Consider the following 57,671-nt stretch of genomic DNA (forward strand, 5'->3'; position numbering starts at 1 on the left):
TGGCATAGTAACAGCAGAAAGAAATATAGGACAAATGCTGCCAGCACGCAAAGTGCTCCGATCTTTGTGACGACCGTGTAGGGCATTCAAGAGAAGCATAGAGTCTGTGCCGTTATCGCTTCTCTGCTACTCTATTTTAGTTGCTTCTAATACCAAGACCGGGAGTGCGACTACATTAGTCAATAAAGCACGGAGAAGGAGAAATTTAGGGGTTGGCAACCTTATAATTGTTTAAGTAAAGCCTCGCATAGAGGTCTATAATTAAGACAATTTCGTAGAAATCGCGTTTTGAGCAATGCATCATGCTTCTGATGTTTTAGCGCAGAATAATTAATTTTAGCGGGAAGTCAGTTCTTGTACTTATGGTTTTTGCTTCTGTTGCACATTTGCAAATCAATCTCAGTGTCAGTTATGTTGGACTCGAGTCTTTCGGATAAAATTGATCAAAAGCTTCTTTCCGTGTTCAACGCTGCAGGTGTCGGCACCTGGGAGTACGATCCTGCCAGCAATCAGGCACATTGGTCGCCGTTAAGCCGGGAAATGTTTGGATTATTTTCCGACCGGCCAATTAGCTACGCAGATTGGGCCGCCGCGGTGCATCCCGATGATTTCGAAAGGGCAGAAAAGCAAGTTCATGTTGCACTTCGGGAGTCCGGCGTCTACGATGAGGAATACCGCACTATTGGTATCGAGGATGGAAAACTTCGATGGGTGCGTTCAATCGCCAAAGTTGAATTCGACGCAAATAAGAAGCCGGTGCACATGGCCGGAATACTTATTGAAACCACCGGGTCACGGATTCGCGAAGCAGTAGTGGACCGAAGCGACGCCCGGATAAAGCTGATCGCCGATACCATGCCGCAACTGGTATGGACAACGCTAGCAGACGGCTTCCATGATTTTTACAATCGTCGCTGGTACGAATATACCGGCCTTACCTACGAAAAAACGAAAGGGGAGGGCTGGAACGCCGTGCTTCATCCGGACGACCGGCAGCGTGCCTGGGAAGTATGGAGCCGTTCGCTGCAGACAGGTGCCGATTACGAGATCGAATACCGGTTTCGCCGCTTCGACGGAATTTACCGCTGGTTTCTGGGGCGCGCCCTGCCGCTGCGCGACGAAAAAGGAAACATTGTGAAGTGGTTCGGCACCTGCACCGACATACATGAACAGAAAATAGTGCAACAACGGCTGGAGGAGAGCCGGGAGGAGATGCATGCCCTGGCCAATGCGATGCCTCAACTGGTGTGGATGGCCCAGCCTGACGGGACCGTCAGCTATTTCAATGACCGGATCTCACTCTATGCCGGCGCCAAATGGAAGGCTGATGGTACCTGGACCTGGGAAGGCATTATCCATCCGGATGATCTGGAGCGAACGGTCGCTGCCTGGGGCAAAGCGGTGCAGAGCGGGAAACCGTACGAAATCGAATACCGGCTCAGGATGGCCGGAGGCGCCTACCGCTGGCATATCGGGCGCGCAGTTCCACAGTTTGATTCGGCCGGCAAACCGGTGAAGTGGTATGGTACCTGCACCGACATCGAAGCCAACCGGGTGGCGACCGAGAACATGAAGTTGAGCCATGAACGTTTTGAGCTGATAGCAAAGGCAACGCAGGATGCGATCTGGGACTGGGACCTGCTGAGCGACAATATCTGGTGGAACGAGGGCTTCCGCGCACTTTTCGGATATAGTGAAGAAGAGATCGAGCCGACAATCGTATCCTGGTACAGCCGGGTACATCCCGATGACAAGGAGCGGGTAGTGGGCGGGATACATGAAGTGATCGACAATGGCGGCAGCCATTGGTCAGCAGAGTATCGGTTTTGTAAAAAAGACGGAAGCTATGCCGTCGTATTCGACCGGGGTTACGCCTTACATGATTCCAACGGAAAACCATACCGCATGTTGGGATCGATGCAGGACATTACCAATCGGAAAAAAGTCGAAGCGGGCCTTGCTGAAAGTGAAAAGCGCTTCCGATCGCTCGCAGAGAATGCCCCCGATCTGATCACACGCCACGGCAAAGACTTTCGATATTTGTATGTTAACTCGAAAATAGAAGCCCTGACGGGGATTCCGCCCCAGGACTTTATCGGACAATCCTATTACGACTTGCCGATTCCTCAGGAACTATGTCCGGTATTTGATGAGCACCTTGCCCGCGTGTTCCGGAGCGGCGAGCCCCATGAGATGGAGTATATGGCGATGACGGGCCAGGACATTTACCTGTACTCGCGCCTGGTGCCTGAGTTCAACGGGGCTGGTGACGTTGAATCCGTTCTGGTTATCACCACCGACGTTACGGAACGAAAGAAAGTGGAGCGGGCTATCCGGGAGAGCGAGCAGCGCTTTCAAAACCTCATTAGGGAAGCCACAGTGGGCATTATTGTGTTGGAGGGACCCGAGATGCGGGTAGGGGTTGTGAATGATGCATATGGTAGGCTCATCGGCCGGAAAGCCACCGAGTTGGAAGGAAAACCGCTATTCTCGGTTATTCCGGAAGCAGAAAAGGCGTTCGCCCCCTTGATCAATGGCGTTCGGGAAAGCGGCAACCCACTTTATCTATATGGTCAACCTTATAGTGTTTATGACGCCGATAATGTAACAATTAGCGGTTACCTCAACCTCGTGTATCAGCCTTACCGAAACGAAAGCGGCGAGACAGTGGGCGTGATGGTGCTTTGCAACGACGTTACCGAGCAAAAACAATCGGAGCGGGCTTTGAAGGAAAGCGAGGAACAGTTCCGCACGCTCGCGAATTCTATCCCACAACTGGCCTGGATGGCAGATGCAGATGGGTCGGTATACTGGTACAACGAGCGTTGGTACGAGTACACCGGTACTGCCTTCGACGAAATGCAGGGCTGGGGCTGGGAAAAAGTGCACCATCCCGATCACCGGGAACGCGTCTCAGATTTTGCCCGAAAGACCTGGGCTGGCTCCGAACCAGCCGAGATTACCTTTCCCCTACGTCGGCACGACGGCGTGTACCGCTGGTTCCTGACGCGTATTTTCCCGCTCAAGGATGCGGATGGCAGGGTGCGGCAGTGGTTCGGCACAAATACCGATATCACTGATCAGAAGCAGACGGCCGACCTTTTGGAAGAGAAAGTGCGGGAACGTACTGCTCAATTGGAAGCTCGCAACCGGGAGCTGGAGCAGTTTACATACGTATCGCACCACGACCTCCAGGAGCCGCTGCGTAAAATCGTCCTGTTTTCCGATATGGTGCGCAACGAGGAAAAGGAAAAGCTTTCAGAAGCATCGCGAAATCGACTCGATCGCGTAGTAAGTGCGGCAAAGCGGATGAGTGCGGCCCTGCGGGACGTACTGGATTATGCCAGCCTTAGCAAGCCCGAAGTATTTGTGCCGGTAAACCTGAATGAAGTACTCGCAGGCGTCCAGACCGACCTCGAATTGGTTATATCGGAAAAGGGCGCTGCAATTGAATCGGTTGAGCTTCCGGTTATTGAGGCCCTGCCGCACCAGATGCAGCAACTATTTCATAACCTGTTGACCAATGCGCTGAAGTTTGCAAAGCCGGGCGTAGCGCCACGAATTGCCATTTCCAGCCGTTTGCTTTCATCGGAAGAACGGTCCTTGCATCCCGAACTGCCCGCAACCGGATTGTTCTACGAAATATCGGTATCCGATAATGGAATTGGTTTCAGTCCTGAGGCAAGCGAGAAGATTTTCCTGCTTTTTCAACGCCTTCATAGCAAGGGTACTTATCCCGGGACCGGTATCGGGCTCGCGCTGTGCAAAAAAGTAGTGGAAAACCACTGCGGTAAAATCTGGGCAACGGGACGAGTTGGAAGCGGAGCGGTGTTTTATGTGCTCTTGCCGGCAACTCAGAAAACCTGTTGATATTCTCCCGCTTGTAGCCGAGACCTCGCTTTACGGCTTGGGAAAGTTGGAAAATGTTCAAGGGTGAATGCGTTGGCTATTTTAATAGAGAGAAGAGTTAGAACCCGCAATGAGCAGCAGCGGGTTGTTGAAAGAAACACCTTTAAGGATGCAACTAATAACACTATTTGTGTGTTAGCAGGAAGGGTCTATTGCTTTTGATTAACTTCGGTATACCAAAACTTCTACTATACATGGCCGATCAGAAGACAATCCTTCTTTTCGACGATGATCCCGATGATCTGGAAATGTTGGAAGAGGCTATCCTGAGCCTTTATCCGCAGACCAGTATCCATGCGGTAACCTCGTTGAGCGATTTCTGGTCCTGCCTGGAGCGGCTTTCGCGGCAGGGCCTGCCTCACCTGATTGTATTGGATTTCAACATGCCCGGTGTTACCGGCGCTGATGTCCTCCTGTTACTTCGCCGCTCCCGGAGGTACCGGAACCTGCCGACGCTGGTATGGAGCACGTCCAGTTCAGAAGCGCACCGGAGCGCCAGCCTGCAAAGCGGCGCGTCGCATTATTTTGTGAAGCCGGCATCTTTTCCGGATATGGTGCAGCAGGCAAAAACCATGTTGACATTCTGTGAATCAGACGGTTAGCCGCGGTTTGGTGCTTGAATGCTTGCTTTTTTGAAGAACAAGTGAATCGCGGCTCCGCCTCCCGGTGCGTCCCCCACCTCGATTGTTCCACCATGCAGGTCCATCACCCGCCGGACGATCGAAAGCCCGATGCCGCTTCCGGAGAAACCCTCCGCTGAAACGCCGCGCTGGAACGGGTTAAAAATACGTTCCCGGTCCTCCGGGGCAATACCTACTCCATTGTCGGAAATGGTAATGCGCACTTTGTCGCCCATAGTCTCGCCGGAGACCCGGACCTCCGGTCGTCCTTTCACGAACTTGAGCGCGTTGCCGATCAGGTTATGAAAAACGTGTACTAAAGACGCCCGGTCGGCCATGATCGCCGGCAGGGACTCGAAGGTGACGTCCGCTTTCTGCTCCGTAATTTTCAGGTCGAGCAAATCAAGTGCTTCCCCTAAAGGCGCAGCCGGATCAACCGGACTCAGCGGGGGCGACTCTTGCAGCGAGTAGAGAAGAAGAAGGTCCTTTATTAAGGATTGCATCCGTACCGCCGAGGCCTGGGACCGTTCCAGGTCCAACCGTGATTCCGGTTGCAGGCTGTCACGCTCGGTAAGCAGCGCCCGCTCAGTGAACATCCGCACTTTGCGCAGGGGTTCTTGCAGGTCGTGCGAGGCGGCCCAGACAAAGGCCTGGAGATTCTGGTTGGCCGCCTCCAGCCGGCGTTCAGCTTCCTGCCGGCGGGCGATTTCCCGCTCCAGTTCGATATTGGTTCGTTGTGTGAATAATTCGGGAAGGATCCGCATGAGGTGATAAACCGTTGCCATACTGACAATCGCGGTAGCCATTCTTATAACAGCATTAAGCCGGTACATCGGGATCCAGAACATCAGGGCGTCGAGGAAATGCGTGGCGCCACATAAGAGGATAAAAGCCGCAAAGTAGAGGTAGGCCCGGTTGTACTTTAGCGTCGCCTTCTTATTGGTTAAATAGTTAAGAATGATCAGTGGGATCAGGAAATACGCGGTCCAGATCAGCAACTCGCTGATGATATAGATCCAGCCATGAAGCTCGCTCCAATACCCGCAATTCCAGCGTGGCGGCCACTCGGAGGTGCTGAACAATCCCCTGATGAATTCCTCAAATTGGTTCATGATTGTTACGCCAATGGCGTCGGTTGTGGTGGTGAGAACTTTATGGTTCGAGCATAAGAACGGTGTTGCCTGTCTGAATTGTCTTCCCCGATCGCGTTACACACGGTTGGGCAAAAACAGCATGTTGGGACTGCTCGGAGCGAAATAGAACGTAGTATAAAAAGTACCCGTCAACTTCCCTTCGACCAAAACCCTTGGATACGTTCGCGTAGCGCTGGCTCGCAAAAACGCAGCATTTGTCGTAATACGATGTCTCGTTGCGTTAAATTCAATGGCTTCGTGATAAACCCGGCGTTTAGCCGCTCCGCCGCGATCACTTCATGCGGCATCGTGGATGTTGTATAAAGAACAGCAGGTAAACCAGCCCAACGGGTATCCCGGCGCAGGGACTCTAATATTTGCAGACCCGTGCGACCCGGCATGTTTTGATCCAGCACGATCAGGCTCGGCTCTTCTGCATCCTGATAATACAGTTCGGATAAGTGTTCCAATAACGCGTCACCGCTGTTGAAAAGCCGAAGCTCGATCAGGTGCCGGCAGGGTTGCAACCATTCTGCCATTAACTCGCGATCGTCGGCATCGTCATCTGCATATAAAACCACGTTTTTTGTGCGGGCGCGCGTCATGTGCTCAATTTTTGAAGACTGTAAATCTAAATCAGAAAAACAATAAATGTTCAGTCTTCGTTGGAGGTGCCGCGTTTTGTGTCGTCGTCCAGGCCACGGACCCGAATTTGGGAAAGATAAGGGTCGATTATGGAACTATCGATCGATGTCCGGATTGCGTTTACTTCCACCCGGTAAAACTCATACCGGATCTCTGCATAAAATCCGAAAAGCTGTAAAAGAACATAGTAGTATCCCTCGTGCTTTCGCTTGCCGATATAGGTTGCCGAGCTGTGAAGGAGCGCGATTTGCTCTTCCAGGCTAAGGCGGTCGAAATCATCGATTTGTATTGACTTTTTCGTCATCCGGGCAAATGTCGGGGATTTGCTTTTAAGCGGCAAAGAGGAGCTTCGTCCTATGGGTCAATGAAGCAGATTGGCGTCCGGGTGCCGGGCGATCTTCCAGTATCGTAAAATCATATCGACCATTTCGCAGAAATTGGCAAATGTAAGCGGTTTGGTAAAGTAGCCTTGGGCGAGATTTTCATATGCCTGAAGTACCTCGTCGGAATGGGTGCTCGTTGTCAGGAACACAAAGGGGATGCTCTTGCGGAGCAAGCGCTTATCATTGTTGATTACAGCTTTGAGTTGCGCTCCGGTCATTCCGGGCAGGTTCATGTCGGAAAATATCAAGAAAGGTTTTTCCCGTGTCGTCGACAAATAGTCCAATGCGCTTGGTGCGTCATTAAAACAGTGCAGTTGATTCGGCACCCTTAGCGTTTTTAATACTTCAATCAATAAATCCCTGTCATCTGAATCATCTTCAATAATCAGGATCGGTCCTGTTCGTGCCATGCGTTTATCAATAAAGAAAATAAAACTGTGCCATTTTCAAATACAGTTCAAATAACCCAGCGCAGTTTCACTTGCTTATTCAGTCGTCTGCGGAAACTGCCGAACACCTTTTCTATCTGTCATTTTCCAGGTAGTTAGTTAGTTTTTCTTCTAAAATCCAATCAAGCATCGAATCGATTTCCGGAATAGAATTCGGCTTTGTAATCATGTCAACACCATAGTCTGCGCAAAATTTTTCGTCCGAAGCTTGCGCCGAACTGGTAAATACGACAATCGGCAAGTTTGCAAACCGGTCTTTATTGCGAACGGCACGAATAAATTCATATCCGTTCATGCCTGGCATATTCAGGTCGAGCAGGATCAGGTGTGGGAAAGCCTCCACAGGTAGTGCCTCGAGGACTGTCCAGGCGGTGGTGCCCCCGGCGAATGGTTCTATTTTAATCCGGGGCGCCTTTGTTCGCAGGCAGGCGGCAACCAGTTCGCGGTAGTCGTTATCGTCTTCTATATGGTAGATTAGCTTGGTCATTCTGTTAGTTATGGTTTTGGGTGCTTATTGGCTGCAATATCGATTATTGCCAGTTATGAAATGTAGTGCACGCCCTACGCATTTACTGGCAGCCGCCCGCTCGCGGTTATTGAACGCCCGCGCTAAGGTTGTAAAAATGTATCAACACTCTACTCCCATTTCCTTCAAAACTCTGTACCCGGATGCCACCCTTCATCTGGCGCACGAAATCCTTGATCAGTATGACGCCGAGTCCTTTTCCCAGGTTGTCTGTTTCTTTATAACGCGCCGTCTGCTTTTCTTCAGAGACCAACTGCTGACGCACCGAATCCGGCATGCCAATGCCATTGTCGGAAACGGATAAAGAAAAAATGCCACCACTGTACTGGCAGGCAATATCAATATTCGAAGCCTGGGCATGCTGTATGGCGTTGAGTACAAGGTTGTAAAGGATTACCTGGAGGGCATCTTTATATTGAAAAACGCGCTCCGTGCAAATCATTTCGGCCGTAACCAGCTGGCCGCGGCTTTCGGCGATCGGCTTTAACAGCGACTTTACATGGTTTATGACATCCCGCACCTCAAAAAATTCGGGCACCGTGCGCACTTGCTGGTGCTGCGATTTGATCCAGTTGAGCAGGTTGACGGAAAGCAATTCCAATTCGAGCGAGGTGTCATTGATAGAATCGACAGCCTTTTCGCGGAGCGTGGGGTCAAGCGAACGGGCATTTTCTCGCATCATGGTCGTAGCCTGGTGGATGTAGCGTAATGGTGTGATGATGTTATGCCCAATCACGGAGATCAACCGGTCTTTGAGCGCGTTTGTCTCCGAAACGATCTTTAGCTGCTCTTCCAGTTGGTCGTTTTTCTCCTGAATCTGGACTGTTCGTTCCGAAACCAGGGCTTCGAGGTTTCGTGTGCGTTTACGAATACGCGCCGTCCTCCAGAACACCATCAATACCACAAGCCCTATAACCGAAACACCCCAAAGCATCAGTGCCCAAGGACGAAGGTACCAATGCTGCGCAATCCGGAATGGGATTGCCAACAGCTTCACTTCATTAGGGCCGACGCCATTGAATGTGCGCAATTCAAGCCGATAGGCACCCGGGCGTAGGGATGCAAAGCGAAAAGAGGCAGACCCCGGGTCGATGGGAATCCACATCGTATCTTTCTTCTCCTCAGGTCCACGCAGCCGGTACCAGGCATATTGATTTTCCGGTGTGCCCCAAAAGGGAAAAACGAGGTCCATCTGAACGGTCCGAACATTGGTAGGGATTTCCGGGTTCGCAGTTACGGCAGCTTGCCCGTCCGCTGCGATGCTCATTATAAGTATCTGCCCGGCCGGTGACGGGGCATAAAGGCTGTCTGGATGAAAGCGCACCGGGCCGTCAATGGCAGGAAGGCTGATCGAACCGTCGGGAAGAATCAAAAACGCTGGTAGGCAGCCACCGTTGAACTCCGTTCCGGTCAGGCCATCGGGTTTTCCCAGGAAATGATAATAGATCGGGATATTTTTTCCAACTCCGGCCTGCAGACTTGCACGCGATACCCGGAAAAGGCCATTGTTCGAGCTGATGTAGCAAAAGCCGCGGTTGTCGGTAGCAATATTATGGGCATATTGGAGATGTCCCATCTTATCGGTAGGCAAACGACCCACCTTTCCATCTCGCAATCCAAAGATCCCTTCTCCATAAGTGCAGATGAACAGCGTCCCTTTGTCGAAGAAAAGGTAGCGAACCTGGGCGTCTTTAGTTATCGGAACCAGCCACGTTTTCCCGGCCCGAAGGTCGACAAACCGGACACCATTTCCCTCACATATGGCGATGCGGCCGGGCGCCACTTCCGCCGTCCCAAGTTGAATCGGGGCTGTCAGATCGGTCGAAAAGCGCTGCACAGGGATCAGTCGCTCACCATCGAGTCGGTACGCCGTTCGCCGGCCAAGTATGAACAAGGTGTCGCCGGACTGATGAAACGTCACCCAGACGGGATTGTCCAGGGAATCCAATTCTTTGGTAGTCTGACGAACGGGGTCGTATCGGAGCAGTTTGCCATTCCGGGGTGTGGAGGCGTACAGGTAAGCGCCGGAACGAAAAAGGTTGACGGTTCCTGGAAAGGGCCGGGCGCTTCGCACAGCCGGTCCCGACCGGGTGAAAAGTACCCCGTTGCTGTTCAGGATACGGCCATCCGGCAGCAAGGCCTGCCCATAGGTAACCAAAAGATCTTTGCCAATAACGCTCATCCCATCGCCGCTCTGAAAAAGGCTTTGCGGCGTCAACAGATAGAGGCCATTATACCGGTCACCAATGGCGATCGGGCCATTCTCTCCCAGGTGGCGCAAAACGAAAGGTGCTGCCTGATCGGGAAGCAGGTAAGGAGACCGGGTGGCCACTAAACGGTCGCCGCCGAGCTGCAGGAAGTAGAGCCGCCCTTTGGATGCGGCCATCGGCATGGGCCGGTCGGTATCTGCAACAAACGAGAACGGAGTGCCGCCCGGTAGTCCCGAAACTTCGATCCGGTTCAATTGCAAGGTTTCCGGCCTTACTTCCCAAACCCGGTCTTCGCCAAGCACGAGACAGCGACCCGCCGCTTTAATGAATTGCACGGTACCCACTTTGGGTCCGAAGGCGCGGAATGAGCTCCGGGTACTCACATAAATCCGTCCAAGGTAATTGACAAGAATGGAATCACGGCGCGCATCCAGGGGAAGCATCCAGGAGGGGAGTAGCGGCTCCAGGCGCAGATTATTCATAATCCGGATCGCCTTGGAGCTGTCGGAAAAGGCAAAGGGGGGCGGGGCGCTGCTCAGGCTCACGGGACGGCCGGAGGGACGCATGCGCCCATTGCTGATCAGGAACGATTTATAGCCGTCCGCAAGCACGTAGATCTCGTGGCTCCGGCCGTGGGGCAGGATTCCGATCTGGTGCACACGCCCTTCATTAAAACCGGAATGCACAAAATGGTGTCCATCCCAGCGGCTCACGCCTCCTTCTGTGGCAACCCACAGGAGTTGCGTCGCCGACTCCCAGGCCAGGCCTTTCAAGGTGTTGGCAGGTAGCCCGTCTTCGTTGGTATAATGCCGTACGAAATAATCCTGCGCGCAAACGTTGCCCGGGAAAAACGCGGCCAGGATGACCATTTTGATCCAGGAAAGTGCCCGCATTTCAAAATGTAATTTGGTGCACAGCCGCTTTTTCCAAGAGATCTTTGTAAGAAAGAACATCGACTTTTTCGAAGATACGTGCCTTCAGCGTGCTTACCGTATTCTTATGAAGGTTGAGCGAGGTGGCTATTTGCCCGATGGTTTCGCCTTTGAGCAGGTAATGAAGCACTTCCAGCTCGCGCTGCGACAACTGTGAAAACGGGTTTGCCTGCGACACAGAGACGGGGTGTGCAACTCTTTGCGGCGCTGGCTCGAAAAGAAATCGTGCGAGTGTAGCTTCGATCTGCTCTTGTGAAGAGCCCTTGTGCAGATAATACTGAACGCCCAGTTTGTGCAGTACCGGTTCATACACATCTGCCGGAAGCATGCTGTATCCCATGATATTCAGTTGCGGGAAAAGTTGCACCACGGCCGGCAGAATTTCCAGCGAGTTCCCGTCCTTGAAGATCATGTCGATGATCAAATGGGTTGGCCGGTGTTGCCGGATCGCATTGATTAATTCCCCACAGGAAGAAGCTTCAACAAACTCAGACACCCCCATTTTTAACTGCAGAAGCATTTGTAGCCCCGTACGGACGATCGTATGATCGTCGGCCGATAGAACTCTTATTGATGCAACGTCTGTAATTGTCATCCTCACAAAATTGATGCATTTTCTTAACACATTGTGTAGTGCGAACACTACAGTGTTTTCAACTAGGAACTGCTAAGTTTGCAGCCTTATTCGAAGTACGATGTGTCTTGGGATCTCAGTGTTATTGCTTATTCACGAACAAAACTAAACACTTAACGATAGAAATTCCGATTTCATCGAGCAAAGGGTGCTTTTCGCCGAATTCAAGAAAAGGTTACCACTACATAATGGTCGCTTTTCCTGCTTCCGAAAACCCACCCAGGCCGATAAATAACAAACTGATCACACTATAGCTTATGAACAATTATTCCATCCGACCTCAACGCTACATTACGGTACTGGTGTTCCTGGCAGCACTTACCGTCCTGCTAACCAGCAGGGTGGCTGCACAAACCTATTTTCCGGGTAAAATCGTTCGCCCCGCCACCCTCGCCGGATCCCGGACCGTACTGGACCCGAACGGCGATGGTTTTGTTTCTGCCACTACAAGTGGCTATTTTGGCCAGGACGATGTGAGCGCTTCCAATAACGAGCTGCAGTATAAGCCGATCTATCCCTTTTTCATGGAGCCGAATTCCGACCTGCGCCGCGGGCCGGACAAGCGTTTTACGGATTATGTGCCGAGCACGATCGACAAGGCTTCTTATTATATGTACTATACCGGCTCCAATGTGCTCTTCCGGGTGCGGATGGGTTCGATCATCCCCGGAGCAAAGGGCTACAGCTACCTGATCGACATCGACGGTAAGTTTGGCGCGACGGGGCCGCTTGCGGATCCGAATTACCTGCCCCAATCTACTGGTGTCGGCGGCAACCCGGGGTTTGAGATCGAAGTTGATCTGTTCTCCCAGGCATCGCAGACCGGCATTGCCGTATACAATATCGACGGGAAGGACAAGCGCAACGATTTTCTGCCGGCCGTTTGGAGCGTGCAGAACTGGCTGGAATACTCCCAAGTTTCCATGGCCGCAACGTCGGATAACGGAGATCCGGACTACTACGTGGATTTCTATGTTCCGTTCAGTGTGCTGAGTGGCATTACGTTTGCCCCTCCGACGCTGCCGGCAAACATCACTACTTCGACTAACCTGCGCATCATCCCCACCACGGTGATGGCGCCCTTGCCCGCGGTGGGCGGTCCGAAGTCGGACATTTACGGCCTCCCGGATAATCTGTACCCCAACGCCAACGACGAGTATGTGGCGATGCTTGGCTCGATGCCGCCAATTTCCGTCAGCAACTTCGGATCTGGTGGATCCGGTCAAAGCACAACAGCTTGCACGGCCCCCCCGACGATCAATAAAGTCAGCAGCGCCAGCGCTACCACCACTGTCAGCGGCACCTGGACACCCAACAATACTTCGGGCGCCATCCGGACCAATGTTGTGATCACTGTGTATCGCAGCACCAACGGAGGGTCCTCCTACACTTCGGTTGGCACCACCACGGTAACGGCCGCCACGCAAACGAGCACCGTCAGCTGGTCGCTTTCCGGCGTTCCTGTTGCAAGCGGGAACCTGTATTATGCTACGGCGCAGGCGCCCGGCGAAAGTGCCTGTTTTCAGAGCGCGACGGCCACCGCCTCCAATTGCGCTACACCAATCCCGGCGCCGACTTTCGATGCTACCTGTAACACGGACATTACCGCCAACGATTTTTCCAAGGGCTTTACGTTTACGAATAAGCCCAGCACCTATGCATCCAGTTTCGCAAATATCGCCAACATCACCCGCGGTACTTCCGCTGCTCAGACGGCCGGTTCGGGTGTAACAGGTACCGGAAATATCGGCAACCAGAATAACCAGACCATTTCCAACCCGTTTGCGGAAACAGGCGGTACTGCTCCGAACGTAACCTGGACCTTTTCGGCCGGTTGCTCCGGCGGCGCTCCTCTTAGCTCGGGCTCTTACCGGATTTGGTACACCGACCCCAACGGCTGTGCCTCCAATGTGACCACGGCTTGCGTGGTGGGCAACGGTGGCAACCAGATGGCCGGAACCGGCACGAGCCTGGCCGTACCCACGGTGACTTCGCCTGCCAATGGGGTGCTTACGAGTACAACAACCTCCATTACAGTAAGCGCCACTAGAGGCTCCACGGTTACGTTTTTTCTAAACGGTGTGTCTCAAGGCACAGCGGTAGCCTCTGTTGGCGGCGTTTCAACGCTGGCTATCGGTACAATAGGCTCCGTAACTTTCACGGTACCTGCAGGCACCCTGAGCCTCAGCGACCGTGTCCGCTTCATTTCGGAAGTCAATACAGGCACGCTCAGCACCTCGTATTGTGGCCGTAACTCCGACCCGATCATCGTCAGCTGCTCGGCTGAAGCTCCGACCTTTACCACGAACAGCACCACAAACCTGCTCCAGCCCAGCAGCCCAGGCGGGTTTATCCAAGGTACATCTTCTTCGTTCGGGGGTACCGTAAGCATTTACAACAGCACGGCCCAGTCGACGGTACTGGGGACGGCCACCGTCGGCAGCACCGGCTCCTGGACCAGTACGGTTACGCCGGTAAGCGGTCAGAGCTATGTAGCTACGGTTACGGCCACCAACGGTTGTGCCTCCGGCTATTCGCCTGCGCTCCTTTACAACAACAGCACAACACCTTCTTCGCGTTGCACCGGCGCCGCCATCAGCAGCTACACCACCAGCTACCTGAACGGTACTTCCTATACCGGAGCCGGAACCTCGGTTTCGAATGGCCCTCCGACGTCATCCTCTTTTGCCATGAACGCTTTTGCGACGTCTGTGTCGGTATCCTGGACGGGTGCACTTCCGGGCGCTGGCCTGATTAGCTTGTATGAAGACGGCAACTTCGTGGCCTCTACGCGCGTGGCCGCCGGCGCAACAACGGCCGTTTTCAGCAATGGAACGGCTACCGGTGACAACCTTGGCTTTTATACGGGCACTACGGGGTCCACCTCGCCCGGCAATGTATACTTTACTATTTCCGATACGAGCACGACCTTGCAGACCTACCTGCCAGAGACTACTTGCCCGAATGTGGGTGTTGTAACCTGCCCGGTTACGACGACCACCCCGACGCTGACCGTCGCCAACTGCCCGACCTGTACGGCTACCGGCTCGTCGAGCGCGACCGTACCGTCGGGTGGTACCGTGACGTTTAAGCTCACGAATGTAACGCCCAACACGATCTACGCCCTGCGCAGCAGCACCGGAACATCATACTCAAACACGTATACCGTACCTGCCAACTTCACGGGTACCGAGATTTATCTGACCTCGTTCCCGATCACCGGAACCAGCGGTTCCACAGTGACGATCGAAGCGGTGGGCACCACGGTTATCGTCAGCAACAACGTTACGGTTTCCTGTGCCGCCACCAGCACCTCAGCTACCGTCACCCTGGGCACTGCAACCGGACTGAGCATCAGCGGCACTGTATTCAACGATGTAGACACTTATCCCAATATCGGCGGTACGCCTGTAAGCGCGGTGACAAATGCCGCTTTTGGCAACACGAGCCGGCCGCTCTATGTATACCTGGTGAACAGCTCGAATGTGATCCAGGCCGTCAGCACGGTGAGTAGCGGCGTGAACAACACCGGGAGCTATGTCTTTACCGGCCTTACGAGCGGTGCCACCTACCGGGTCATCCTGGATACGGTAAGCAACCGGGCTATTGGCGGAACGCTCACCACAGCATCCGTGCCATTCGGATGGGCAAGTACCGCAGAAGGTACCAGTGGCTCGGCTGGTGATGGCGCTGCAGACGGCATCACGACGGTATCGAACCTTACCGCTTCGCAGGTAGTTGATTTTGGTATCAACGGTATTCCCTTGGCAGCCACCGCTACTGCCACCCCCCAGGTGAACCCGGGTGGTACTACCTCGGTTACGGTTCCGGCTACGACCTTCTCGGGATCAGATCCCCGCGACGTAAACAACACGGGTCTTGTGGAGTATATTCGGATTACATCCTTCCCCTCCAATGCCACCTCAATTACCATCACCGGTAGTGAGAAGCGGGGCGATGCGCCGACTACAGTTACTTATTATCCTAACAGCGGGGCTATCCCCTCTGGCTGCGCGTCCTGCGCTGTTTTCCCTTCCGGCGGCGTTTACGTGCCGACCAATAGCACCGGCACACCCACCAACAGCAGCGCGGTGCAGGTAGATCCTGCTGCCGGAGCAGTCACCGTAGGCATTTCCTATGTGACGGTTGACAATGCGAATAAAGAGAGTGCTACGGCAACTGCCAGCCAGCCCTTCACGACGCTTGCCATTTCGGGTACGGTTTACGACGATTTCGATGGGCTTACCGATAGCCAGATCGACGGCGTGGTGACCAACGCCGCGGGTAAGCTGCGCGTCAATGCCATCATTGGTGGAAGCATTATAGGTAGCGCTATTGTAGCCAGCAATGGTACGTATAGCATTAGCGGTCTCGACGCCGGTACCTACACGCTGGTTTTAGACACTACCGGAACGAGCCAGAGCGCCCTGGTGCCGGCGGGATATGTGTTTACCGGCGAAGGAGCGGGTACGGTCTCCGATGGAACCGTTAATGGCACACAGTCGGTAACGCTCAGCACCAGCAATGTAACCGGCCGCAACTTCGGTGTTAACCAACTTCCGACAGCGGATTCCAAATTGTATACATTCAATCCGAATAATAGTCTTCCCTATGTGAGCTCGGTGTCGGTTGCCAGCACCGCCAATGGTGCGAATACCTACGCCGCCCGGATTGCGCTCTCGGGATACGCGTCGAGCGGCGCCGTACCCGGGGCGCTCACCGGTCTTGATCCGGACGGAAATGAAGGCAGTGCGCTGACCCTTCAGGACGCAATAGCAAACAGCTCGGTCATCATCGATCCGGCGACTTACGCAGGTACGCGATCCGGCAATGCCTACAGCAACGCCATCATGCCCGAGTATGCCGGAATCCAACTCCAGCCGGGAGGCTGCCAGGGTTCTGATATCGGCAATCCGGCCTGTGCCCTGTTCAACAGCACCACGGCCAAGTGGGAAATCCCGGCTTATGACCTGGGCCAACTCACGCTGCTGGTGCGTGACGGAGCCGCAGGAGTCAATTTCAGCTATTCGTGGAAGGACAAAGCTGGCAGCACCGGAACGGCCGCCACGTATGCACTGTCCTTCAGCACCCCACTGCCGGTACACCTGATCTCCTTCTCCGGCTCGAAGCGGAATAACCTGGCGGTGCTTCAGTGGTCGTCCGCGAACGAAGTCGATTTCCGTGGATATGGCGTGGAGCGAAGCCTTGACGGACGCAACTTCGGTTCCGTTGGCTTTGTCGGTGCCCGTAACGAAGCCGGTACCATGCGGTATAGCTTCAATGACGATCTGACGATGATCAGCACTACACGGGTCTTCTACCGTCTTAAGCAACTGGACCTGAACGGCAGATACACCTACAGCAATGTCATCAGTCTCGCGCTTGACCAGAGTGAAGCCCGCACTGAAGCGATCGTTTTGGTTAACCCCGTGCGTACAGCAAACGTGCAGCTGAAAGTTGAGAGCGCTGTTGCTGTTACAGCCCGGTTCACCTTGGTGAATCCTGCCGGGGCAGTACTGGCACAGTATGAATATCCCGTAGGGCAGGGTGTTAGCACCTTCAAACTGCCACTTCCCGGCTTTGCGGCGAATGGGATTTATCAAATCATTTCGGTCATTGGAGATACCAGGATCACCAATAAGGTTCTTGTGGACCGCTAATCGCCTTGGTTTCGGATGGATAAATGAGGCCCCTTCTACGGAAGGGGCTTCGCTTTTAAATAACGGTAAATAGTTGGCCGGCAATTCACTGGGATCGGATGGTTGCGCAATCGCAATAGCCGTTAAGACAAGGCAAATGACTGTTTCGATGAACCGGACGCAGCGGATATTTGTTTGTACCATTGAAGCTATGATTACAGTGTATAAACAGGAGGGGTGGCAGGTAGTGACCCAGCGCGCGCACGGTCTGTTGGCCGCACAGTTGGCCGCGAACTGGAATGCGGGTGAGCGCCCACCCCGCTGGCTCGAAACCATTCTGGCTATTGCGGAGCATGATGACGCTGAAAATGAGTTGGACGGAGAAACATTGCTGACACCGGCGGGCGGTCCCCTTCATTTCGCCATGAAGGCGTTCGATCTTGCCCACTGTCAAAAGCTGGCGATGATGAGCCAAACAAAGAGCCGTTATATCGCGCTGCTCACTTCGGTGCATATGCAGTTCGTCTATGCGGCCTTTGCACGCAAAGATCCGGAAGCCTCGGCATTTCTGAAAGAGCAACGAAAATTGCAGGCCTCCTGGCGAAAAGAGCTCGGGCTTTCGAAAGAAGAAGTCGGGCGTATTTACAGTTTGATGGAATGGTGTGATGCCTGTTCGCTGCTGCTTTGCAAGGGGGATCTCCAACCGGAGCAAAGAAAGGTAGAGATCAGCCGGGGACCGGACGGAGCGCTATACTACCTCACGCAGATTGGTGAAAGTACGCTAACGGTTGATCCCTGGCCTTTTGAGCTTGCACGCTTTGAGGTGCGGTATGAAAGCCGCACCATCGAGCAACTGGAATTCCGGTCTTCGGAGGAGTTCCGTAGCGCTTTTCTCAAGGCAAAACCGGCCGAAACCGTATGGGTATTTGAGAAAACTCATGCTGAAAAAGGAAAAAGCAGGAAGGTTGCGATCCTATAGACCGGCGCAACCGATCGGCGCTTTCGGTCAAGTCAGTAGCCGAATGTACCAGGCATAGCGCAACGAGTCGAAAAATCGGGGTCAATTGAAGATCGGTAGTACGACGTAAAAGGTAGCGCCGACTCCGGGTTTGCCCTCTGCCCGGATCGTTCCGCCGTGGCGCTCCGCAATCTTCCGGCAAAGAGACAGGCCAAGGCCGGTGCCTTCGTATCGATCCTTCGCATGGAGCCGGGTAAAGGTCTGAAAGATCCGCTCGGCAGCTTCCTGCGCAAATCCGATCCCGTTATCCTGTACCATCACTTCGGTAAATCGCTTTCCGGCGGAGTTCGAACCCGATGATTCGGTTTGTTGGACCGTTGATTCCTGCGAATGCACCCGGATCCGGAGTGCGCGGTCTTCCTTTGCGAATTTCAGCGCATTGTTGACCAGGTTGTAAAACAGCTGGTAAATCAGGATGGGTACCCCTTCCACAGTGGGCAGGCTGCCAACTTCGATTGATGCGCCCTTTTCGGCAATGACGATCTCCAGGTCCGATTGAATAGTGTCCAACACATCTCTGAGGGAGACTTCCTCCTTTGTTTGCTGCAACGCGTCCAAAGATGAATACAGCAGCACTCCGTCGATCATATCGTACATCCGGTCAGCCCCTTTTTCAATACGGCTTAGGTAAGAACGTCCCTTTTCCGGCAACAAGCTTCCAAACTCGTCTTTCAAGCGGCTGCTGAAGGTTCTTATTTTGCGTACCGGTTCTTTCAGGTCGTGGGAAGCTACGTGCGCGAATTGTTGCAGGTCTTCGTTAGACCTCTGCAACTGCCGGTTCCGATCGTCCAGCTCACGATTTAACACCGAAAGTTGTTCCGTGGCCTCTTTTTCTTTGGTCATATTCAGTGAGGTAGCGGTAAGGCCATCACCCATCTTTGCCAGCGAAACGTAGTACCAGGTCGTCCCATTGCCTGCCCGTTCGTACCTGGTTTCGTATTGCACTACCTGGCCTGTTTCCACACAGCTCACAAAACGCGCAAACTCGCCGGATGAGAAAATGTGCGGGAACACTTCCCGACAGGTCTTACCCACCAGATTGCCCGTCGGCTGCCCCCTGTCATCGATGATGTCGCTGTTTACATAAGTAAGGCGGAAGTCGCTGATCCGGCCATCAGCCTCGCGGACAGCCTCGAAGGTAGTGATAGTCGTTTGCGCCGAGTTGAGTACCGACTGCAGGAAGGCCTTCGATTGGGACAACTCCAAGGTTCGTTCCAGCACCAGTTCCTCAAGCTGGTCCGACAGCAGCTTTTGTTCATGTATATTGGTATTCGTGCCGATCCAGCGGCCGACCGCGCCCTTTTCATCCAGGATGGGTACTGCTCTCGTAAGAAACCACTGGTAGTCGCCGCCTGCGCTGCGCAAGGGGAATGTGAGTTCCCAGGGTTCGCCTTTTTTCCAGGCTTCTCTCACAAAGGTCAGCACGCGTTCGATATGGTCGGGATGGTGAACTTTTTCCCAGCCCCAGCCCTGCATCTCGTCGTAATCGGTGCCGGTGTAGTCGTACCATCGCTGGTTATACCAATAGATCCAGCCTTCTCCATCAGCGATCCAGGCCAGGTTGTGGATGTTGTCGCCAAAACTGCGGAACAGGTCTTCGCTCGCCTTCAGCGCCTCCTCCGATTTTTTTCGCTCCGTGATATCGAATCCGAAGCCAAGAATGCCCAGGAACGACCCGTCCGGCAGGAAGCGCGGGATACCCCGCCACAAGATCCAGTGGTATTCGCCATCGCCGCCGCGTTGCTGCATCTCATACTGGTAGGCCGTATGCGTCGCAAAGGCGTGGTTGTAAATATCGAAGCTGCGCTGCAGGTCGTCGGGGTGGGTAATGGTGGCCCAACCCTGGCCAAGCGCCTCGTCCTTGGGTAGGCCGGTGAACCGTATCCACGTGTCGTTAATGTATTCGATCCGGGCATCTGCATTCGCCAGGAAAATAAAGGCCGGCGCCTCGTCGGCGAGCGACCGGAAGCGGCTTTCGCTTTCCCGCAGCGCTATTTCCGCCTTTTTCTGCTCGGTAATATCCAATACAAAGCTGACGCCTTGCCGGTTCGCGGTGTCTTCAAACGCCGTGTTCGCCAGGAGCACGTCCACCACCCCGCCAGTTTTACGGAAATACTGTTTTTCAAAGGGAGCGCTTTTCCCGGAAGCCAGCAGTTCGGCGATGCTCTCGTCGTCTTTCTGTTTCCATTCCTCCGGGGTGATCTTTTGCCAATGCAGGCCGCCCGCCAGTTCGTCGCGGGTGTAGCCGATCATATTCAAGAAAGCATCGTTCGCGTCGGTGATACCCTTGTCCATGTCCCAGAACAGCACGCCCGCAATGTTGGATTCCAGAATCCGGCGATATCGCTTTTCGCTTTCCTCCAGCTTTTGTTTCGCCTTTACTGCTCCTGTGACGTCGATCGCGGTATTCAAAATGGCGTATACCTTGCCTTCGCTGTCGAAAAGCGGCTTGTATGTAAAATCAAAATAATAACGGTTCAACGCCCCGTTGATCGCTAGTTCAGCGGGGGTCTGAACCGCGTCGAACCGCTCACCGCTCGTAAACACTTCGTCCAGGATCTTGAGGAATGGTTGTCCGGCCAGTTCCGGCAGCGCGTCTGCCAAAGGCTTTCCGATAACGGATGCGTCTTTTCCCCAATAGCGAAGCATGATGTCGTTGGCCAGTTCCACCCGGAGGTCCCGGCCCATCATCAGGCAGGTGGCAACCGGCGATTCCTCGATGAGTGAGCGGAATCGGGCTTCGCTTGATTCGACCGCCTGGCGTGCTTTAACCGACTCCGTGACATCCTGTAAAATCGCCATGACCCCCAGCGTTTCGTTACCGTCCCCACGGTAGGGCTGATACACAACGTGCAGAAAACCCTCGAACGTCTTTCCGTGGGTTACTACTGAATAGGGACTTTCAAACAGTTCGAGCGGCTCGCCTGTGCGGTACACACCTTCCAGAAGGGGCCGGTAGTAAGCTTCGGCATCGGGGATGAGGGTGAAAAGCGGCTTGCCGCGTAATTCCTCCGGTTTCAACCCGATGAGACGTCCAAATGCCTCGTTAACGATCTCTACATTCATCTCGGGTCCGGTGAGTACAATGATGGCGGCGCTGGTATCGCGTACCAGGTTCTGGAAGCGGGCTTCGCTGGCCCGCAGCACTTCAAGCGCTTTTCTTTGCTCGGTTATTTCCTCAGCTACTACCGAGACCGCGATGATCTCACCTCCCGCATTGTGCACCGGATGCCAGCTTTCTGTCCAGATGCGCTGCTCACCGGGTTTGGCCTTGGTTTCGCCTTTGATTTCAATATCGATTAGTGGTTCCCCGGTTTCGAAAATGCTGCGCAGCAGGGGCGCAGCCTGCGCCGCAAGGTCGGGAACAACTTCAAAAATGCTCCGGCCGACATGTTCCGCTGCGGGCACCCCGTTGATTTCAGCGAGGCGCTCATTAACGCGGATAAAAAGCAGGTCGCGGTTAATAAGGCACAGCCCGACCGGAGCGGTCCGGTACACGGTATCCAGCTCATCGAACCGGCTCGTGAGCAATAACTCGAGGTTCTTCTGTTCGGTTATATCGGCGGCGATGCCCAGAATTTTCAGGGGCTTTCCGGCCTCGTTGCGCTCAAACACCCGACACCGGTCGCAGATCCAGATCATTCGGCCGTGCCGGTGGCGGACCTGGCACTCCAGGTTGTACAAACCGTTCTGCCCGTCCGCTGCAAGCTCCGACAAGTGGCGCTGAACGGCTCTACCCGCCTCGGGGGCAAGGACCGAATGCAGGAAGTGGCTTCCCAACGCAAGCGCTTCTTCGCGGGTATACCCCACGATCTGCTCTACCTGAGGAGAGATAAAGGTGAAGACTTTCCGTTCGATGTCATAGATGTAGGTGAGCGCGGGATTGGCCAGGAGAATGCTCTCCGTAAACTGCACCTGCTGCCGTAGCGCCTCTTCGGCTGCTTTGCTGCTGGTAAAGTCCTGGACGGTGCCGCTCAGCCGGACGACGTTGCCGGCGGAGTCGCGGTAGGCCCGGCCGATTGCTTTTACGACGAAGCACGCTCCGTTTTCCGGGTGAACGACCCGGTACTCGCAATCGTAATACCCATTGTTTTCGAAGGCCAGCGCTGCCTCTATGGCGGCGATTACGTGCTGCCGGTCGTCGGGGTGAATATTCCTGATGGCATGCGCCAGGTTCACGTCTTCTTCATCGGGGAGCGCGAACAGGGCACGTGTCCGGGCATTACATTTGAAGGTCTTGCGAACGGGATCGAGGTTCCAATATCCCAGATTGGCTGCCTGTATGGCTACCTGCATTTCTTCTTCGGCGATGCTAAGCTGCTTTTTGCCGAGTACCTGGTCGGTTACATCAATGGCCAGGATAACTACGCCGCTGATTTCACCATTCGGTTCGGTGTAGGGCGTGTATTCGAAATTGAAATAACGGAGTTCTTCGATATCATTTACGCGAGCAAATACCGCCGGGTACTCATATCCTTTATAGGGCTGGCCGGTACGGAGCACACCGCGGATGAGATCGGGAAATGTCTGATGTCGAAACTCGGGCTTTACCTCCAGGAAGGGACGTCCAATAACGGAGCGGTCGGTTTGCCAAAGCGCAAGCGTTGCACTGTTGGCTTCCTCTATAATGAGCTCTTCCCCTTTGAAGATCATGATTGGCCCTTTAGCGCTTTCCACGATATTGCGGTAGCGGGTGCTGTCAGCGGTCATTTCGCTGAAAAGCGCCAGAACACCGCGAGGCAGGCCTGCTTCATCGCGGACGGGCGTATAGTCCGCCTTCTTGTACGTATTTTCCAGCCCGCCATTGCGCCGGAGGGTGGGGAGCAGCTCTTGTTGCGATATTGCCTTTCCGTCTTCCATCACTTGCATGACAAACGGCGCGATGCTTTGCCAGAGCTCTGGAAAGTTTTTTTCGACGTCGTTTCCCGGAAGCGCAGGCCCGCCGCTGTTTCCTCCAAACGCCAGATGGAACGCGTCGTTGTAAAAAGCGATCCGGCCGGGGCCCCAGATCAGAAGCATCGGGAAGCATGCATCCAAAAGAGTTGCGAGTGTTAGTTTTAGGACGGTCGGCCAGGAGTCAGGCGTCTGTAGGGTGGAATGGCGCCAATCGTGTTCACGGAGCAAAGCGCGCATGACGCCGCTTCCGTTCAAAAAGTAGTGATCAGACTGGCTGGTAGTTGGCTTTTTCGGGGGCATGTGCGGCGGCAAGAAAAGAAGGGGTAAGTTACTAAAATAAGTGTATTCCGTTAACCGGATTTTACCCGAAAAGTTTCAAAGGGTGATCCCGCTTGGAAGTTGACGGCACTTGGTATGATATCATGAAAGTTGGGTCGGACATTTTTTGGTTTTTATTTGGAACATTGCTAGCATTAGTCGCCGGATTCGTTGCGGTATCCTTAGAACCTCGATCCAGTGGCTGCGACGGACTCTGCTCGAAGAAGGATTCCGAAGGGCATGCCTATAAGCACCGGCATTTGTTTTCAGCCGGATCAGCGGCTTCAGCAGAAGGTTTTAAGGCCTTTTTGCATTCGGGAAGTCGTTTCCTCTCTGATCCGTCTTAATGTATGAAGCGCGATCGAATTGCCGGCGCTTTTTTATATTTTCAAGCAGCTGCTTGGGAAGCGGCCGGGTTAATCCATTTCCGCGCTTTCTTGCAGTTAGTTAAAGGGACGACTCCGGCTTCTTCCGGAGCTTCCTTTTACTGGCATAGGACAAGAGAAGCTGCTTTGCTCCGCCTACTTGAAGAAAACCCTCTTCGAGAAAAGGTTTGCCTAATAGTCGAAAGAATGAGGGGAATAAAGGGTGACCGAGAGGTCCGCAATTCCAAGAAACTAATGAAATCACTTCCTAAGCACCATATACTCCCTTAGCTCTTTAGCAAATTATATATTCAATTTGCTGGCTCGCTTCGCTAATCATTCCTAATCCCTTGTAGGAGCTCCGGTGAGAATGTAAAAGTAACATTTAATCATCGGCTTTAATAGTGTCCTTGGCTAACGGGATGTTTAGGGTTGCATGGAGCCGGCAACCGGCACCGGGCGCGGAATGGATGTCAAGATTGCCCTGGTAGAACTGCACCCGGTTGCGGATGTTCCGGAAGCCCAGGCCCTGGTAGGATCTGGCTGGATCGAATCCTTTTCCGTTGTCACTGATTGTCAGGTGTACAAGGCCCTCGCTACAGGACAAGCGAATCTCTGCCCCGGAAGCATTGGCGTGCTTGAGTATGTTGTTCACCCCCTCCTGCACAAGCCTGAACACCGCGATCCGATCCTGCTCCTGGAACCGCGCATCGGCGGGTATCAGGTTCGTATAGCTGATGGTAATCTTCCCGGTGCTGTTGACCTGTTCCACCAACTGCTCGATCGCCTCGGAAAGTCCGAGGTCCATCAGGACAGAAGGATTCAGGCCATGGCTGATTTTGCGGATCTCGTTGATGATCTGCTGCACGCTCAAATAGCATTTCTCCAGGAAACGCGGGGCGACGTCCTTGTTGTCGATTGCGTACTCGAGCATCAGCTTACAGGACGCAAGCATCTGGTTTACGTTGTCGTGCAGTTCTACGGATAGGCTGCGCCGTTCCTGTTCCTGCGTATCGATCACCGAGCGGACCATTTCCCACTTGATGCGCTGCTCCTGCTCGATCAGGCGGCGCTGCGCATTTCTTTGTGCGGTCACATCCTGCATAGCGCCGATGACGCGCACTGCCCGGCCGTCTTTATAGAGAATAAAGGCCTTATCCACCACGTGCCGGTAAACACCGCCCGCATCGCGGAAGCGGTATTCGAATGCCCAGTTTGTCTTCGTGGAACTCCGGAGTGCGGAAAAGACTTCCGCCTTGTACTTTGCAATGTCCTCGGGGTGGATGTTCGCAAGCCGGCGGCGCAGCGATATCACCCTTTCTGTATGTCCGAAAATATGTTCAAAGCTGCTTCCCCGGTGAATCTTATGATTCAGGACATCCCAGTCGTAGATGGCGTCTGAAGTCGCCTCATTCACATAGTGGAACTGCTCCAGGCTTTTCTCCAGGCTTTGCTGGAGTTGCATCTGCTCGGTTAAATCTATGGCCCACCCCGCTACTGCCCGTCGGCCGTCCAGTTGAATGGGGAATTTGTATATTTTCAGCACTTGCTCCGCACCGCCTGCTGTGATGCCTTTCTCGATCGTTTCGATTGGCTCGCCAGCGCGCAGCACCTTGAGATTATTGCGGTAATAGTCCACGGCAAGCTGGTCCGGGAAGAGGTCATAAACGCTCTTTCCGATGTCTTCCTTTGTAAAGCCATAGGTCGCCAGGTAGCTGGCGTTCATATAGCTCATCACCCCGTTTTCATCAGTAATCCAGCCGACGATGGGAGAGTTCTCCATGAAGCTTTCAAACATCTGATTGGATCGCTCCAGCCGCAGCTCCATCTCTTTCTTTTCTGTTGCGTCCCTGGCGATGCAGTACATGATAGAGTCATCTGCGTTCCAAGTCGCCGACCATACGATCGGAACCAGGGTTCCGTCCTTTCTGATATAGCGGTTTTCGAAATTGGTGACATTGGTTCCCGACATGATGGCTTCGGCCACGGCTGTCGTCTTGGGGTGATCGGCGGGAAATACGAGGTCCATGTATCGTCTGCCGATAAGTTCCGCAGGTGCGTATTGCCATACGTTCAGCGCGGCCGCGCTGACCTCGATGAAACGGCCTTCTGCATCGATTGAGCAAATGACGTCAAGCGAATAATCGATCAGCTTTTGAAGTGCATGCAGGCGTTTTGCCTCAGCAGTTGGAGTGGGAAACGCTGTAGTTTTCATTTGGCGGATATCAGTCAGTTTCAAAACCGGGGTTCGCAGGCAAATCGGTTGAAAGATTGGACGTGGTCGTCCTATAAAAATATAAAAAACCTGCGGGGCAATTATTTAGCCAATCAGTAAAATGTTCTTTTTAGGTAATAATGCTTACTACATTACAAAGTTCGATTCTTACTGTGTCTGACTGTTGCCAGTTTCGCACTATTGTGTTTTTCATATGCGCACTATTGCCGACAATTGGTAACTCCCTTCGCTAGTCCCCAGTATTTTCGGAGAACGAGTTATGTCGCTCCATCAAAGGCATAAAATTATACTGCCGAAAATTTCGGGTCGTCCATAGGGAATATCGTTTATCCTTTTTATCGGTCAGGTTCAAACACCTTAACTTTACCCATCCTCTAAGCACACAGATGTACATGAGACGCCCGGACTAAGGTCCGGGTTTTTTCTTATTTTTCTGACTTCGGAGCTTTCGTGCCACCCTTTTTTATCGATTTAATCGTAGGTAGGGTATGAAGCAGATTATTTATCTTGATGATGACCCAAATGATATCGAAGCCCTTTCCCTTGTGTTTTCGGAAAGAGATGACTATGACTTAGTTTGTTTCGGGAATGTTGATCCTCTTTTCGAGCACATACGGCAGAACGGGGAGAAGGTCCGCTTAATCATTCTGGATCAAAATATGCCGGAGATGAGCGGAATTGATGTTTTAAAGGAGATACGGGGCAGATTTCCGGCTCTTCGCATCCCCGCGATCCTCTTCTCGACTGGTCTATCTCCGGAGAATGCGGATCATGCGTCTGAGCTCGAAGGAGTAGCAATTGAAAAACCCGCCACGATCAATGACCTAAGGCGCACTGTCGTTGTGATGATTCGCTTTTGCGAGGATCACACTTCCGATTAGAAACGAAAGATTAGCGCTTTCTACCTTCCTTGAGACCGGAATCACGCAATTGGTTTAGGTGACCATTCCAGCATTTGCTGAACTTTCTTTTTTATTGACCGGGCCTTGTCCATAAAGAGCAGACTGATTAAGAAGCCGCCAAAATGGCACACTGCCTTCATGCTGGTGGGCTCGATGAATATACCTAGCTATCCTCACTTGCTCGTAAAAATCTTGGGAGATTCCCTACCCGAATGCACTACAGCACTCGACACGTTTTGCTTCAGGATAAAATCCAAAAGCAAATCATTTTTCGTGAAATTAGGACGGGAATTACTTCATCGAAAAAGCTCGCATCCTCGGTCCGACGAATCGTTTTTACAGGTGTTGAGCTGAGGCTATAATTTATAGAACCGCCTATCGTTCGCATATTTAAGAATCGCTATATGCTGATCGTTAAAACGCTGTTTAGAGAAGTTAACTGCTCCTATTATTGTAAGAAGTGCGAATTGTTCTGAAGATTCAGCTATCTCATAAAGTGAGTTGTAGTCAACATCACTTGGTTCTGGGTGTATTTGTGGATGTGTGTGCCATTCTCCTAGATACACGAGCCGGCCGTCTGAATTCGCATGTGCCATATCGATAAACATGTCGATATAGTTCGGATCTGCACGAAAATAGATCGATTCGTGCGTTGCATTTGGCCCTGGCCCACTGGCTTCGGCAACGTGAAGTATTCCGGCTTCCCAATAGCCCATAAGTACACCTCCGGTTTCGACCGTTCCAAATAATGCTACCTGATCGGTGAAAGTGTCAATAGCTTTCTCAGAGAATTTAATGCCGTGGATTGCAGAGCTCACAATCTGAATGTTTTTCAAGTTTAATGAATTCCCATGTGAATGGGGGCCTGCCGTCGGTACCCCACGGGCCATGCCAGTAGAATTGATCGCCCATTCTCGGAGCATAGGATGATTGCGTGTCCTCCAAAAGCAACTGTAAGGAGATACGGCTAACTTGAAGGGCGATTTCTTTCGTATCCACTTCTGAACCCGGAACTGCCGGCGCAGAGCATCCTCCATATTCAGGTCCAAGTTCCGAATAGGTGCGATCTAGTGTGGGTGCGGGTAATACATCCGCGCCATGTTTGGTGAGACAGCGAAGACATGCCGTTTTGCCGTATTGAACCACCTGCACCGCCCCGGATAGGCCGCCAGCTGATACTCTTGCGAAAACAAATGCGTACTTATATCTTGGGACAAAAGTGTCATTAATGTGGTAATCGACGCTTTCTTCAGCTGTCAACACCAGGCAAAGATCACTTGCTTCCAGACATTGCTCTAAAAGTCCGGCATCGTCCAGGACGTCGAGGTTAGGAAATTCAGCGACCGTAATGTTTGGGTTGGATCGTAGAATGAGTTGACGCGCAACGGCTGTTTTGGACTCGCCGATATAGTAAAGGTCGGCAGCGTGGCGAACGGAGTTTCCAATCTCAAAGGTGTCATTGTCGAAAAGATTGAAGTGACCGACGCCATTACGTGCAAGGGATCGCGCGACCTCACTACCGATCGCTCCTAGTCCAATAATCGTAACTCGTTTTTGAGCCAGCACCTGGTCATCAAAAATATCCTTGGTGCGATGATAGAGCTCGTTTTCGACTATTCTGGTGATGAGGTAGTTAGGCTGGCCCGCAAACCCTTGGCCATTGACGACAGTAAACTTGAAGAAGTGCCAGGGATTGGGATCGTCCGGCAAGTAAAAGCCGATGTTGGGTTGCGCCAGCAGCGCCTGCGGTTCTTCTCCGAAATTGGCTTTAAGTAGGTTCAATACCGCTTGTATCGAGAAATCACCGGGAAACAGACTGGCAAACGTTTGTCCCGGACCGAATGCGTACCACTTGAAGACCTCCTTATTGATTTTTAATGGGAAGGGGTTGATAGGCAGGATATTTTCTTCCAGGATGTAAAAGTTCGGTTTAAACTGCGTAAAGATGATCGACCCAGTTCGGGCATTAGGGGGTACCTGAAACGATCGTCCCATAAGGATCTGCCCGCTATGGGCGAGCATTGACGGAATTTCTTCAACGATTTCCTCTTTTGGAAACCCTTCGGCAGAGCTTGCCCGCACCAGCCATCGCTGAGCCCGACGCAGGAGAGAGCCAATGTTGTCTTGGTGTGGAGTCCATTGTTCCTTAGGCATCAGGCACATCATCCCATTGTTGTACTGGTTGCCTTTCCGGAAAAACTTTGCTTGTTGAATGATGGCACCATTGTCATCATCCAACAATGGGAAGATACTGGGTAGCCGGTATGGGTACTTGAATGGGAAAATTATCAGAATAGCCTGCCGCTGTCCTTCATTTCCAAACCGAAGCCAGCCTGTAGCTGTGATCCGGCCGTCGGCTGCCGGCTCAAGGAGCTCAACTAACTCAAAATCCCCTCCAAGTCCGCCGCGAAGCAGATTGGTTTCAGCTTGGTATAAATTTTCAAACGCGGGTGCCTTATGCCAGTGTAGAGTTTCCATCATGCAAATCCTTTATCCCGGTCCGGTTTCGATGCTTTTTTGAAATAACGGAGTGTTTCGCCGTTGCGGATTGACGTCGTGTCTATCATTAAATTGAGATCGGTGAGCGGCGTTCCGTCTTCCCGCTTCAACTCGCGGCCACCGGGCGTTATATTTAAATGCTCCAGTGTCTTGTTAACGATCACCTGTAGTTTTTGATTCGGATTGTATTCTTCCGTGTACACACGGTCTCCCTCAATCAAAACCTTGATTTCCAGTTTGTCTTTCTTCATAGTTCTCTTTGTTTAATATTTATTTGTTTAGTTTAAACATTTCTGATTGCTCCTTTCGTGGAGTAACATGCCCGATAAGTTTTTTCAATGACGCGCCATTGGATGCGCGGAGAATATATTACCTTGGGTGCACCTGAACATACCACGAAGCGTGACATCGGAAAATGTCACGCTTCGTGGTACAAAAACTGAAATTTGCTTACCAAAGTCCAGTTACAACTGCTAACAGACATTGAACTCGCGGCTGCGCTATGCGCATCCGAAGAGGACAGTGTGCTTTATGAGGAATTCGTTCGGCGCTTCCGGAAGGAGCTTGACGAGTATTGCAAACGAAAGTGCGCTCTTTCAAAGCTGGACAAACACATTGGGACCCAGATCTGCCATGATGCCCTTGAGCGCTTCAGACGCTTCAAGACTTTTCAACCGGATAAAATCAATGCGGAAACGGGGCGTGATGGGATCCTGGTCTTTTTGTTCAAGATTGCAACAAATCTCTTTCGGTCCTACTGGCGCAGGGAGAAGGGGCTTCAACAGGAGGAACAGCACAAAACTTACTTTGACGACATTGTCACCTTGATCCAATCGACTGATGGGCCTGCCGATCTTCAGTGGAAAAGAGACACAGCGCTTCGGATACTAAAGTTGCTGTCGCCAAAAGAGCGCGCGGTCGTGCTTACCGACCTAGAGTATAAAAAGCACACGAAGTACCTGCCTGACGAGATTGTGGATCGGTTGTCGGAAGAGTTAGGAATTAAGAAGGCCACAATCAGAAAAATCAGGGAGCGGGCAATCGAAAAAATTAAACAAGCAATTCATGAAATCAACCAATAATGAAAGAAAGACTTTCTCGATGGCTGATTTCGAGAAAGGATTAATGCTGGCCGGCTTGGTGGCACCCAGCACCGTGGAGGAATTGAACGAGATCAGGGTTTTGGATAAGTATGAGAAGGAGCTCAAAAAGGAAAAGAAGAATACTTATTTCAAGAGAGTAGTCCTGGCGGCGGAAATCGCCAATGAACTCCATGCAGAGCCTACCTTGGGACGGATCAAGTTTCAGAAATTGGTATACCTGTGCGAGCATGCGGCCGAAATGGGACTTCATCAGAGGTATTTGAAGTTGACTGCAGGGCCTTTCGATAATAAATTCATGCACACCATTGAAGGCGAGTTTCAGCGAAATGAGTGGTTTCGGGTGGACAAGATCACTGAGCGCGGTATTACCCGGTCGAAGTATGTTCCTTTAGCCAATATCAATGGTTACAAGGAATACTATGCGCGGTATTTTGAAGATCGGCAACATTCAATTCGATATGTGATTGACCTGTTTCGCAAGCAGAAGTCAACATTTACGGAAATAGCAGCTACCCTTTTTGCTTGCTTTGTTAACCTTAAAAATGCCAATCATCCGATCGTGATATCGAAGCTTCTGGAAGAATTCTATAAGTGGTCGGAAAGAAAAACTCAGTTTAAAGAGGATGAGGTTGTATCTGTGTGGAACTGGATGCTTGAAAAAGGTCTGGTAGCGGTTTGATGATTTTGCATGTCGTTTGGGAGAGAAGTGAGATGGTCTACCAGTTATAAAGGAACTTATTGGGCGGCAGCTCGAGTAGATTTTGATCCACTTCAGCCAATAGTTCATCGGCAGCTTCGACAAATGGGTCGTACCAATCTGCTTTTTTCTTTGCCCAGGCAATCCATTCCTGTTGTTCATCACTTAATGGAAGCCCATTGGCAGCACGATTCTCGAACTCCTGAATATAGTTTCTTAGCGTGACCGCTTTGTTCCATCGTTCGGATCGATGCAGAAGCCTTTTAAAATTGGCCAGGTCCACTTTCCGGCGCTGCTCCAATTCGTGTTGCAATCGTTGGCGCTCTTTTCGCTCGACTTCTGCTTTTTCTTCTGCTGCCTTCCGGATGGCTCTTTCCACGGCAGATTGCTCGAGGTCTATAATCACTTTTGCGATTTGCTCTTCGAGTCGCAGACTTCCGTCTTTGTATTCACGCCCATAACGACCGGACACCTGAAGCGCCAGCAAGCCCGAAGGACGAAACTCCTGCTTTTTCCAGTGGCCGTTGTCAACCAGCTCGCGCCGCATCTTTTCCCGAAGCGCGAGGTCAAATTCATGGCCGGCGACGATTGCACATGTGTTACCATCCTTCACAGCAACCTGGTGGCCGCGTGCTCTAAGTGCCTTAATGAGTGTGTCCATAAAAAGGAGGGACCTCCCGATGTTACCCTTGGTTACCCGAATATCCAAAGTTTCTTTGCCAGATGAGATCATGCCGATGAATGTATAACTGTCGGGCTTGGCAGTCGCGAGCATTGCCTTGGCAGCAATAATCAAAGGGTCGGGCTTTGTAAGCTTTTCTGGGACGCGTAGCGGTAGGGAATTGTCGATTTCTAGTTGGCGAAATTTTGCCTTTCGCGAGGATGGTTCCCTTCGGTTGGGAGCCGCTTCAGTTTCACTACGAAGCTGCAGTTTTACCCGCTCGGTTCCTGCGTAATGACCTTGCAGCGGCGGAGGTTTGACTTTTCTCCCGTGCTGCACTTTTGCCCAATGGCCGGCCGGCGGCACCGGGACCTCTAATCGGCGGCACATCTTTCGAAGTCCGACATCAGATATCCGGTATCTCTTTGAGAGTGAAAGCATCGATTCGCTCCATATCAGTTCGTATAGTTCTTTTCGGGTTAACGTGATTTGTTCCATAGCATCGCTTTTTTCACACATAAATTAGGCGAATTATGCTTTCCTGATTGGGCTGATCAGATCCAATCTGGCGGTCTATGATGTTAAATTAGATATACATAGTCGGAAAAAATCCGATTAAATAAGCGAATTTGTGCACTGTTGTGCTAAATTTGTAATATATAATCGGAAATAATCCGATTTGAAGCTGTGAATATGACAATGGACTTCCATTTTATAGAGTCAATCAGACCTTATGCAGAGGAGCCGCTAACACGACAAATTGTGCTGCAACTGCTAAAAGACTACCGGCGCCCAAACGACAAGATCCATGAGCTGCTTAAGCGGGGTGAACTGCTTCAGGTAAAGCGCGGTATTTATATACCAGGACCTAAAGTACCCGTCGCGCAACCGGCCGGTGTGTTATTGGCTAACCATCTTCGGGGACCTTCCTACGTTTCACAGGAAACGGCGCTTGCGCACTGGGGCCTGATCCCCGAACGCGTTTACGAAATCAGCTCAGTAACGCTGAAAAGCGCCAAAAGCTATAAGACGCCTGTAGGCCGGTTTAGCTATGCGCATGCAGCGCTTCCGTACTACGCTTTTGGAATCCGACGGGTTCAGCTGACGCCCCGGCAGGCTGTACTCATGGCGTCTCCGGAGAAAGCTCTTTGCGACAAAATCATCCTGACCAGCGGCGTCATTCTGCGCAGTGTCCGGCAAGCCACCGACTTTCTTATGGAAGATCTTCGGATCGACGAAGAACAGTTGCGCACCCTGCAGCACTCCGAGATTCATTCCTGGATCCCAGACGCCCCCAAAAGTTCAAGTCTGACCATGCTTCTTAAAACCCTCGAACAATTATGATCAAAGAATGGATTAATGAATACAACCCGAAAGGGAAGGACGAGGCTGAAGCTGCACTCCGCGAGATCATGCAGGAAGTGGCGTTGGCCGGTTTGCAGCGCAGTGGCTTTTTTGAGGTGGCCGCATTCTACGGCGGAACGGCCCTGCGGATCTTCCATGGGTTGGATCGCTTCTCGGAGGACCTGGATTTTTCCTTGCTGCAGCGCGATGAAGCCTTTTCACTGGAGCCCTACCTCGCCGGTATCGTAACCGAGTTCGAAGCCTTGGGTATGCAGGTGAGCGTCCGGGAAAAAAAGAAGAAAGTAGCCACGGGTGTCGATTCCGCTTTCCTGAAGTCGGAAACGGTTTGGAAAGAGCTGACCCTGGATGGGGCGATTCCACAATTGGGACTGACCGTGCCCCCTGCTTTGAAGATAAAGCTGGAAGTGGACCGGGAGCCTCCGCTTGGCTTTTCCACGGAGGAACTCCTTCTGATCCGGCCTTTCTCGTTTTATGTGAAGTGCTTCACCCTGCCCGACCTGTTCGCTGGGAAGATGCATGCCCTGCTCTTTCGCAAATGGGGGACGCGGGTCAAAGGCCGCGACTGGTACGACCTCGAGTGGTATGTCAAAAGAGCCGTCCCGCTGCACCTGGAGCATTTCCGGCTCCGGGCCGCAGATAGCGGAGACTGGACCGAAGACACGATTTCCGAGGGGCAGTTCCGTGACCTATTAACGGAGCGCATTGAATCGGTCTCATTTGCGTCCATCCGCGAGGATGTCATTCGGTTTATTCCGGATGCAACAAGATTGGAAATCTGGTCGCCGCAGTATTTCAAGGACCTTGCTAAACGACTAAAAATCCAGTAATCGAGGGTAGACTAAGAAATAGCTGTCAGAAAGTCCCCTGCGATTGTATTGGCGTGATCGGGAAGATTAGCCAGACGGCTGTTATTTTGCCCGATCAGATCAGTCAAGTCTGCCGGGAAGAGCTCCAGTTGCATTTTTGTGCTCCGCCCGATCCCTCAATGCCGGTTTCCCGGTCGCCATCGGGAAATACGCTGCGGCAATCTTGCAAATTACCGATGTTGTTTGTTTTGCAGGCGGAGGCTGCAGGACACCGGGATCCAGGTCCGGAAAACCGAAATACTGTCGGATATACGGTCGCAGCGAACGAAGTCAATACCGGTAGCTTGTCGCCGAGATTAGCTTCATTTTTGCAGGAACCGGCTATCAGGACAAGGGAATCGATCATCATCTCGGACCGGCATCATTGAATAATGAATCAACCACCAAATGAGTTCACGGACAACGCCCGAAAAGCCGATCGTTTCCCGGGCTTGATACAGAGGCTTGACACATCCCCGATCGGGTTCATTTGCACCAACCTAATTCATTGGGAAATTGATAACCAGGTATCGGGACAATCGGGTTCAAACGCCCAATGATTGAGAAACGAAACACCGAGTCAAACGGATTCTTTCGGGAGCGTGACGGACCCGATGTCCGGTGTTAAACACCCATTTCCCGATGATATGTGATTCGCCGCGGTATTTATCAGTACGGCGTTATGGTCGATTCAGTGACTTCCCGGTGCTTAATCTCACCATCCGGGCGAAAGTGCGAGGTGATTAGGTGTCGGATGTCCCTGTCGTTCAGCCTTGAGCTTCAAATTTCCCCGAAAGAAATTGATGTCTTCCCGATTAATACTTGGGAATTTCCCGATAATTAGTGATGAATAAAAATGGAAGCTGGAACAGTTGGGAATGTGCTAATTTTCAATTGTTATTGAAAGTTCAGGCGAGAAAAGTGGAATTATTAAGGCTTGGTGGAAAATAAACGTTTTTGGCGTATAAGCTCAAAATTATCGTTTTGTCATCACGGGGCTTGTTGCATTTGGAGTAAACTTTTAAAGCGAGGCACTACCTGATCATCGCCCTCGCGAATAATGAGTTGTCGGAACGTCCTTGTGCATTGGGCGAGCCTTGCAAGTGCGATCATCAAGCGTAACCGGTAATTTTTGATTAACTTTTGAGTTCGGGAGCGTAGACGCGGCCGGACTTGCCTTGGTCGACCTCTCGTACCAAAACCAGCTGCCATGGCCAGAAGTTCGGCAAAGACATTGATCAACCAAAGCGAGTTTGACTTCGACTCTGCCGAGAATCAGCTTCCTCGCCAGGAACAATTTCCTTTAAATATCAAAGGGCTGGATCGTTCGGTTTCAACGGTCATTCTTCAGGATATTCAATCATCAACTGGATCGGTAACCGGGTTCAACTCTCTATCCCAAATCATTGATGTCCTGGGGGCGAATTGGGTAAAGGGAAGAGTATTCGCATCAGTGTGGCATTTAACCCCTTTTCTACATTTCAACCCTTTGGCGCAAGAAGGAATGCAGTATTGGCAGCCGTGCTGGCAGAAGGAAGCTGCCTGCTATCTCGAATCCCCTCGGTACCATGCTCAGAAGACTTTTACTCCCGTTTAGAACAGGACATCAAGAGAAATTCCTTATTTTAAGGACATAGTCAGAAAGGATCTCTTGTTAAACTCAAAATATTCGTCGGACACAAAAGCCTCTTGGGAGGCAATCCAGTGACGAACAATTTTGTCTTTTTACAGTGGTGCATCATAATTTGGAAGAGAAAGGCCGTATTTCTCATACTGTCATTGACACTTAAGATCCGCCTATCGAACAACCGAATTAATAACACTGTTCATGAACTTTGAAAAAGCTCTATCCCTTTATCGAAACGATAAAACACTGCAGCTACTCAGGGCGGAGCATTTTCCTTTATTGGTTAGCTTCTTTCATTTAGCGTTTAAGCAGCAAGATCGCATCGCTTATCCTCAAGCTGCGCTAAACAGTCTTTTAAGCGATTTTCTTTTCGCACTGGGCCAACAAGGTATCACTGACTACAATAAAACACCACTTGAATATCTTCAAAAGTGGGCGCAGCTCGGATTTTTAAGGCGTTACTATGACTTAGGGGATGATCCCGTTTATGAGCTATCTCCCGCTACGGAGAACGCACTAAAATGGCTCGGAGACTTAAATAAGCAGCAGTTCGTTGGTACCCATAGTCGACTGCTACAGTTTTTTTCTTTACTGAAACAGATTGTCAATAGTACAGCAGGGCCTTACGAGCGGGTACAACAATTACTCCTAGAAAGAAAGAAGATCGATGAGGAGATTGAACGCGTACGGGCAGGCAACTTCAGTACACCCACCGATACCCAAATTAAGGAAGACTTTCTTCTTGCAGAGGAAACGGCTAAGCGCTTGTTATCTGACTTCCGTCAGGTAGAGGAAAATTTTCGGGAGCTGGATATACAAACGAGGCAGACGATAATCAAAAGCAACTTAAATAAAGGAGCACTGCTCGACGCCATTTTTGAAAAGCAAGACCATCTCTGGAATACCGACCAGGGCAAAAGTTTTCGTGCTTTTTGGGAATTCCTGATGAGTGAAAGCATGCAACAAGAGCTTGAACATTTACTCGATAGAGTAAATGCGGTTCCAATTATTCAAGAATTAAAAAAAGAGGAAATCGTCGACCGAATTAAAGCCAACTTAGTTGAAGCTGGTGACAAAGTCAACAAAAGCAATGATGGCTTAATTGAGCAATTACGCAAGTATGTCGAACAAAAGAATCTTTCGGAAAGTAAACATATTCTGCGCAATATTGAAGCAATCGAAGAGTTACTAATGGAACGCAAAGACACATTTGATGTGCAAGAGCCGCTGATGGAAATCGATGGCACTGTTCGTCCCACTCTTTTCATGGAACGGCCTTTGTTCACACCGCCAATTAAAATTGCTTTCCAGCAAACAATCGTGGAAGAAGGGCGGGCTGAAAGTACCCCCAATGCGTTGTTTGAACAGTTTTATATAGATATGGAGGAGCTCCGGAATAACGTCAAAGCATTGTTACGGACGCATCCACAAGTATCACTTTCGCAACTGTTGGATCAATGCAAACCGACAAAAGGGGTTGCGGAACTGTTGGGATATATACAAATTGCAACAAGCGAAGCGAAACATTACATTAATAACGAAAAGGAGGAAGCTATCCTCGTGGAAAACAAGGAGGCCGGAACAACATACGAAGTCAAAACACCTCTTATCATTTTCAATAGGTAAATCATGATTCGGGAATATTCGCTGAGTTCGATCACTTTACTAAAAGGAATCTTGTATGACCATCAAAAAGAAGCATGGTCAAATCTTCTTCAATTCGAAGCGGAAATAAAAAAGTATTTCGACGCCCTGGCGCTTGACGTCTATATCGACAAAAGTGAAGGCTATGCCTACCTCGTGCAAAAAGAGCTGGAAGAAGAAGTGCAACTGCCGAAACTGGGCGAAAAAAGGCAATTAAATTTCTTCACCTCGCTGCTTTGCATTGTGCTTCGAAAATATTTACTGGAACAAGATGCACATGGTGGAAACATCAGGGCAATCATTTCCGGGGCAGAAATAGTCAATAGGATCAAAACCTTTCTTCCAACTGCTACAGACGAGGTGAGGCAGCAGGACCGAATCGTTTCGACGATTAATAAAGTCGTAGAGATCGGGTTTCTTCGAAAGCTGGAGGACGATGGCAATAATTACGAGATTCATCGCATCATCAAAGGCTATGTGAATGCTGACGTAATCGAGAGCACCCTACAACGAATAAAGCAATACGCAGCAGAAAAATACCTCTCCGAGTAAAATTTGTCCTATGGAGTTATTTCAAGACGAGACAATATCTGTATTGGCAGGCTTCAGGCTTCAATACTTAGAAGTTTTAAACTGGGGCACATTCCATAAGAAGAGATGGCAGATAGAACCCAGCGGGGATAACGCGCTGTTAACAGGCGATATTGGCTCGGGAAAGTCGACCTTGGTGGACGCTCTAACCTGTCTTTTGGTTCCGCACAACAAAATTATATTCAATAAAGCCGCCGGTGCAGAGGGCAAAGAAAGAAGCCTGCTTAGTTATGTGAAGGGAGAGTATAAGAAAGAAAAAGAGGAAATTACGAAGTCTGCGAAGAAAATTTATTTGCGTCCAAATGATGATACATACACGGTCATTATCGGCGACTTTTTCAATAAGGGATACAGTGAAACCGTGTGCCTTGCTCAACTTTTTTGGATCGGAAAAGAAGGGAAAGTAGAGAAACTCTTAATTATTAGTTCAATACCTCTAACAATAGCCAATGATTTCAGTGGGTTTACGGACATCAACGAGCTTCGGAAAAAACTAAGACATAAGGAAGGAGTTATTCTGGTCACTGATAATTTTTCTCAATACAGTGAGCAATTCCGGCGTCTCTTTGGTATGAACAGTGATAAGGCCATTGACCTTTTCTATCAGACCGTGTCGATGAAATCTGTAAGTAGTTTAACGGATTTTGTCAGAGAGCAAATGTTGGAAAAGACGGACGTAAAAGACCAGATAGGGGCTCTCCTAAAGCGATTTGATGATTTGAATAAATCTCACGCTGCCGTAGTCCATGCGAGAGAACAATTCCAGATTTTAAAACCATTGACAGAAGATGTGGTGGCTTACGGTGAAGTAAATCGGGAAATTGAACACATTGAGGCAATGCTAGAATTGATCCCTGCATGGTTTGCCATCCAAAAAAAGACCCTTCTGGATGAAGAGATTGCTACCACCACGGACACCCTTGAATTGGCAACACAAGTCACAGGTCGCCTGATGGAGCAAAAAGAGGAGTTGGAAAATAAAAAGCTGGGCATTTTGCAAGACATCGATAACAATGGCGGCAAGCGACTGGAACAAATCGCTATGGAAATAAGGCAGCAGGAAAAAGACCGGGACATAAAGAAATCGGATTATGATGATTATGAAAAGCTCGTAAGAGCCTGTAAGTTTCCGGTGGTAGAGAATGAGGCTGATTTTTCAAAAAATATAGAAAGGGCCAAAGCCGGCAGTGAAGTCTGTTTAGCACAAGAACGGACATTGAGACAGGAAAGAGACACTGTTGTTAGTGAGCTAAGAAAGTTGGAAACAGAAATGCAATTGGAACAAAAAGAACTCCAATCGTTAAAAGAACGAAAAACACAAGTACCAAGCTGGCTGATCGGGTTTAGGTGGCAGTTGTGTAGCGACCTGGATATTAACGATGATGAACTTCCGTTTATGGGTGAACTTCTAAAAGTTGCAGAAAGCGAAACGGCTTGGGAAGGGGCGATTGAAAAACTACTGCATGATGCAGGCATAAGTTTGCTGGTACCGAAAGAACATTACAAGAGTGTAAGCCGTTATGTCAATGACAACGTATTGAGAAGCCCGGACGGCCGTGGTATTAAAATCACATACCTGGAGGCTGATCTGGATAAGCTAACGCAAGTGTCAAGAAGGCTTGAAGGCGAAAGTGTCGTTTATAAGCTCGAAATTAAACCGGACACCCAATTTTTCGATTGGCTCGACAATCATCTTCAGCGGAGCTTTGGCGATTTTGTCTGTGTGGATGTGCAAACCTTGCAACATGTGCCTTTTGGGATCACAAAACAAGGTTTAATCAAAAGTGGAAAGATCCGTCACACCAAAGATGACCGCAGGCGACTCGATGATAAGCGAAATTATGTACTGGGCTGGAGCAACGTTGAGAAGATCAAAGTGCTAGAGCAAGTAATTGACGAGTTGGAAATAGAGATAGAACAGCTTCGAACAGAAAAGGCGGGGATAGAAAAACAGCAGTCAGAAAATGATTCCCTAAAGCAGCAGCTATCCCATCTCCTGACTGTTCGTGATTTCAGCCGTATCGACTGGAGGTTTCATACGGAAAAGATTCATGAACTGGCAACCGAACGATTTGATCTGCTAAACAACAATGATTTATTGTCGTTATTGAACCAGAAAAAGGCTGAAGTAGAAGAAGAGACAAAGGATGTTAATCAAAAGCTGAAGGAAAAGATTGAAGAAGTTGGTCGATTGAAAGAAGTGCTGAGAACTTATAGCGAACTGCTTTTGGGTATTGCAGAGTTGATTAGCCAGATTGATCCAAAGAGAAGAGACGCTTTTTTCCCTATTATCGAAGAGAAGATGACTGATAAGCAACTGCGCCTTTCCAGTATTGACAAGCAGCATGAACAATTTCGGAAGTTGTTCGAGGGCGACAGTGGTGAATTGAAAAGAATGCGACACCGCCTCAGTACCCTGCGTTCCGCCGTAGAACGCAGAATGAGAGAAATAAAGGAACATTCCAGGGCTGAATACAGTGAAATATCGGAAAGCATAGATGCCCGCGGAGAATATTTGCAAAAATTCGAAAGATTGGTAAATGAAGATCTAAAGAGACACGAGGAACGCTTCAAGGAAGAATTGAATAAAAATACGATTAACAGCATTTCTGTTTTTGACAACAAACTAGAACAGCACGAAAAGGACATTAAGCAAAAAATAAAAACCATCAATCAACATCTTTATGAAATAGTTTACAATTCTTCTCATGATACATACATCACTATTTTGATGGACGCCACACCAAAGAAAGAGATAAGGCTGTTCAAAGAAGAATTGAAAAAGTGCTATATACATTCCTTTAGCAGCAATAGTGAACTTTATACGGAAGAAAAATATGAACAGGTAAAAACCATTTTGGATCGGTTTGCCAGTTCTGATCCCATAGATAAAGAATGGACAAATACGGTAACAGATGTGCGGCAATGGTTTGAGTTTAACGCCAGTGAACGATACAGAGCCAGTGACGAAGAGAAAGAATTTTACGAAGGTTCAGGCGGCAAGAGTGGAGGCCAGAAAGAGAAGCTAGCTTATACAATATTAGCAAGTGCGCTGGCCTTTCAGTTCGGATTACAGTTTGGAGAAAGCAAAAGTCGAAGTTTTCGATTTGTTGTAATTGATGAAGCCTTTGGCCGAGGCAGCGATGAAAGTACCCGCTATGGACTGGAGCTCTTTAAAAAGCTCAATCTGCAGCTTTTAATTGTAACGCCCCTTCAAAAAATCCACATTATTGAAGGGCATGTAAATTCTTTTCACTTCGTGAGTAACCGGGATGGAGATAATTCGCAGGTAAGCAATTTCACAAAGAAAGAGTACTTGCTGGAAAAATCGAGGTACAACAGTGTTTTTAAATCAGAAACAGCACAGGCATGATCAGTCCTCAGGAAATTAAGGAGCAGGCATTAAGATGGTGGAAACCCTATTTACAAAGCTTAATTGCAAAAGAAGCCTTTTTTCCAAGGCAAATCGATCGGATTGGCAAAATTAAGCCCGCACAGATTACCTCCGATTTTGGGACACTTAAAAATGAGGTTGATGCATTGTATGAATCCTCTAAGAATGAAAAAGGCATTGGTTACTGGGTGAGAACCACAGACAAGAACTTCAGAAGAACCGGACTGCAGATATTGCCCGATTGTCTGATCTTCGAGTGCGAGGAGGATTACCTTCATGTCATTGGTAAAGAAATGGACAGTAAAGTGTTTCTCCGAAACAGTTCTTTTTTGCTTGAGCAGCTGCCTCAACTGAAAGAGTGGATTTTGACCAATCCATTGGAGTTAATTTCCCCGACTCGAAATTGGGAAGGTATAGTTTTCGTCTGTCATTACTTCATCAGCAATCCAAGGCCTGACCAATATTTGAGACAGCTGCCAATCTCTATTCACACAAAGTTCATTGAAGAGAATGACAGCTTATTGCAATCCCTATTAGATTACCTTATTCCAGATCACATACGAGACGTAAAGGATAAGCGATTTGCCTTTCGCTATTATCTGAAGCACGACGAACCTTCTATTCGCATTCGTTTTTTGGACCCGAGCTTGGCTTTGTTAGATCAAGTTATGGATATCAGCCTTACACTACCCGATTTTGAAAGGAACGATTGGCCTGTCCACGCTGTATATATTACTGAGAATAAAATGAATTTTTTGACCTTGCCTCTTTCGCCAAATGCGCTTACTATTTGGAGTGGAGGAGGTTTTAAGGTGAGCCATTTAAAGAACGCTAAGTGGTTAACCAATAAAAATATTTTTTATTGGGGCGACATTGATGTACACGGATTCCAAATACTCCATCAAATACGATCCTACCATCCACAAACTCAGAGTGTGATGATGGATAAGCGTACATTCGAAAGTTTTCAAGAATGGGTGGAAGACGGGGAGGAGAATAGGATTGAAACTTTACACTTGTTGACAAATGATGAGGCTGAGCTCTATACATTGTTGAAAACAAGGACAAGTAGAAATCGTTTGGAGCAAGAGAAGATACCGCAGTGGTATGTAGATAATGTATTCCAAAAAATATAGTAGGCAGTTGGCGTCGTAAACATTTCTTGCCTATACGAATTTCTGTATTAGGCTCCGACACTTCAACTTGAGCAGTATTAGGGAACACCTAGTCACAATGTATCTCCAGTACCGCGGTGGTCAGTATCGCCGGCGTTTGCAACAGATCCGTACCCGATTGATGATGCGGCCTTTACAGGAAGGAGCCCCAGCATCTGGCGAGATCCCTGGTGAAGCATTTCACTCCTTTCTTCTCCGGTAATTTGGTGCAACCAGACTTGGCTTTAGATAAATTGATCAGAGATGCTCCCGTAGCACCAGTTAGTGAAAGTACCGGTTTTTATTTGCCCTGAGCGGGTACAAGTTTCCCTTTCTGCAAGGTTGCTGCTAACCAGTTCGTTTCCCAAGGTTAGTTCTATCAATTATGTGTCCTAAATACATCCATGATCAGCCCACAGGGTGCTGAAGGGCTCTATGAGGTCTTTAAATCGAAAAGATAGCATCCTTGTTCATAGAGCCTTTGGGATCCGGAAGAAGGTTTTTCGGCTAATTAGGCCTTGATTGGCTAAATGTCTAATCTTCCCTTCACTGTGATCTTATCGTAGTAGATATTAGCAACTGGAATCAGCCCGATTTTTAATAGCTGTGGAACTGAGCTCGCGCCTCTGTATAAGTTGCGTTTAGAATAGCAACTACCTGATCCAGCTTATCCTATGGAAAGGGCTTTTGCAGAGAACCAAGAAGCTAAAAGTAACTTATCCGAGCTATGCAGGCGATGGATGAAAGGAGGGTGCAGGAACTCACCTGCCACTTAATCTCGGCGACTCGGTTACGTATTCTAAGGCACTAACTTGCGTAGGCGATATCGATGACAACCCCTAACGGCTATTAGTATTTTTAACCCGCGCAGCTAAAAATCGCGCTGATGTAGGAGTGTGGTTCTGGGCGGGCGAGGTGAAAATCGGCCATTCACAGATGGAAGGATGCTGAATTGCCCTTACACGCGTATAGTCTGCAACAAAAAACAGGTATTTGTACGGGGTTTTAATCGACCTGGATGTGATTATTTTCATTGCTGAGCTTTTAATTATGATTTTAACCGATAATGAAACGAAAGTCGATCTTTTAAATAGTGAGCCGATCGCCCAAACGATCGTGAGCCTACTTCGGAGTCAAAACAACGACCCTATCACCATTGGTGTTCACGGCGACTGGGGCGCGGGAAAATCCAGCGTTTTAGAGATGATCGAGGCAATTTTGGCTGAAGACAAAGCAGTTTGCTGCATTCGGTTTAATGGTTGGCGGTATCAGGGCTTCGAAGACGCGAAGATCGCCTTGATTGAGGCAGTCGTTACCGAACTGATTGAGCGCCGCTCGCTGTTCGTGAAAGCAAAGGATGAAGTCCGCGAGGTTTTAAAGAATATCAATTGGCTAAAGGTAGCTAAGAAGACCGGCAGCATCGCACTGACGGCTTTCACAGGAGTTCCTGACATTGACCTGGTCAACTCCCTTATCGGCGGCGTCAAAAAGCTCGTGGCTCATCCCGGTGAGGTGTTGACGAAGGCAAACCTGTCCGAAGTGGAGAAATTTGCGGAAGAGGTGACCAAAGCGAAAGACAAGAAACAGAATATCCCGCAAGAGGTATCCGCCTTTCAGAAATCATTCGAGAAGTTGCTTCGTAAGGCGGAGGTCGACCAGTTGGTAGTGCTGGTTGACGATCTCGACCGCTGCCTCCCGGATACGGCGATCGAAACGCTGGAAGCAATCCGCCTCTTTATGTTTACTAAGCAAACGGCATTCGTGGTGGCAGCGGATGAAGCGATGATCGAGTACGCAGTGCGGAAGCATTTCCCGGATCTGCCCGACATGGCCGGCTACCAAACTTACACGCGCAACTACCTGGAAAAACTGATCCAGGTACCGTTCCGGATCCCGATACTGGGTGAGATCGAAACCCGGATTTATGTATCCCTGCTCCTGATCGGGTCCGCTGTCGCTAGCGACAACCCGGGATTTCAAAAGCTGATTGCAAGCGCACGCAGCAAACTTCAGCAGCCCTGGCAATCTGAAGCATTCGACTTTTCGACGGTTCGGGAAGCATTTGGGGGAAAGGTGCCAGAAGAAGTCGGCAACGCGGTTACGATTTCGGCACAAATCGGCCCGGTGCTCGCGGGGGGCACAAAAGGCAATCCCCGCCAGATCAAGCGCTTCCTGAACACCTTGCTTTTGCGCCATGAGATGGCGAAGGCGGGTGGTTTTGCTGCAGCCATACACCTGCCAGCGCTGGCCAAGCTGATGGTCGCGGAGCGCTTCCTGCCCAAGCTATTCGAACAAATCGCAAACCTGGCGGCTGGAAGCGGATCGGGTATCTGTGCCGATCTGGCCGCTTTGGAAAAGCAGACAACCCACGCAGGTGATCGTGAAGAGGAGCAAGATGCCCGCGACGGTTCACTACAGACCGGGAGCCCCGCCGCAGGCCAACAACTGGCTGAATGGCTGGCGGATCCCGAGATCTGCAAGTGGGCCCGGCTGCAACCGGCTTTGGGCGAGGTAGACCTGCGGCCGTTCCTCTTCGTTGCTAAGGAGAAGAAGGATTATTTCGCGCGCGGCAGCGTGCTGGGCAATCTCAACTCCCTCATTGAGCGGATGATCGCCGGTTCCACGATGGCGGCCAAGGCCTCTGAAACAGAGGTGAAGTCGCTTTCCTCGGGGGAATCCGTCAAGGTTTTTGAGGCGTTGAAATCGAACCTGGAGAATGAAAAGTCATTGGCAACCCGGCCGCCCGTGATCCAGGGTCTGACCATGCTGGTGAAGCACCACCCAAATCTGCAGGACGATCTGCTCAACCTACTGGATTCCCTTCAGCCGGGTTTACTGGGGGCTTGGGTAGTTACGGGTTGGGAAAACGTTTTTACGGGTAAAAGCACGCTGCGCTTCGCGGAGCTGACGCTGAAATGGGCCAATCAGGGCTCTCGAACGCTGCAGGCCGCGGCAAAAAGGTTAAATACAAGAAAGCACTAATACTATGGGTACTTCGAACGCTTATGGTGGGCCGAAAGGCAGTAACCCACTTGTTCCTTCATGGCTTGGTGGCAATGCGGCGCCGGCCGCTGCCCAGCCCGGCCAGGCTCCGGTTACACCCGGCGCCAATGCCGGAGCGGCCGGCGCTGGTCCGGGTGTCGCGGCGGCAAATGCCGGCGGCGAAGCGGGCCCCACGGCATCATTCACTTCCGCGAAATCCGGATTTACTCGTTTCGTACGATCGGGAGGGGCTGCAGCCGGGAGTTTACACAAAGCGGCATCCCGATACGCCCGCACAGGCGGCGCACAGGCGGCTACGCAAAGGATGGGAGCTTCGCGCGCCGCGGCCGGCCGCTTTGTATCCTTTTTCGGGGCAGCTTCAGGGGGCGGCGCGGGGCTTACCACTGCTCTGGCCACCTTCAATTTACAGGGATTGCTCAATAGCCCGGTAGAAGACATTCTATCGGCACTTATTGACCACATTTGTCCGGATGGTGGTACGATCGACGAGGGGATTGCCCGGAGTGCATTTGTGGAAACCATCATTGCACTACTGGATGAGGGAATCGATCTGGATACGTTGACCGAGGAACAGGCGATGCACGCGATCGGCCTTTTCATCGCTCATTCGATTGAAGGCCGCCTGTGTAACGATATCGGGACTAAGATCACATTCGCCGCTGACCGGGTAGCCGACATCGCCGCTATCCAGCAGGAGCTGCACGATTTTATCGCCGGTTGCGTGTCCGATAGCCTCAGTCAGTTCGAGGGACAGGTGGCTGCCCTTACCGATGTCGAGATTGTCGGGTTTGTTGACCAGATATACGAAGACGCATTTTCTATTCTAGCAGACGTTACTAACGAGTAAAACAAACAGAAATGAAGCAAGTGGTTTACGGAAAGTTCGGCGAAGGCGATTTGTTTACGCTTCCCGCTCATCAGGGTGGCCGCCAGATGGCCCTTGATTTATTGGATGACCAGGGGCAGCTGCGTTTCTCGATGGGGGCGGCATTGGCGGAGGCCTGGAATAAGAGGCTCCGTCCCAGCGAGCTCGGTCTTGACTTGCTGGTGCTGGCCACACATGTTTACGCCGCTGATACGCGGATTTCGCGAGCGCTGCAGTCGCAGGATAACTGGACGCGCGAAATAGAGCTCATCGTGCCGGTATCCGCGCCAGCTGCCTGGGAAGCCGCAAAGGGGACGCTTACCCGCTTGCTCAATTTTCTTTCCGGCGACCTCTGGACAATTGTTTTTCGCGCTCGTCCTGAAGAATGGGAAGAGCTCGCAACGTTTGAAGAAGAAGATGAGGAGGAAAACGACGAGGTGCCCGCCCCCTTCACAAAAGTGCAGTTGTTTTCCGGTGGGTTGGACAGCCTGATCGGCGCCATAGATAACCTGGCACAAGGGGAAGTGCCCCTGCTGATCAGCCATGCCGGCGATGGCGCTACCAGTAACCCCCAACAAGCCTGTTTTGACCAGTTGAAGGAAGTGTATCCCGACAACGATTTCGACCGCCTTCGTTTCTGGCTGAACGTACCGGCTTCTTTGTTCGGCGCGCGCGAAAGCGAGAACACCACGCGGGGCCGGTCTTTCCTATTCTTTGCGCTGGGCATTTTTGCCGGCTCAGGCTTTGGTGGCCCGTTCGTTCTTGAAACGCCGGAAAATGGACTTATTGCTTTGAACGTGCCGCTTGATTTGTTACGTCTCGGTTCCTTAAGTACGCACACGACACATCCTTACTATATGAGTCTGTGGAATAAAATGCTGCAGGAAGTCGGTATCCCCGGCTCCATCGAGAATCCGTACTGGAATCAGACAAAGGGTGAGATGGCGGCGGGATGCCGGAATCGCCGTTTGCTGCGCGAGTTGATACCAGTTTCCCTATCCTGTTCCTCGCCGGCAAAAGCGCGATGGCAGGGCAGAAGCGCCGGCCATTGCGGCTATTGCCTTCCCTGTCTCATCCGGCGCGCCTCGATCAAGCATGCCAATATCCCCGACGCTACAACCTATACGCTCGATGATCTCAATACCGATATAAAGGCCGGATCAGCGCGTGGAAAGCAGATCCGATCATTCCAGGCTGCGGTTGAAAGATTGAATACATCGCCTGGTATTGCGCGGTGGCTAATCCACAAATCCGGTCCATTGCCCGCGACGGCAGCAGAGCTCACGGAACTGGCCGGGGTCTATGAACGTGGGATGCAGGAGATTGCACGACTGCTTCGCAGGACCACAACGACCGGCTGATCATCGTAGATTCGCATCCATGCACGCCCTAGTAGACTTTCATTGTCACCTGGACCTTTATCCGGATTTCGAAAACCTTGTTAGCCAGAAGGAACAGGCGCAGGTATATACGCTCGCTGTCACCACGACTCCGAGGGCTTGGGAACGCAACCGGGACCTGACGTCAGGAAACGAATATGTGAAAGCCGCTCTTGGGCTACATCCGCAGTTAGTCGGTCAATTCGAACACGAGTTGGCGCTTTGGAAGCGTTACCTGAGCGAGACCAGATTCGTAGGAGAGGTGGGGCTCGATGCGGGGCCAGGCTACTTTAAGACACTTCCGGCGCAGATCCGCGTTTTTAAGCAGATGGCTGCTGCCTGCGCGGAGGCCGGGGGTAAAGTGCTGACAGTGCACAGCGTGCGTGCAGCAAAAGAAGTCCTGGACGTGTTATCGGATACTGGGGTGTTCGAACGTAACCAGGTAGTGTTGCATTGGTTTACTGGATCACTGGCTGAAGCCCGGCGCGCCGTGTCGCTGGGGTGTTATTTCTCGATCAATGAGCAAATGTTGCTGAATGACAGGGGACATACGCTCTTAGGATTGATTCCGCGGTCGAAGCTGCTCACTGAAACTGATGGACCATTTACAAGGGCCGGCAATGTTCCGAGGCAGCCGGGTGATGTTCAGTCCTGCCTCCGCAGGATCGGCGACAGCGTCCGGAAACCGGTGGAAATGATACAAGAGCAGGTGGCGAAGAATGCCAGTTTGCTTTTCGCTGAAAGTTGATGTATTGCAGCCGCCAGAAACGGACCGGAAGCTTATCGAGCGTATTAAAGCTTCGATCGAGCGCCTTGAACTAAGGGTGTCGCATATCCAAGACAAGGATTGTACGAAAATCGTTGGAAATACGGCAGATGGGCTCCGTCCGTCGATGTCGTTTATCCACGATGAAATGGAGCGCTCGAGTTTTACGGCGGATCTACGCGAACGCCTGTTCTGGATCAGTCACGAACTTCTTTTGTCGGAATACTTATTGCTGGACAGGGCTTTGGCACTGAAGAAGTTTAAGCTCAGGTATGAGAATGAGCACGGGTTTGATGACCTGCAGGGGGAGCAGCGGCTTCAGCTCAATTCAACTAAGCTTCCGGACATGCTGTATGAATTCATGACCCTCCGCTGGGGCAGCATGTTGGAGATTGCTGCGTGGAAAAGTCCACTCTTGGTAAATACTCATTTCCGTTTCCAAAGTTTCGAAACGAGCGATGAGCTAGCACTCAAGGCGGCTGCCGAGCTTCAGCCGGCCTTTGGGGGCCTACAAGCTTTTCTGGCACCACCGCGGCCGGAAACAGGGCACGTGTCGGAAGGGCCCGCGACGCACTAGGTTGTCAAGAAGCCATTTCAAAGAGAACTACAGTAACTTTCTCGGATCATCTATTATGAATCATGATAACAGCCATGGCGCCGCGGAGACTTCGCCGGTAATGCAATTACTTCAACTTCATGGGATTGTAGCTCCGGGCAAGGGGCTAGAAAGCGTGCTGTTACGGCCTTTTTCGGAGTTGAAAGCAACCTTTGGAGTGCTATTGGCAAGCCTTCGCGATAGTCTCACACCAACAGGGCGGGCGCGCCCACTTTTTCTTTATCCGATGTTTCCGTTTCAACTACGGCAAACGGTTTTCGAGTTACTTCAGCAAACCGAGCCCGAAGAGGTGAAAGCAAAAGCCGCATTGCTGTGTCGGTATTTGGACGGGGAGCTTGTTGAAGCAGTTCGGCCGATGATCTTCGACCTCCTTCGCTGGGATTGGGAAAGGCGAACATGGCGCCCCGGGCGGGACCAAGATCGAGTGAAGGCGCTACGGCGACTGCATGTGGAATTGAGCGCTGAACTGTCGGAAGCACCTTACTGTATGATAAGCAAGTATAGCCGGCTAGCATTTGCTTATATTCTGGAACAGTACGCCCGGGCAATCGCGCATGTTGATGAAACGGGCCTTTCAGATAGAGAAAAGGAGCAGGCGTTCCGGACGTTTAACCAGCTGGAGCGATTGGACGTAGCGCTCGGAGAGTTGGGTCTGGTCGACGTGGAAGACCAGGCAGTGTTTCGCGAGGTCTACCAGGCGCAGGCGCAGGCCTTGATCGACGGCTTAATCCGGCCACTTGGGCAGTTCGACGGTCTATTGCGCGGCTTTATTGAGGCGCAGCAGGACTACCAATTGTTCCTTGAAGCTCTGCTTGATTTGTGGGAAGGTGGCGAGCGTTCCCCCGACCGGAAAATCCGCGATGCTTTTGCACGGCATGATATAGACGGCGGGATCGTCCTACTCAACGCCGTGATTGCAAAGGTTCCCTATTATCTGTTGCGGTTCGACCGGGAGGCAGCCTACCATCTGATTGTTCATCTCACACTGATTTTGGTTGGGTGTGACATCCAATCGGAGGTCGCTGTCCTGCGCGGCCGCATCGATGCGCGTCTTGAATTAGAAAATTGCGTTTACCTGATGGAGTTTAAGCTGCAAGACGCAGCTACCGCAATTCGGCAGATCTTGGATCGGGGCTACGCCTTGCCCGAAGGTCTGCATACTAAGCCTGTCTTCGCACTGGGCCTTGTCTTTGATACGAAGCATCGCCGGATTGCACCGGAGTATGAATTGCGGCCAATTGACAGCACCCGATCTTAATCAAAGGTGTTGCTATAACTTTCCCGCTTCTGGAATTAGGGCGGGAAAAGGGGTATTTGTACCTGTATGTTCTAATTTGTTCCAGAATTAGATTCGCCGCCCTGTTTTAAACAGGCAACATCAGCTGCAGCCAGCTGCGGCTCAAAAAACGATCGATCATGCGTTTTCCATTGTCTTCTATAGATCCCGAAAAATACTTGGCTCTAGTTGCTGCGCTTTTAAGGCAGGATGATTGTCGGATTTTTTCGATACCAACCTCTTCGCTCAGCTATTTAAGATCAACTCCGGGGCGCGACGCGAGTTTTATCGCTGGGTAGATGCAGAGATCGTGAAACGCAAGGTGCGCCTCGCCTCTTGGTCGGTCAACGAGTATGCAAGCCGTTTTGTGGTGCAACAGGTAGGAGGTTACCTGGAGGATCTCAAGAAGCTTAAGACGATTCAGAAGGAGATGGAGCATATGCGTCGCTTTTTGAAGATGTACGTAGATGATGAGTTATTACGCGGGAGCTCGTACGCTGATAAGGCGGAGTATTTCCGTGAGCTGGACGCCGTAACCGAGGGCATAGGTCGTATACGCAGTGTCAGCAAAGAGGTGACCGCCAATTACAGTAAACTAAATACGGAGTTTATAGAACGCTTCGAACCGGTTATCCTGCAATCCGACATCTACCGGCTGATCGAGGAGCTTCATCTTCCGGCTGACGCCCGCTATATGGGACGTGTACCACCGGGTTTCCAGGATGAGACCAAACTGACGAACAAATACGGCGACCTGATCATCTGGCGCGAAATTCTCGAGTACAGCAAGGCGCAGAATATCCGTAAGGTTGTTCTGGTCACCAATGATGGAAAGAAAGATCTTGTCTATCCCCCATTGCAAGTGGAAGTTTCGGGACGAAAGGAGTACAACTCAGACTTTACGGTGATTGATCCGCGCCTCGTTTTTGAGTTCTGGCATTATACCGGCTCTGAAGAAGTGCACATTATCAAATTTGCAGACCTGGTAAAAATCCTTTGGCTGCAGGAGAACAGTCTTTTCGCGGATCTTTCGGCGGCAGTTCAGATCAATGAGCAGCAAAAGAAGAAAGGCCGTAAGGACACGCCCGCGCCTTCTGTGCCCGCACGTCCGCCGGCTGCTCCACCAGAAGAGCCGGCCGCCCAATCGGAAGCACCTACGCCGGTCGGACCTGATCCCGAAGTTGTCCCCCAAACAGCGGAAGTCGAGGGACCGTCTGCGGCAGGTCATGCCCACCCGCAAGCTCATGCCGTCTATTCGGAAAACGCATTGGCGGACATTCGCTACCAAAGCAGCGACGCATCAACTGGTAATTTGATTTCCCGGCTAAAATCTTATAACTGGTACAGTCAGAACGACGCTGTAGATGATTTCCTACGGCTTCTTCCGGCAGCTACGCCTACAACCGAGTTCGCACAGGACTATCTCTTTGTGCTGGGGCGCAACCTTTATCAAGCAGCCTGCGGTGGCGCTTTTAAGGCAATCAGTTTCCTCGAGCAATTAGCTACCCACTTAACGCATGTGGAAGCATTCCTTCGCGAGCATCTCGTGAACGGCATGTTCTATGAATTGTATTTCAACAGTGAGGGCGCTTACCGGGGCGTAAACCTGAAAACCGGGTTTATGGAATTTCTTTTTGCGCTCCAGACCCAGCCCGCCTACCAACAGAACATCGCGTTTATCCGGGCAGCGCTCGCCGCAGTAGAGCACCGACTTGTTGTACAGCCCAATACGGCCCCGGAACTGGCCACGATCGAAGTCATCTACGACCCACATGGTGAGGAGCGTATCTCAGCTTATATCCGCTCCGTTCATCTCGTTGACCGGGAGTTCCTGGTTGCTTTCCCTGGCTCTATGCCCGATACATTCTTTTATGGAGACAAAACAGCTGGAGAGTTGAAGAGGGAGATTTCGCGCGCGCTCGCCATCCCGGATGGGCAGCTCGAACTCTTGTTTGTTCCGCAGATGGACCCGGAAGCGTCTTATGTTTTCAGCTATCCGTTTAGCCATCAGATCCGCCGCGTGCCTTTTGAAGAGCTCGTTCTGCCACCCCCGGATTTCCCAGTTTAGTGAGCTCTTGGGGGGTAATGGGACGGAATTGGCCTAGTAATTTGAAAAGGGTGGGATTATTGAAGGCTGTTGCCCTTCACATCGGTCGGTGCCGTTAGGGACGATTCCAGTTAGAAATGGTAAGCAACGAAGTACGCAGACGAAGAGCCTAAGAATAAATAGCGGCCGACATCTTGCCTACATGCAAAAGAGTTGCCGGCGCCACGCATAGCGAAGGATTTCTGCCAGATTCCTACTACCCGTCTTTTGCATAATGCGCTCGCGGTGTCCATCGACGGTACGCTTACTTATCCATAGCACGCGGGCAATTTCCTTGCTGGTCTTCCCTTCGCAAATGAGTTGGAGAATCTCTTGTTCCCTGGCTGTCAAGTGTGGTGGAAATCCGGAAACATGCGACCGGGGGGTGGCGGGTATATCTACCTCCAAGCCGGGGGCAATAAAAAGTTCTCCGGCTAAAACTTGGGAGATAGCATGGGCTAGTTCTTCTTTCGAAGTGTTTTTAAGGAGGTAGCCCCGGGCGCCTGCCTCAATCATCTCTGCCACAGAAATTGACTCGCCAAAGGATGAAAGGGCTATCACACTTATGGCGGGATATCGCTGGTTAAGAAGTGCTGTAGCTTCGATGCCGTCCATGACGGGCATCTGAACATCCATGAGTACGATGTCGGCAGTCGCCTTTTCGAGGAAATCAAGCACCTCCAAGCCGTTGTTAGCTTCCAAGACAACCTCTATGTCAAGTAGTTTCAGTCGTTGCAATAAAAGGCGCAGACCCTCTCTAAAAAGTACGTGGTCGTCAGCGATCACGACTCGGATCGTTTCGTTTTCAAACATGGTGGAGGTTGCGGATGCAATTTGGGTTTAAATCATCATGGTCCTACTCAAGGTAGGCTGCGGTGAGATAGCTAAGTTACGCGTTCAGTAGCTATAGGAGTTCGACTCTTGAACTGAAATGTACGAAATCCGGTCAGTTTTGCTTAGTCGAGGGCCATAGACAATAGCGTTTTTGACTGTAGACGGAGTCCTTAGGGGTATCCCTAAGTAGACGAAATGCGTGAGACAGATCTAGAGACCTCCAGTAATCCATATGTTTCCATGTTATCCAAAGTGCTTTTTCAATTCTTAGAATCTCCGCAGTCTTTGAAATATCTACTTTGGCGAGTTGCTCGACCATCGAATGTTGTTTGGCCATTTCAAAACTTTTCTGGTGCAACCTCCACGAACATACCGGCGTCCCCCATGACAGTAACACCGTGTATTTCTGGGTCAGCATTTCAACTTGGCCAGTTCTTAAGACAAGTCATTGATCAAATCGGCACAATTTCTATAGAAACGACCCGGCGGGTTAATGTGCTTCTGGCAACCAAGTACTCCAGTGTACGCTTAAAATTTCTGATCTCCCGATACTCTAATAGCGACTCCCTAGCATCTTTCCCCAAATGCTCTTTAGTAGAATAAAGCTCGATGGCAAGATTCAAGGCATTAAGAGTGAACGGTATGTCAACCAGATGAAGCAGCCCCTCTGATGCTTTTGTTATGTCGATTGAGAAATCATAGTCGCGGACATGCTTAGGGTCGACTTTCAGCTTTTGCCAGCCATCTTTCAACCTTTTAGCGGAAACTTTCTTAAACATGTCGTCACTTAAGTCATCTGGAATAAGAATGGAGAACTTGAGGCTTTCGATTTGAAACGTGCTGTCATTCTGCAAAGTGAAGAGCTTGCCTTCGGCCTTGTCCTCCAATAATCTCTCCACCGTTCGCTCGACGAAGTTTGAAAAGTAGCCGTATGCTAATACCGTAGAAGGTAGAAAACTCAAGTCGAAGGTGTGTTCTTTTCCTAGTATGTGAGCTTTGATCTTTGATACGATGTCTGCCAAAGCTGCCGGAAATTTCTTTGAAGTTCTTTTAGGTAGAGATGGTAATGATATGCCGTTGAGGTCGCTTGGTATCTTTGTCCCCTCTTCGATAATATAAAATGCTCTGCTCTTACCAAGCCCTCCTGCGAACAAACCGAATTCGAATAGAACATTATCACGGACACTATGGAAAACCTGCTTCCGGGATTCTAACACATCGTCAGCCGTCGCTATGAGAATGGCATAGTCGTAAAGTGCAATTTGCCGTATCAAGTTGTCATAATTACTGGCCCCGAAATCAAAAGCTTCCATCCATAAGCGACATTGTGCAAATCCTTCGAACTCTTCCGCTATCTGCAAGGCTATTTTTTGCCCCTCCCTAGAAGAGCCGATGAAAATATTTGGTGTAAAATCCATAAAATCAAATTCTTTTATGATCGACGAACGGGTGTTTCCATTCGCTGGTTAACAAATAAAGTTCATAAAATATGAACCACTCGTGCGTCCATGGTATGATAGTGTCATGGAGATTTGACGAAGAAGTCCAACTAAAATCTTTCGGATAGTATAGACATAGGCTGCCGTCACTGTACATGTGTACATTTTCATCATAGGTTATTTTTGGGCTTATGACAAACACTTTAGGTGGTTTGGCGGCGTTGTAGATTACTTTGTACTGATAAACAGGAGAATGTTCAGATGGCTGACATTGCCCGATGCATTCCAGCGTATCGCCTTGTACTGTAAGAGCGAGAAACGAATAGTGCTTTTCTAACAGGTGCTTCTGAAGAGCAGCCTGCTTACCTCTATTCGGTGTTGTTACTGGTATGAACTTACTAACTGCCATAATTTCGGTGTGTTTGATGTGGCACGCCTGAAGATTGATTCACAACCCCCAATTTATCCAGCCTGGCTGTGTTAGAAAGCACAGTGGCAGCTGTGCTCAGTAGCGAGCTTAAGCGCTTGTCAACATTTTCGTCCAACCCTTCAGGAAACCTTTCGCCCAAATATTTTTTCCATTCTTTTGAGGCGATGAGTTGGTTTTCTTCCGACACCGCTAGCTCTGCACCAGCTATAAAACTATCTAAAGCGGATTTGAATTTGGTTTTCTGATCTTCATTGAGCTTTGCCGTTAGATCGTCAAATGGCTCAACCGGTGAGATACAGGATACCGACCACCAACAGGCATTCCTGATACCCTTTAGCACGTCAAGGAGACACTTGTCGTCACGGTCCGTATTCGCAACGAAGTTTTTAGCTGCCCAAACTGCCAATGCGATGCCACTGGGTGTTTTGAAGGAACACTTTGAAGCCCATGCTTTTAGGTACTTTATTACACGGATCAGCTGCCCATCACTATCCTTATAATCTTTAAACCATTTTATCATCTGTTCGGGGTCGTCCTTGATCCATCCGTCACCTTTGATGGCGAGATAACTGTAAGTTTCCCCATCGACTTGATAATATACAGGGAAGTCAATGTTGTAGGCGCATTTGTAAAACACCCGAATGCACTTCTTCCGGTGCTCAGCACCTCCATCTGTGTGGTTTTTTACAGCGTCGTATACATAAGACTGGACGGTTTCAGGAGTTACATCAGGTTTTTCGGGCAGATAGACGCCCCTATCCACATCGTACGTACCATCTTCTTTGATAATGATAGTTTTCATGCCATGAGCACCGGAACCCTGTGTGTAATACGATGGCGTTACACCCAGCTTGTCCTTGATTTTTTCCGTGATCTTCTTTTCCAGCGCCTGACGTGAGGTCTTCATTATTTGCATTTCCTCCTGTGAAGGCGTGATTTCTTTACAGAAATCCATAAACAGTTTGTTGCAGTTTGCCATATATATTAATTTTATTTTTCCAATGAGAAAAACTGACTTCTCATTTTTGTATTAACCGCCTTTCGGGAAGATTACACCATTGGTGTAAAAAACTTTTTTCGGGTTAAATAGTTATGGAATTAGGTCCCTATTATCAGAGAAATCAGAAGAAGCTGGCAGCGATTACCGACAAGGAATGGCAAGAAGCATTGGCTAAATGTGTAAAGCACCTAAGCATCAAGCTCAGGAAGAAGACACTTTATGGTGTACATGCAGCCTCTAGGCTTGGAGCAGAGGCGTCAGATCATTATATAAGCTTGGCATACGAAAGAATAATATCGGGAGAATGGGAATTCAAGGATGGGATGGACATTGCCGAGCAAATGATACGCATTATTGGGAGCTACATGTCGAAAGCTATTGAGCACTCACAAACAGAAAGGGCTAATTTATCCCGGGTGACATACAGTGAAATCGACGAGGAATTTTACGAGAGGGAGATAGATTCAGGTGCTAATGAAATATATGAGAAAGTGTACGCGATAATGGTTGGTGATGTAGATGAGGCAGTAAAGGATGACGAGGAACTGTTCTTCATATGGGACGCTATCAAAGAAGGAAAGACAAGATCTGAAATAGCCGCTCTAATGGACAAGACAGTACGTCAATTCGATAAACTAAGAGAAAAGCTCATTCGCACGGTTAAAAAGAAACAACTGGTTGATTGATATGGAAAACAGTGCAAAGCAGATATTAAGTAATTTGTATGGCTTGCTCATGGAATTGAATTTTCATGCAGATGGACCAGATGTAATGGACGAGTTGAGCGATCAAGAGAAACAACGCGTGTCGCTGCATCTTAAAAAGATAAAATTACTGAAGACAAAATACAAAGCCGAAGCTAACAGGCAGTACTTTCAACGGGCATTTGAGCAGGTTCAGGCCCTTAAGGAAAAGGGAATTGATGAATTGAAAAAATTATTGAGGCCGGAAGACCAAATGGACCTCGTGCCTTTGTTTCGAAAATTTGAAGAAATTACTGAAAAAGACAAGTCGTCTATCCTTGAAGACACGGAGATCCTTTCGATGATTGAACTTTTGAAAGAACGCATCGATGGCTCAGATCATTAGAGCGGTCCAGGCAGCGCAAGACTTGCTAAATGATATAGGTTGGGGACGACCAGGGGATGTTTCTTTGGACGAAATCGCATCCTCTATTGGAGCAATTGTGGAAGTCGAGGCTTTGGAAGGCTGTGAAGGACGGATCATTATGTCAAAGACATCTGCAATCATCAAGTTAAACGCGTCCATTACCCATCGTGGAAAATTGAATTTCGTGTTAGCCCACGAGATCGGACACTTCGTGTTACACAGAGGCCTCAAGCTATTCGTCGATAACTCAATGACGCTTTCAGAATGGCATACGAAAGGTGCGCATGAGCAAGAGGCAAACGCTTTTGCAGAGGAATTGCTGATGCCTAATGCGCTGTTCACAGAAAGGTTCAAGGGCAAAAAGCTCAACATTGGACTGATCGAGCAGTTGGCAGAGTACTTCTCCGTCTCCCTCACCGCAGCACTCATAAGGTACTGTAGGATAGGTCATTTCCCAATAATGGTCATATTT

The 57,671-nt window shown here is 50.4% G+C and carries 40 protein-coding genes (1 of these 40 cut by a window edge); 24 read left to right on the forward strand and 16 right to left on the reverse strand.

Features of this window, described 5'->3' with window-relative positions:
* Positions 1-411 precede the first annotated feature (411 nt).
* The gene (locus ABD937_RS14485; protein WP_345256470.1) at positions 412-3,870 is read left to right on the forward strand and encodes a PAS domain-containing sensor histidine kinase; all 3,459 of its coding nucleotides are present in this window, start codon (positions 412-414) and stop codon (positions 3,868-3,870) included.
* 233 nt (positions 3,871-4,103) lie between these two features.
* Positions 4,104-4,511: a response regulator gene (locus ABD937_RS14490; protein WP_345256471.1), complete on the forward strand. Its 408-nt coding sequence runs from the start codon at positions 4,104-4,106 to the stop codon at positions 4,509-4,511.
* Here ABD937_RS14490 and ABD937_RS14495 read toward each other — a convergent pair.
* From ABD937_RS14495 to ABD937_RS14520, 6 genes are all read right to left on the reverse strand, one after another.
* On the reverse strand, positions 4,508-5,641 hold the full coding sequence (locus tag ABD937_RS14495; protein WP_345256472.1) for a sensor histidine kinase: 1,134 nt from the start codon (positions 5,639-5,641) through the stop codon (positions 4,508-4,510). The two genes, ABD937_RS14490 and ABD937_RS14495, sit on opposite strands and share 4 nt — an antisense overlap.
* 170 nt (positions 5,642-5,811) lie before the next feature.
* On the reverse strand, positions 5,812-6,267 hold the full coding sequence (locus ABD937_RS14500) for a response regulator (protein ID WP_345256473.1): 456 nt from the start codon (positions 6,265-6,267) through the stop codon (positions 5,812-5,814).
* 401 nt (positions 6,268-6,668) lie between these two features.
* Positions 6,669-7,100, reverse strand: coding sequence for a response regulator (locus tag ABD937_RS14505; RefSeq protein ID WP_345256474.1), 432 nt, complete (start codon positions 7,098-7,100; stop codon positions 6,669-6,671).
* A gap of 112 nt (positions 7,101-7,212) precedes the next feature.
* Positions 7,213-7,626: a response regulator gene (locus ABD937_RS14510; RefSeq protein WP_345256475.1), complete on the reverse strand. Its 414-nt coding sequence runs from the start codon at positions 7,624-7,626 to the stop codon at positions 7,213-7,215.
* A gap of 106 nt (positions 7,627-7,732) precedes the next feature.
* Complete coding sequence (locus ABD937_RS14515) at positions 7,733-10,828, reverse strand: sensor histidine kinase (protein WP_345256476.1); 3,096 nt, start codon at positions 10,826-10,828, stop codon at positions 7,733-7,735.
* The gene (locus ABD937_RS14520; RefSeq protein WP_345256477.1) at positions 10,770-11,402 is read right to left on the reverse strand and encodes a LuxR C-terminal-related transcriptional regulator; all 633 of its coding nucleotides are present in this window, start codon (positions 11,400-11,402) and stop codon (positions 10,770-10,772) included. The genes ABD937_RS14515 and ABD937_RS14520 overlap by 59 nt, the downstream gene beginning before the upstream one ends.
* 296 nt (positions 11,403-11,698) lie before the next feature.
* On the opposite strand from ABD937_RS14520, the gene ABD937_RS14525 reads away from it, so the two are divergent.
* Both ABD937_RS14525 and ABD937_RS14530 read left to right on the forward strand, forming a co-directional pair.
* The gene (locus ABD937_RS14525; RefSeq protein ID WP_345256478.1) at positions 11,699-17,101 is read left to right on the forward strand and encodes a beta strand repeat-containing protein; all 5,403 of its coding nucleotides are present in this window, start codon (positions 11,699-11,701) and stop codon (positions 17,099-17,101) included.
* Between the two features lie 190 nt (positions 17,102-17,291).
* Positions 17,292-18,059, forward strand: a complete 768-nt coding sequence (locus ABD937_RS14530) for a DUF3891 family protein (RefSeq protein ID WP_345256479.1) — start codon at positions 17,292-17,294, stop codon at positions 18,057-18,059.
* Between the two features lie 81 nt (positions 18,060-18,140).
* Here ABD937_RS14530 and ABD937_RS14535 read toward each other — a convergent pair whose 3' ends face one another.
* Together ABD937_RS14535 and ABD937_RS14540 are read right to left on the reverse strand one after the other, a co-directional pair.
* Entirely contained in the window at positions 18,141-23,294 is a 5,154-nt protein-coding gene (locus ABD937_RS14535; RefSeq protein WP_345256480.1) for a PAS domain S-box protein, read from the reverse strand.
* 768 nt (positions 23,295-24,062) lie between these two features.
* Positions 24,063-25,916 carry a sensor histidine kinase gene (locus tag ABD937_RS14540; protein ID WP_345256481.1) on the reverse strand — a complete coding sequence of 618 codons (1,854 nt, stop codon included), beginning with the start codon at positions 25,914-25,916 and terminating at the stop codon, positions 24,063-24,065.
* A gap of 485 nt (positions 25,917-26,401) precedes the next feature.
* On the opposite strand from ABD937_RS14540, the gene ABD937_RS14545 reads away from it, so the two are divergent.
* Positions 26,402-26,794: a response regulator gene (locus tag ABD937_RS14545; RefSeq protein ID WP_345256482.1), complete on the forward strand. Its 393-nt coding sequence runs from the start codon at positions 26,402-26,404 to the stop codon at positions 26,792-26,794.
* 377 nt (positions 26,795-27,171) lie between these two features.
* Here the strand turns inward: ABD937_RS14545 and ABD937_RS14550 are convergent, their stop codons facing one another.
* The 3 genes from ABD937_RS14550 to ABD937_RS14560 are packed head-to-tail and all read right to left on the reverse strand — an operon-like array spanning position 27,172 to position 29,565.
* The gene (locus ABD937_RS14550; protein ID WP_345256483.1) at positions 27,172-27,633 is read right to left on the reverse strand and encodes a Mov34/MPN/PAD-1 family protein; all 462 of its coding nucleotides are present in this window, start codon (positions 27,631-27,633) and stop codon (positions 27,172-27,174) included.
* Positions 27,608-29,296, reverse strand: a complete 1,689-nt coding sequence (locus tag ABD937_RS14555; protein ID WP_345256484.1) for a ThiF family adenylyltransferase — start codon at positions 29,294-29,296, stop codon at positions 27,608-27,610. Before ABD937_RS14555 ends, ABD937_RS14550 begins: the two co-directional genes overlap by 26 nt.
* On the reverse strand, positions 29,293-29,565 hold the full coding sequence (locus ABD937_RS14560; RefSeq protein WP_345256485.1) for a DUF2604 domain-containing protein: 273 nt from the start codon (positions 29,563-29,565) through the stop codon (positions 29,293-29,295). The genes ABD937_RS14555 and ABD937_RS14560 overlap by 4 nt, the downstream gene beginning before the upstream one ends.
* 195 nt (positions 29,566-29,760) lie before the next feature.
* Between ABD937_RS14560 and ABD937_RS14565 the strand changes: the two genes are divergently transcribed.
* Positions 29,761-30,396, forward strand: coding sequence for an RNA polymerase sigma factor (locus tag ABD937_RS14565; protein WP_345256486.1), 636 nt, complete (start codon positions 29,761-29,763; stop codon positions 30,394-30,396).
* Positions 30,380-31,096, forward strand: a complete 717-nt coding sequence (locus ABD937_RS14570) for a hypothetical protein (RefSeq protein ID WP_345256487.1) — start codon at positions 30,380-30,382, stop codon at positions 31,094-31,096. The genes ABD937_RS14565 and ABD937_RS14570 overlap by 17 nt, the downstream gene beginning before the upstream one ends.
* Positions 31,097-31,133: 37 nt before the next feature.
* Here the strand turns inward: ABD937_RS14570 and ABD937_RS14575 are convergent, their stop codons facing one another.
* Positions 31,134-32,273: a hypothetical protein gene (locus ABD937_RS14575; protein ID WP_345256488.1), complete on the reverse strand. Its 1,140-nt coding sequence runs from the start codon at positions 32,271-32,273 to the stop codon at positions 31,134-31,136.
* A 195-nt stretch (positions 32,274-32,468) separates the two neighbouring features.
* On the opposite strand from ABD937_RS14575, the gene ABD937_RS14580 reads away from it, so the two are divergent.
* The 14 genes from ABD937_RS14580 (at position 32,469) to ABD937_RS14645 (ending at position 52,368) form a co-directional block, all read left to right on the forward strand.
* Entirely contained in the window at positions 32,469-33,119 is a 651-nt protein-coding gene (locus ABD937_RS14580; protein ID WP_345256489.1) for a type IV toxin-antitoxin system AbiEi family antitoxin domain-containing protein, read from the forward strand.
* Positions 33,116-33,967: a nucleotidyl transferase AbiEii/AbiGii toxin family protein gene (locus ABD937_RS14585; RefSeq protein ID WP_345256490.1), complete on the forward strand. Its 852-nt coding sequence runs from the start codon at positions 33,116-33,118 to the stop codon at positions 33,965-33,967. The genes ABD937_RS14580 and ABD937_RS14585 overlap by 4 nt, the downstream gene beginning before the upstream one ends.
* 1,228 nt (positions 33,968-35,195) lie before the next feature.
* Positions 35,196-35,582, forward strand: coding sequence for a hypothetical protein (locus ABD937_RS14590; RefSeq protein ID WP_345256491.1), 387 nt, complete (start codon positions 35,196-35,198; stop codon positions 35,580-35,582).
* Positions 35,583-35,813: 231 nt separating this feature from the next.
* Positions 35,814-37,238: a DUF3375 domain-containing protein gene (locus tag ABD937_RS14595; RefSeq protein ID WP_345256492.1), complete on the forward strand. Its 1,425-nt coding sequence runs from the start codon at positions 35,814-35,816 to the stop codon at positions 37,236-37,238.
* 3 nt (positions 37,239-37,241) lie between these two features.
* The gene (locus ABD937_RS14600) at positions 37,242-37,808 is read left to right on the forward strand and encodes a DUF4194 domain-containing protein (protein WP_345256493.1); all 567 of its coding nucleotides are present in this window, start codon (positions 37,242-37,244) and stop codon (positions 37,806-37,808) included.
* A gap of 10 nt (positions 37,809-37,818) precedes the next feature.
* A complete protein-coding gene (locus ABD937_RS14605) occupies positions 37,819-41,220 on the forward strand; it encodes an ATP-binding protein (protein ID WP_345256494.1) in 3,402 nt (1,133 codons plus the stop codon).
* On the forward strand, positions 41,217-42,377 hold the full coding sequence (locus tag ABD937_RS14610) for a Wadjet anti-phage system protein JetD domain-containing protein (RefSeq protein ID WP_345256495.1): 1,161 nt from the start codon (positions 41,217-41,219) through the stop codon (positions 42,375-42,377). The genes ABD937_RS14605 and ABD937_RS14610 overlap by 4 nt, the downstream gene beginning before the upstream one ends.
* A 1,011-nt stretch (positions 42,378-43,388) precedes the next feature.
* Complete coding sequence (gene qatA, locus ABD937_RS14615) at positions 43,389-45,377, forward strand: Qat anti-phage system ATPase QatA (protein WP_345256496.1); 1,989 nt, start codon at positions 43,389-43,391, stop codon at positions 45,375-45,377.
* 4 nt (positions 45,378-45,381) lie between these two features.
* Complete coding sequence (qatB, locus tag ABD937_RS14620) at positions 45,382-46,245, forward strand: Qat anti-phage system associated protein QatB (protein ID WP_345256497.1); 864 nt, start codon at positions 45,382-45,384, stop codon at positions 46,243-46,245.
* 11 nt (positions 46,246-46,256) lie between these two features.
* Entirely contained in the window at positions 46,257-47,624 is a 1,368-nt protein-coding gene (qatC, locus tag ABD937_RS14625; protein ID WP_345256498.1) for a Qat anti-phage system QueC-like protein QatC, read from the forward strand.
* Between the two features lie 19 nt (positions 47,625-47,643).
* Positions 47,644-48,390 carry a Qat anti-phage system TatD family nuclease QatD gene (qatD, locus tag ABD937_RS14630; protein WP_345256499.1) on the forward strand — a complete coding sequence of 249 codons (747 nt, stop codon included), beginning with the start codon at positions 47,644-47,646 and terminating at the stop codon, positions 48,388-48,390.
* A 4-nt stretch (positions 48,391-48,394) separates the two neighbouring features.
* Complete coding sequence (locus ABD937_RS14635) at positions 48,395-48,985, forward strand: hypothetical protein (RefSeq protein ID WP_345256500.1); 591 nt, start codon at positions 48,395-48,397, stop codon at positions 48,983-48,985.
* A 55-nt stretch (positions 48,986-49,040) separates the two neighbouring features.
* Positions 49,041-50,282, forward strand: a complete 1,242-nt coding sequence (locus ABD937_RS14640) for a PD-(D/E)XK nuclease domain-containing protein (protein ID WP_345256501.1) — start codon at positions 49,041-49,043, stop codon at positions 50,280-50,282.
* 232 nt (positions 50,283-50,514) lie between these two features.
* On the forward strand, positions 50,515-52,368 hold the full coding sequence (locus ABD937_RS14645; RefSeq protein ID WP_345256502.1) for a PIN-like domain-containing protein: 1,854 nt from the start codon (positions 50,515-50,517) through the stop codon (positions 52,366-52,368).
* A 177-nt stretch (positions 52,369-52,545) separates the two neighbouring features.
* Here ABD937_RS14645 and ABD937_RS14650 read toward each other — a convergent pair whose 3' ends face one another.
* The 4 genes from ABD937_RS14650 to ABD937_RS14660 form a co-directional block, all read right to left on the reverse strand.
* Positions 52,546-53,199 carry a response regulator gene (locus tag ABD937_RS14650; RefSeq protein ID WP_345256503.1) on the reverse strand — a complete coding sequence of 218 codons (654 nt, stop codon included), beginning with the start codon at positions 53,197-53,199 and terminating at the stop codon, positions 52,546-52,548.
* 473 nt (positions 53,200-53,672) lie between these two features.
* Positions 53,673-54,638 carry an STING domain-containing protein gene (locus tag ABD937_RS14655; RefSeq protein ID WP_345256504.1) on the reverse strand — a complete coding sequence of 322 codons (966 nt, stop codon included), beginning with the start codon at positions 54,636-54,638 and terminating at the stop codon, positions 53,673-53,675.
* Positions 54,639-54,642: 4 nt separating this feature from the next.
* Entirely contained in the window at positions 54,643-55,068 is a 426-nt protein-coding gene (locus tag ABD937_RS23950) for a type II CBASS E2 protein (RefSeq protein WP_484489537.1), read from the reverse strand.
* On the reverse strand, positions 55,058-56,068 hold the full coding sequence (locus ABD937_RS14660; protein WP_345256505.1) for a cyclic GMP-AMP synthase DncV-like nucleotidyltransferase: 1,011 nt from the start codon (positions 56,066-56,068) through the stop codon (positions 55,058-55,060). The genes ABD937_RS23950 and ABD937_RS14660 overlap by 11 nt, the downstream gene beginning before the upstream one ends.
* A 113-nt stretch (positions 56,069-56,181) precedes the next feature.
* Between ABD937_RS14660 and ABD937_RS14665 the strand changes: the two genes are divergently transcribed.
* The 3 genes in view from ABD937_RS14665 to ABD937_RS14675 are tightly spaced (at most 1 nt apart) and all read left to right on the forward strand, a layout consistent with a single transcriptional unit that may run on beyond the window.
* Entirely contained in the window at positions 56,182-56,775 is a 594-nt protein-coding gene (locus ABD937_RS14665) for a hypothetical protein (RefSeq protein ID WP_345256506.1), read from the forward strand.
* Position 56,776: 1 nt separating this feature from the next.
* A complete protein-coding gene (locus tag ABD937_RS14670) occupies positions 56,777-57,178 on the forward strand; it encodes a hypothetical protein (RefSeq protein ID WP_345256507.1) in 402 nt (133 codons plus the stop codon).
* Positions 57,162-57,671 carry the 5' portion of an ImmA/IrrE family metallo-endopeptidase gene (locus ABD937_RS14675; RefSeq protein WP_345256508.1) on the forward strand. Its footprint extends 261 nt past the window's final position, so 510 of the gene's 771 nt are visible here — the first part of the coding sequence; its start codon is at positions 57,162-57,164; its stop codon lies beyond the right edge, outside the window. The genes ABD937_RS14670 and ABD937_RS14675 overlap by 17 nt, the downstream gene beginning before the upstream one ends.

Source organism: Flaviaestuariibacter amylovorans (genome assembly GCF_039541815.1).
Classification (GTDB): Bacteria; Bacteroidota; Bacteroidia; order Chitinophagales; family Chitinophagaceae; genus Flavisolibacter; species Flavisolibacter amylovorans.

Bases quoted from the DNA above. Each gene is read 5' to 3' on its own strand.
- ABD937_RS14485 (WP_345256470.1), top strand. From the start codon at position 412: ATGTTGGACTCGAGTCTTTCGGATAAAATTGATCAAAAGCTTCTTTCC.
- ABD937_RS14490 (WP_345256471.1), top strand. From the start codon at position 4,104: ATGGCCGATCAGAAGACAATCCTTCTTTTCGACGATGATCCCGATGAT.
- ABD937_RS14495 (WP_345256472.1), bottom strand. From the start codon at position 5,641: ATGAACCAATTTGAGGAATTCATCAGGGGATTGTTCAGCACCTCCGAG.
- ABD937_RS14500 (WP_345256473.1), bottom strand. From the start codon at position 6,267: ATGACGCGCGCCCGCACAAAAAACGTGGTTTTATATGCAGATGACGAT.
- ABD937_RS14505 (WP_345256474.1), bottom strand. From the start codon at position 7,100: ATGGCACGAACAGGACCGATCCTGATTATTGAAGATGATTCAGATGAC.
- ABD937_RS14510 (WP_345256475.1), bottom strand. From the start codon at position 7,626: ATGACCAAGCTAATCTACCATATAGAAGACGATAACGACTACCGCGAA.
- ABD937_RS14515 (WP_345256476.1), bottom strand. From the start codon at position 10,828: ATGTTCTTTCTTACAAAGATCTCTTGGAAAAAGCGGCTGTGCACCAAA.
- ABD937_RS14520 (WP_345256477.1), bottom strand. From the start codon at position 11,402: ATGACAATTACAGACGTTGCATCAATAAGAGTTCTATCGGCCGACGAT.
- ABD937_RS14525 (WP_345256478.1), top strand. From the start codon at position 11,699: ATGAACAATTATTCCATCCGACCTCAACGCTACATTACGGTACTGGTG.
- ABD937_RS14530 (WP_345256479.1), top strand. From the start codon at position 17,292: ATGATTACAGTGTATAAACAGGAGGGGTGGCAGGTAGTGACCCAGCGC.
- ABD937_RS14535 (WP_345256480.1), bottom strand. From the start codon at position 23,294: ATGCCCCCGAAAAAGCCAACTACCAGCCAGTCTGATCACTACTTTTTG.
- ABD937_RS14545 (WP_345256482.1), top strand. From the start codon at position 26,402: ATGAAGCAGATTATTTATCTTGATGATGACCCAAATGATATCGAAGCC.
- ABD937_RS14555 (WP_345256484.1), bottom strand. From the start codon at position 29,296: ATGATGGAAACTCTACACTGGCATAAGGCACCCGCGTTTGAAAATTTA.
- ABD937_RS14560 (WP_345256485.1), bottom strand. From the start codon at position 29,565: ATGAAGAAAGACAAACTGGAAATCAAGGTTTTGATTGAGGGAGACCGT.
- ABD937_RS14570 (WP_345256487.1), top strand. From the start codon at position 30,380: ATGAAATCAACCAATAATGAAAGAAAGACTTTCTCGATGGCTGATTTC.
- ABD937_RS14575 (WP_345256488.1), bottom strand. From the start codon at position 32,273: ATGGAACAAATCACGTTAACCCGAAAAGAACTATACGAACTGATATGG.
- ABD937_RS14580 (WP_345256489.1), top strand. From the start codon at position 32,469: ATGACAATGGACTTCCATTTTATAGAGTCAATCAGACCTTATGCAGAG.
- ABD937_RS14585 (WP_345256490.1), top strand. From the start codon at position 33,116: ATGATCAAAGAATGGATTAATGAATACAACCCGAAAGGGAAGGACGAG.
- ABD937_RS14590 (WP_345256491.1), top strand. From the start codon at position 35,196: ATGGCCAGAAGTTCGGCAAAGACATTGATCAACCAAAGCGAGTTTGAC.
- ABD937_RS14595 (WP_345256492.1), top strand. From the start codon at position 35,814: ATGAACTTTGAAAAAGCTCTATCCCTTTATCGAAACGATAAAACACTG.
- ABD937_RS14600 (WP_345256493.1), top strand. From the start codon at position 37,242: ATGATTCGGGAATATTCGCTGAGTTCGATCACTTTACTAAAAGGAATC.
- ABD937_RS14605 (WP_345256494.1), top strand. From the start codon at position 37,819: ATGGAGTTATTTCAAGACGAGACAATATCTGTATTGGCAGGCTTCAGG.
- ABD937_RS14610 (WP_345256495.1), top strand. From the start codon at position 41,217: ATGATCAGTCCTCAGGAAATTAAGGAGCAGGCATTAAGATGGTGGAAA.
- qatB (WP_345256497.1), top strand. From the start codon at position 45,382: ATGGGTACTTCGAACGCTTATGGTGGGCCGAAAGGCAGTAACCCACTT.
- qatC (WP_345256498.1), top strand. From the start codon at position 46,257: ATGAAGCAAGTGGTTTACGGAAAGTTCGGCGAAGGCGATTTGTTTACG.
- qatD (WP_345256499.1), top strand. From the start codon at position 47,644: ATGCACGCCCTAGTAGACTTTCATTGTCACCTGGACCTTTATCCGGAT.
- ABD937_RS14640 (WP_345256501.1), top strand. From the start codon at position 49,041: ATGAATCATGATAACAGCCATGGCGCCGCGGAGACTTCGCCGGTAATG.
- ABD937_RS14650 (WP_345256503.1), bottom strand. From the start codon at position 53,199: ATGTTTGAAAACGAAACGATCCGAGTCGTGATCGCTGACGACCACGTA.
- ABD937_RS14655 (WP_345256504.1), bottom strand. From the start codon at position 54,638: ATGGATTTTACACCAAATATTTTCATCGGCTCTTCTAGGGAGGGGCAA.
- ABD937_RS23950 (WP_484489537.1), bottom strand. From the start codon at position 55,068: ATGGCAGTTAGTAAGTTCATACCAGTAACAACACCGAATAGAGGTAAG.
- ABD937_RS14660 (WP_345256505.1), bottom strand. From the start codon at position 56,068: ATGGCAAACTGCAACAAACTGTTTATGGATTTCTGTAAAGAAATCACG.
- ABD937_RS14665 (WP_345256506.1), top strand. From the start codon at position 56,182: ATGGAATTAGGTCCCTATTATCAGAGAAATCAGAAGAAGCTGGCAGCG.
- ABD937_RS14670 (WP_345256507.1), top strand. From the start codon at position 56,777: ATGGAAAACAGTGCAAAGCAGATATTAAGTAATTTGTATGGCTTGCTC.